Origin of the sequence: Streptomyces sp. NPDC052079, assembly GCF_040680275.1 — a bacterium.
Classification (GTDB): Bacteria; Actinomycetota; Actinomycetes; order Streptomycetales; family Streptomycetaceae; genus Streptomyces.
The window spans coordinates 57,672-113,069 of sequence record NZ_JBFAWL010000003.1 but is presented as its reverse complement, the minus strand read 5'-3'; the positions used below and the strand labels follow the sequence as shown (position 1 = coordinate 113,069).

Annotated in this window: 51 protein-coding genes and 4 pseudogenes (1 of these 55 cut by a window edge); 27 read left to right on the top strand and 28 right to left on the bottom strand. The window is 72.6% G+C overall.

Annotation, left to right across the window (positions count from 1 at the left end):
• Positions 1 to 61 precede the first annotated feature (61 nt).
• Positions 62 to 1,000 carry a LysR substrate-binding domain-containing protein gene (locus AB0L56_RS07865; protein ID WP_365420191.1) on the top strand — a complete coding sequence of 313 codons (939 nt, stop codon included), beginning with the start codon at positions 62 to 64 and terminating at the stop codon, positions 998 to 1,000.
• Here AB0L56_RS07865 and AB0L56_RS07860 read toward each other — a convergent pair.
• Positions 939 to 1,532, bottom strand: coding sequence for a TetR/AcrR family transcriptional regulator (locus AB0L56_RS07860; RefSeq protein ID WP_365420189.1), 594 nt, complete (start codon positions 1,530 to 1,532; stop codon positions 939 to 941). The two genes, AB0L56_RS07865 and AB0L56_RS07860, sit on opposite strands and share 62 nt — an antisense overlap.
• A 210-nt stretch (positions 1,533 to 1,742) precedes the next feature.
• A complete protein-coding gene (locus tag AB0L56_RS07855; RefSeq protein WP_361033015.1) occupies positions 1,743 to 2,516 on the bottom strand; it encodes an SDR family oxidoreductase in 774 nt (257 codons plus the stop codon).
• 170 nt (positions 2,517 to 2,686) lie between these two features.
• Between AB0L56_RS07855 and AB0L56_RS07850 the strand changes: the two genes are divergently transcribed.
• Positions 2,687 to 3,943, top strand: a complete 1,257-nt coding sequence (locus AB0L56_RS07850; RefSeq protein WP_365420186.1) for a DUF1343 domain-containing protein — start codon at positions 2,687 to 2,689, stop codon at positions 3,941 to 3,943.
• A 442-nt stretch (positions 3,944 to 4,385) separates the two neighbouring features.
• Complete coding sequence (locus AB0L56_RS07845) at positions 4,386 to 4,988, top strand: hypothetical protein (protein ID WP_365420183.1); 603 nt, start codon at positions 4,386 to 4,388, stop codon at positions 4,986 to 4,988.
• A gap of 438 nt (positions 4,989 to 5,426) precedes the next feature.
• On the opposite strand, the gene soxR is transcribed toward AB0L56_RS07845, so the two are convergent.
• The gene (gene soxR / locus AB0L56_RS07840; protein WP_365420180.1) at positions 5,427 to 5,927 is read right to left on the bottom strand and encodes a redox-sensitive transcriptional activator SoxR; all 501 of its coding nucleotides are present in this window, start codon (positions 5,925 to 5,927) and stop codon (positions 5,427 to 5,429) included.
• Between the two features lie 131 nt (positions 5,928 to 6,058).
• On the opposite strand from soxR, the gene AB0L56_RS07835 reads away from it, so the two are divergent.
• A complete protein-coding gene (locus AB0L56_RS07835) occupies positions 6,059 to 6,520 on the top strand; it encodes a MaoC family dehydratase (RefSeq protein WP_037932264.1) in 462 nt (153 codons plus the stop codon).
• On the opposite strand, the gene AB0L56_RS07830 is transcribed toward AB0L56_RS07835, so the two are convergent.
• The 3 genes from AB0L56_RS07830 to AB0L56_RS07820 all read right to left on the bottom strand — a co-directional run bounded on the left by AB0L56_RS07830 (position 6,511) and on the right by AB0L56_RS07820 (position 8,720).
• On the bottom strand, positions 6,511 to 7,155 hold the full coding sequence (locus AB0L56_RS07830) for a TetR/AcrR family transcriptional regulator (protein ID WP_365420177.1): 645 nt from the start codon (positions 7,153 to 7,155) through the stop codon (positions 6,511 to 6,513). The genes AB0L56_RS07835 and AB0L56_RS07830 overlap by 10 nt on opposite strands.
• 66 nt (positions 7,156 to 7,221) lie before the next feature.
• Positions 7,222 to 7,509, bottom strand: a complete 288-nt coding sequence (locus AB0L56_RS07825; RefSeq protein WP_365420174.1) for a YiaA/YiaB family inner membrane protein — start codon at positions 7,507 to 7,509, stop codon at positions 7,222 to 7,224.
• 59 nt (positions 7,510 to 7,568) lie between these two features.
• Positions 7,569 to 8,720 carry an acyl-CoA dehydrogenase family protein gene (locus tag AB0L56_RS07820; RefSeq protein WP_365420171.1) on the bottom strand — a complete coding sequence of 384 codons (1,152 nt, stop codon included), beginning with the start codon at positions 8,718 to 8,720 and terminating at the stop codon, positions 7,569 to 7,571.
• 87 nt (positions 8,721 to 8,807) lie between these two features.
• On the opposite strand from AB0L56_RS07820, the gene AB0L56_RS07815 reads away from it, so the two are divergent.
• The 3 genes from AB0L56_RS07815 (at position 8,808) to AB0L56_RS07805 (ending at position 11,226) form a co-directional block, all read left to right on the top strand.
• Positions 8,808 to 9,458, top strand: a complete 651-nt coding sequence (locus tag AB0L56_RS07815; RefSeq protein ID WP_365420168.1) for a TetR/AcrR family transcriptional regulator — start codon at positions 8,808 to 8,810, stop codon at positions 9,456 to 9,458.
• A gap of 32 nt (positions 9,459 to 9,490) precedes the next feature.
• On the top strand, positions 9,491 to 10,201 hold the full coding sequence (locus AB0L56_RS07810) for a winged helix-turn-helix domain-containing protein (protein WP_365420165.1): 711 nt from the start codon (positions 9,491 to 9,493) through the stop codon (positions 10,199 to 10,201).
• A 62-nt stretch (positions 10,202 to 10,263) separates the two neighbouring features.
• On the top strand, positions 10,264 to 11,226 hold the full coding sequence (locus tag AB0L56_RS07805) for a DMT family transporter (RefSeq protein ID WP_365420162.1): 963 nt from the start codon (positions 10,264 to 10,266) through the stop codon (positions 11,224 to 11,226).
• On the opposite strand, the gene AB0L56_RS07800 is transcribed toward AB0L56_RS07805, so the two are convergent.
• The 8 genes from AB0L56_RS07800 to AB0L56_RS07765 form a co-directional block, all read right to left on the bottom strand.
• Entirely contained in the window at positions 11,218 to 12,540 is a 1,323-nt protein-coding gene (locus AB0L56_RS07800) for an MFS transporter (RefSeq protein ID WP_365420159.1), read from the bottom strand. The two genes, AB0L56_RS07805 and AB0L56_RS07800, sit on opposite strands and share 9 nt — an antisense overlap.
• A gap of 241 nt (positions 12,541 to 12,781) precedes the next feature.
• On the bottom strand, positions 12,782 to 13,867 hold the full coding sequence (locus tag AB0L56_RS07795; RefSeq protein ID WP_365420156.1) for a Zn-dependent alcohol dehydrogenase: 1,086 nt from the start codon (positions 13,865 to 13,867) through the stop codon (positions 12,782 to 12,784).
• 15 nt (positions 13,868 to 13,882) lie between these two features.
• Complete coding sequence (locus AB0L56_RS07790; protein ID WP_365420153.1) at positions 13,883 to 15,271, bottom strand: aldehyde dehydrogenase family protein; 1,389 nt, start codon at positions 15,269 to 15,271, stop codon at positions 13,883 to 13,885.
• A 100-nt stretch (positions 15,272 to 15,371) separates the two neighbouring features.
• On the bottom strand, positions 15,372 to 16,715 hold the full coding sequence (locus tag AB0L56_RS07785) for an ABC transporter ATP-binding protein (RefSeq protein ID WP_365420150.1): 1,344 nt from the start codon (positions 16,713 to 16,715) through the stop codon (positions 15,372 to 15,374).
• Between the two features lie 209 nt (positions 16,716 to 16,924).
• Positions 16,925 to 17,128, bottom strand: coding sequence for a hypothetical protein (locus tag AB0L56_RS07780; RefSeq protein WP_365420147.1), 204 nt, complete (start codon positions 17,126 to 17,128; stop codon positions 16,925 to 16,927).
• Between the two features lie 79 nt (positions 17,129 to 17,207).
• Complete coding sequence (locus AB0L56_RS07775; protein WP_365420144.1) at positions 17,208 to 19,472, bottom strand: molybdopterin oxidoreductase family protein; 2,265 nt, start codon at positions 19,470 to 19,472, stop codon at positions 17,208 to 17,210.
• A gap of 92 nt (positions 19,473 to 19,564) precedes the next feature.
• On the bottom strand, positions 19,565 to 20,182 hold the full coding sequence (locus tag AB0L56_RS07770; protein WP_365420666.1) for a TetR/AcrR family transcriptional regulator: 618 nt from the start codon (positions 20,180 to 20,182) through the stop codon (positions 19,565 to 19,567).
• Positions 20,182 to 20,793: a hypothetical protein gene (locus AB0L56_RS07765; protein WP_365420142.1), complete on the bottom strand. Its 612-nt coding sequence runs from the start codon at positions 20,791 to 20,793 to the stop codon at positions 20,182 to 20,184. The genes AB0L56_RS07770 and AB0L56_RS07765 overlap by 1 nt, the downstream gene beginning before the upstream one ends.
• A gap of 176 nt (positions 20,794 to 20,969) precedes the next feature.
• On the opposite strand from AB0L56_RS07765, the gene hmgA reads away from it, so the two are divergent.
• From hmgA to AB0L56_RS07740, 5 genes and pseudogenes are all read left to right on the top strand, one after another.
• Complete coding sequence (hmgA, locus tag AB0L56_RS07760) at positions 20,970 to 22,328, top strand: homogentisate 1,2-dioxygenase (RefSeq protein ID WP_365420139.1); 1,359 nt, start codon at positions 20,970 to 20,972, stop codon at positions 22,326 to 22,328.
• A 27-nt stretch (positions 22,329 to 22,355) separates the two neighbouring features.
• Positions 22,356 to 23,105, top strand: a complete 750-nt coding sequence (locus tag AB0L56_RS07755; protein ID WP_365420136.1) for a GntR family transcriptional regulator — start codon at positions 22,356 to 22,358, stop codon at positions 23,103 to 23,105.
• Positions 23,106 to 23,130: 25 nt separating this feature from the next.
• The gene (locus tag AB0L56_RS07750) at positions 23,131 to 24,330 is read left to right on the top strand and encodes a type ISP restriction/modification enzyme (protein ID WP_365420133.1); all 1,200 of its coding nucleotides are present in this window, start codon (positions 23,131 to 23,133) and stop codon (positions 24,328 to 24,330) included.
• A gap of 172 nt (positions 24,331 to 24,502) precedes the next feature.
• A pseudogene (locus AB0L56_RS07745) lies at positions 24,503 to 24,805 on the top strand (ATP-binding cassette domain-containing protein); the annotation flags it as partial.
• Position 24,806: 1 nt separating this feature from the next.
• A pseudogene (locus AB0L56_RS07740) lies at positions 24,807 to 25,217 on the top strand (ABC transporter permease); the annotation flags it as partial.
• A gap of 178 nt (positions 25,218 to 25,395) precedes the next feature.
• Here AB0L56_RS07740 and AB0L56_RS07735 read toward each other — a convergent pair.
• The 3 genes from AB0L56_RS07735 to AB0L56_RS07725 form a co-directional block, all read right to left on the bottom strand.
• Positions 25,396 to 25,671, bottom strand: a complete 276-nt coding sequence (locus tag AB0L56_RS07735; protein WP_361032951.1) for a hypothetical protein — start codon at positions 25,669 to 25,671, stop codon at positions 25,396 to 25,398.
• 126 nt (positions 25,672 to 25,797) lie between these two features.
• Complete coding sequence (locus tag AB0L56_RS07730; RefSeq protein WP_365420128.1) at positions 25,798 to 26,616, bottom strand: anti-sigma factor; 819 nt, start codon at positions 26,614 to 26,616, stop codon at positions 25,798 to 25,800.
• Positions 26,613 to 27,155, bottom strand: a complete 543-nt coding sequence (locus AB0L56_RS07725) for a sigma-70 family RNA polymerase sigma factor (RefSeq protein WP_365420125.1) — start codon at positions 27,153 to 27,155, stop codon at positions 26,613 to 26,615. Before AB0L56_RS07725 ends, AB0L56_RS07730 begins: the two co-directional genes overlap by 4 nt.
• A 246-nt stretch (positions 27,156 to 27,401) precedes the next feature.
• Here AB0L56_RS07725 and AB0L56_RS07720 point away from each other — a divergent pair, with 246 nt between their 5' ends.
• From AB0L56_RS07720 to AB0L56_RS07705, 4 genes are all read left to right on the top strand, one after another.
• Positions 27,402 to 28,934: a DUF4331 domain-containing protein gene (locus AB0L56_RS07720; RefSeq protein ID WP_365420123.1), complete on the top strand. Its 1,533-nt coding sequence runs from the start codon at positions 27,402 to 27,404 to the stop codon at positions 28,932 to 28,934.
• Positions 28,935 to 29,020: 86 nt separating this feature from the next.
• Positions 29,021 to 30,841 carry a hypothetical protein gene (locus tag AB0L56_RS07715; RefSeq protein WP_365420120.1) on the top strand — a complete coding sequence of 607 codons (1,821 nt, stop codon included), beginning with the start codon at positions 29,021 to 29,023 and terminating at the stop codon, positions 30,839 to 30,841.
• Positions 30,838 to 32,337: a nickel transporter gene (locus tag AB0L56_RS07710; RefSeq protein WP_365420117.1), complete on the top strand. Its 1,500-nt coding sequence runs from the start codon at positions 30,838 to 30,840 to the stop codon at positions 32,335 to 32,337. The genes AB0L56_RS07715 and AB0L56_RS07710 overlap by 4 nt, the downstream gene beginning before the upstream one ends.
• 9 nt (positions 32,338 to 32,346) lie before the next feature.
• On the top strand, positions 32,347 to 34,023 hold the full coding sequence (locus AB0L56_RS07705; protein ID WP_365420114.1) for a protein kinase: 1,677 nt from the start codon (positions 32,347 to 32,349) through the stop codon (positions 34,021 to 34,023).
• 4 nt (positions 34,024 to 34,027) lie between these two features.
• On the opposite strand, the gene AB0L56_RS07700 is transcribed toward AB0L56_RS07705, so the two are convergent.
• A complete protein-coding gene (locus AB0L56_RS07700) occupies positions 34,028 to 34,834 on the bottom strand; it encodes an SGNH/GDSL hydrolase family protein (RefSeq protein ID WP_361032931.1) in 807 nt (268 codons plus the stop codon).
• A gap of 596 nt (positions 34,835 to 35,430) precedes the next feature.
• Here AB0L56_RS07700 and AB0L56_RS07695 point away from each other — a divergent pair.
• The 5 genes and pseudogenes from AB0L56_RS07695 to AB0L56_RS07675 all read left to right on the top strand — a co-directional run bounded on the left by AB0L56_RS07695 (position 35,431) and on the right by AB0L56_RS07675 (position 40,017).
• On the top strand, positions 35,431 to 36,252 hold the full coding sequence (locus tag AB0L56_RS07695; protein WP_361032928.1) for a glycosyltransferase family 2 protein: 822 nt from the start codon (positions 35,431 to 35,433) through the stop codon (positions 36,250 to 36,252).
• Positions 36,249 to 37,259: a glycosyltransferase family 2 protein gene (locus tag AB0L56_RS07690; RefSeq protein WP_365420110.1), complete on the top strand. Its 1,011-nt coding sequence runs from the start codon at positions 36,249 to 36,251 to the stop codon at positions 37,257 to 37,259. Before AB0L56_RS07695 ends, AB0L56_RS07690 begins: the two co-directional genes overlap by 4 nt.
• Positions 37,252 to 38,076 carry a polysaccharide deacetylase family protein gene (locus AB0L56_RS07685; RefSeq protein WP_365420107.1) on the top strand — a complete coding sequence of 275 codons (825 nt, stop codon included), beginning with the start codon at positions 37,252 to 37,254 and terminating at the stop codon, positions 38,074 to 38,076. The genes AB0L56_RS07690 and AB0L56_RS07685 overlap by 8 nt, the downstream gene beginning before the upstream one ends.
• 61 nt (positions 38,077 to 38,137) lie before the next feature.
• A pseudogene (locus AB0L56_RS07680) lies at positions 38,138 to 39,233 on the top strand (DUF5925 domain-containing protein).
• A gap of 16 nt (positions 39,234 to 39,249) precedes the next feature.
• Positions 39,250 to 40,017, top strand: a complete 768-nt coding sequence (locus tag AB0L56_RS07675) for a DUF72 domain-containing protein (protein WP_365420104.1) — start codon at positions 39,250 to 39,252, stop codon at positions 40,015 to 40,017.
• A gap of 178 nt (positions 40,018 to 40,195) precedes the next feature.
• On the opposite strand, the gene AB0L56_RS07670 is transcribed toward AB0L56_RS07675, so the two are convergent.
• Positions 40,196 to 40,561, bottom strand: a complete 366-nt coding sequence (locus AB0L56_RS07670; protein ID WP_361032913.1) for a GntR family transcriptional regulator — start codon at positions 40,559 to 40,561, stop codon at positions 40,196 to 40,198.
• 106 nt (positions 40,562 to 40,667) lie between these two features.
• On the opposite strand from AB0L56_RS07670, the gene AB0L56_RS07665 reads away from it, so the two are divergent.
• Both AB0L56_RS07665 and AB0L56_RS07660 read left to right on the top strand, forming a co-directional pair.
• Positions 40,668 to 41,597, top strand: coding sequence for a GNAT family N-acetyltransferase (locus AB0L56_RS07665; protein ID WP_365420100.1), 930 nt, complete (start codon positions 40,668 to 40,670; stop codon positions 41,595 to 41,597).
• Positions 41,578 to 42,078 carry a DUF402 domain-containing protein gene (locus AB0L56_RS07660; protein WP_365420097.1) on the top strand — a complete coding sequence of 167 codons (501 nt, stop codon included), beginning with the start codon at positions 41,578 to 41,580 and terminating at the stop codon, positions 42,076 to 42,078. Before AB0L56_RS07665 ends, AB0L56_RS07660 begins: the two co-directional genes overlap by 20 nt.
• 12 nt (positions 42,079 to 42,090) lie before the next feature.
• On the opposite strand, the gene AB0L56_RS07655 is transcribed toward AB0L56_RS07660, so the two are convergent.
• Positions 42,091 to 42,711 carry a class I SAM-dependent methyltransferase gene (locus AB0L56_RS07655; protein ID WP_365420094.1) on the bottom strand — a complete coding sequence of 207 codons (621 nt, stop codon included), beginning with the start codon at positions 42,709 to 42,711 and terminating at the stop codon, positions 42,091 to 42,093.
• 138 nt (positions 42,712 to 42,849) lie between these two features.
• Between AB0L56_RS07655 and AB0L56_RS07650 the strand changes: the two genes are divergently transcribed.
• Positions 42,850 to 42,984 carry a hypothetical protein gene (locus AB0L56_RS07650; protein ID WP_365420091.1) on the top strand — a complete coding sequence of 45 codons (135 nt, stop codon included), beginning with the start codon at positions 42,850 to 42,852 and terminating at the stop codon, positions 42,982 to 42,984.
• Between the two features lie 25 nt (positions 42,985 to 43,009).
• Here the strand turns inward: AB0L56_RS07650 and AB0L56_RS07645 are convergent, their stop codons facing one another.
• Positions 43,010 to 43,483 carry a GNAT family N-acetyltransferase gene (locus AB0L56_RS07645; protein WP_365420088.1) on the bottom strand — a complete coding sequence of 158 codons (474 nt, stop codon included), beginning with the start codon at positions 43,481 to 43,483 and terminating at the stop codon, positions 43,010 to 43,012.
• 178 nt (positions 43,484 to 43,661) lie between these two features.
• Between AB0L56_RS07645 and AB0L56_RS07640 the strand changes: the two genes are divergently transcribed.
• Positions 43,662 to 44,726 carry a lytic polysaccharide monooxygenase gene (locus AB0L56_RS07640; RefSeq protein WP_365420085.1) on the top strand — a complete coding sequence of 355 codons (1,065 nt, stop codon included), beginning with the start codon at positions 43,662 to 43,664 and terminating at the stop codon, positions 44,724 to 44,726.
• 111 nt (positions 44,727 to 44,837) lie between these two features.
• Here the strand turns inward: AB0L56_RS07640 and AB0L56_RS07635 are convergent, their stop codons facing one another.
• Positions 44,838 to 45,698: an alpha/beta fold hydrolase gene (locus AB0L56_RS07635; protein WP_365420084.1), complete on the bottom strand. Its 861-nt coding sequence runs from the start codon at positions 45,696 to 45,698 to the stop codon at positions 44,838 to 44,840.
• A gap of 173 nt (positions 45,699 to 45,871) precedes the next feature.
• Positions 45,872 to 46,318, bottom strand: a complete 447-nt coding sequence (locus AB0L56_RS07630) for a MarR family winged helix-turn-helix transcriptional regulator (RefSeq protein ID WP_365420081.1) — start codon at positions 46,316 to 46,318, stop codon at positions 45,872 to 45,874.
• Positions 46,319 to 46,407: 89 nt separating this feature from the next.
• Between AB0L56_RS07630 and AB0L56_RS07625 the strand changes: the two genes are divergently transcribed.
• Positions 46,408 to 46,782 (top strand): cupin domain-containing protein, encoded by a 375-nt coding sequence (locus AB0L56_RS07625; protein WP_365420663.1) that lies wholly within the window; start codon positions 46,408 to 46,410, stop codon positions 46,780 to 46,782.
• Between the two features lie 18 nt (positions 46,783 to 46,800).
• Here the strand turns inward: AB0L56_RS07625 and AB0L56_RS07620 are convergent, their stop codons facing one another.
• Positions 46,801 to 47,769 (bottom strand): hypothetical protein, encoded by a 969-nt coding sequence (locus AB0L56_RS07620; protein WP_365420077.1) that lies wholly within the window; start codon positions 47,767 to 47,769, stop codon positions 46,801 to 46,803.
• Entirely contained in the window at positions 47,766 to 51,335 is a 3,570-nt protein-coding gene (locus AB0L56_RS07615; RefSeq protein WP_365420074.1) for a DNA polymerase III subunit alpha, read from the bottom strand. Before AB0L56_RS07615 ends, AB0L56_RS07620 begins: the two co-directional genes overlap by 4 nt.
• Before the next feature lie 154 nt (positions 51,336 to 51,489).
• On the opposite strand from AB0L56_RS07615, the pseudogene AB0L56_RS07610 reads away from it, so the two are divergent.
• Positions 51,490 to 52,282, top strand: a pseudogene (locus tag AB0L56_RS07610) (DUF3533 domain-containing protein).
• 82 nt (positions 52,283 to 52,364) lie between these two features.
• Here the strand turns inward: AB0L56_RS07610 and AB0L56_RS07605 are convergent.
• The 3 genes from AB0L56_RS07605 to AB0L56_RS07595 form a co-directional block, all read right to left on the bottom strand.
• Positions 52,365 to 53,411: a S1 family peptidase gene (locus tag AB0L56_RS07605; RefSeq protein WP_361033152.1), complete on the bottom strand. Its 1,047-nt coding sequence runs from the start codon at positions 53,409 to 53,411 to the stop codon at positions 52,365 to 52,367.
• 277 nt (positions 53,412 to 53,688) lie between these two features.
• A complete protein-coding gene (locus AB0L56_RS07600; protein WP_365420659.1) occupies positions 53,689 to 54,606 on the bottom strand; it encodes a slipin family protein in 918 nt (305 codons plus the stop codon).
• A 205-nt stretch (positions 54,607 to 54,811) separates the two neighbouring features.
• Positions 54,812 to 55,398, bottom strand: partial view of a S1 family peptidase gene (locus AB0L56_RS07595; RefSeq protein ID WP_365420071.1) — the 3' portion only. It continues 322 nt past the right edge of the window; only the last 587 of its 909 coding nucleotides appear in the window; its start codon lies beyond the right edge, outside the window; it ends in the stop codon at positions 54,812 to 54,814.

Here is a 55,398-nt window from a genome sequence, read left to right as displayed (position 1 = left end):
TTTGCCCCGGCCCAGCGGTCCAACAGATGGTTTCGCTGGGGCCGATCACTAGAATCGATGGATGGAGATCCGTCAGCTCCGCCACTTCATGGCGGTCGTCACCGAGGGCACCTTCACCGCGGCCGCCCGTACCGAACTGATCGTGCAGTCGGCGCTCAGCACCTCGATCCGCAATCTGGAACGGGAGCTGGGCGCCGATCTGTTCGACCGCACCGGCCGGCGGGTCGTGCTCACGGAGGCGGGGCGCGCCCTGCTGCCGCGGGCCCGGGCGCTGCTGGCCGGGGAGCGGTCCGCGCGGGAAGCGGTCGCGGCGGTGGCCGGGCTGGACAGCGGGCGGGTGGCCATCGGCACCATCCAGACGCTGACCTGCGTCGATCTGCCGGAGGAACTGGCCGCCTTCCACGAGGAGTTCCCCGGCATCCAGGTGTCCGTACGGGACGCCACGGTGGACGATCTGACCGAGGCCCTGCGGGCGGGCGAGCTGGATCTGGCGTATCTCGCGCCGGACGCGCGGGAGCTGCCGGAAGGGCTGACGGTGCACGCGACCTGGCACGAGGAGCTGGTGCTGATCACCGCGCCGGGGCATCCGCTCGCCGGGGCCGGGACGGCGCTGCTCAGCGAGCTCGCCGAGGAACCGTTCGTCGACTTCCGCGCGGGAACCGGTCTGGAGACGGCCGTACGACGACTGGCCGCCCACTGCGGGCTCACGCGCCGGATCACCTGCGACGTCACCCAGGCGGGGCTGCTGGTGGATCTGGTGCGGGCCGGAATCGGGGTGGCGTTCGTGCCCCGGCCGATCGGTGAGCGGGCGGGGCTGCCGTGTGTCACGGTCCGGCAGCCGGATCCGGGGCGCACGGTGGTGCTGGCCGGGCGCGGGTCACGGCCGCGCAACCCGGCGGCGGGCGCCCTGCTCGATCACCTCATGGGCCGGCGGCGGCTCACGGGCGCAGTGCCCGCAGCAGCAGGTCCGCCAGATGGCCGGCGACCTCCTGCGGGCTGAGCGGGCCGTCGGGGCGGTACCAGGTGGACAGATGGTGCACGGAGCCGAAGTGGTAGTCGACCACGAGGTCGGCCGGGGTGGCCGTGGAGAAGACGCCCTCCCGCTGGCCCTCCTCGATCAGCGCACGGAAGCGTTCGTGGTAGCGGCGCCGCTCGGCGCGCACCTGCTTGTTCTTCTCCGGGCTGAGGTGGTGCATGGAGCGGAAGAAGATCGACGCGTCGTCGAGGTTCTCGATCGTGGTCACGACGACGTCGGCCGCCGCCCCGCGCAGCCGCTTCTCGATGGGCTCGTCGGCGTCCGCGAACTGGTCCAGACGCTCCTGCTGGAGGCGCAGCACGCGCGCGTACACCTCATGCAGCAGGTCGTCCTTGGAGCCGAAGTAGTGGTAGAGCGCCCCCTTGGTGACGCCGGCCGCCTCGACGATCTCCTGCACCGAGGTGCGGTCGTAGCCCTGCTCGGCGAAGAGCCGGGTGGCGGCGGCCAGGAGCCGCTGCGGCACAGGAGTTCCGTCACCGTCCGTTGTCCTGGGCACTGCCGCCACCCGCCTTCCGTGTCGCGTCTCAGTTGTGGTGGTACAGGGAACGCGGTTCCCGGAGGAGGATCTTCCCACTAGCCGTGTCCGGCCGGTGCGCCGGCATCTCCGCCGGGAGCGCATCCTTGCAGGCGGCCAGTCTCTCCCTGTGGTGCGCGGCGGGTACAGCCGGGTCCGCCCCGGGGCGGACGGAGGGGCCGGCGGGGCCGGTCACCGGGTGGCCTCCCAGTGCTGCTGGATGCGGTTCATGCCGGTGAGCCAGCGGTCGGGGTCGGTGGCGCGGGCCTGGTAGTACTCGGCGACCTCTGGGTGCGGGAGGATCAGGAAGCGGTCCTCCTCGATGCCCCGGAAGAGTGCGTCGGCCACGTCGTCCGGTTCGATCGCGGTCGGCTTGAGGACCAGGTCGCCCGCGCTGCCGGTGGCGTCGAGCATGTCGGTGCGCACGCCCTGCGGGCAGATCGCGTGGACCTTCACACCCCGGTGGCGGTACGTCAGCGACAGCCACTCGGCGAAGGCGTAGGCGCCGTGCTTGGTGACGCTGTAGGGGGCGGTGCCGATCATGGTGAGCAGTCCGGCGGCGGAGACGGTCGAGACGAAGCGGCCGCTGCCGCGCTCCAGCCAGTCCGGGAGCAGCGCGTGCGCCGCGCGGACGTGCGCCATGACGTTGACGTCCCAGGAGAGGGCCCAGCCCTGCTCGTCGAGGGGTTCTCCCGGTTCCCCGCCGTCGCGGCCGACGCCGGCGTTGGCGCAGTAGACGTCGACCGTTCCGCCGAGGGCGTCGCGGGCCTCGGTGACGGTCGAGGCGGCGTCGCCCGGGACCGCGAGACCGCCGATCTCCTCGGCGACGGCCTTGGCGCGGTCGGCGTCCAGGTCGTTGACGACGACCTGCGCCCCCTGCGCGGCGAAGCGGCGGGCGAGCGCGGCTCCGATGCCGCCGCCGGCTCCCGTGACGACCACCTTCGCACCTTGCACGGCTTGCACCATCGGTCTCCTTCGACGCGGCTCCCTGCAACTTCCGGCGATCAGACTAACCGGTCGGTATGCACGGTGGAAGAGGCGTTCCGAGGCGGGCCGGTCCGCTTCACTCCCCGGGGCGGTCACGCCGCGCTAGCGTGCGTGGGCATGACACCCGCCGCGATCATGGAGGTCACTGTATGAAGCTGTCCAGACGGAGCCTGCTCGCCACCACCACGGCCGCGGTCGCGGCCTCCGCCGCACCGGCGGCGGCCGCGTCCGGGCCGGGGGTGGCACAAGGGGGCGGGCGGAGGCTGCGCACCGGGTTCGAACGCCTCGCCGAGGACGGCTATGCGCCGCTCGACGGCCGGCGCGTGGGCGTGGTCACCAATCCCACCGGCATCACCCGCGACGTGCGGCACATCGTGGACGTGATGCACGAAGACGACCGGGTGGACCTGATCGCCGTCTTCGGGCCCGAGCACGGCTTCAGGGGCACCGCGCAGGCGGGCGGCTCCGAGGGCCGCTACGACGACCCGGCGACCGGCCTGCCCGTCTATGACACGTACCTGAAGAGCGGTCAGGCGCTCGCCGACATCTTCACCGCGTCCGGCGTGGACACCGTGGTCTTCGACATCCAGGACGTCGGCGCACGCTTCTACACGTACATCTGGACGCTGTACGACTGCATGGAGGCGGCCGCGCTCGCGGGCAAGCGGTTCATGGTGCTGGACCGGCCGAACCCGGTGACGGGGCGGGCGGCGCTGGGTCCGGTGCTGCACAAGGAGTTCGCGACCTTCGTCGGACGGCAGCCGATCTCGCAGGCGCACGGGATGACGGTGGCGGAGCTGGCGCGGATGTTCAACGGGGAGTTCCTGACGACGCCGGTGCCGCTGGAGACCGTACGGATGTCGGGCTGGAGGCGGTCGGACTTCTACGACGCCTCCGGGCTGCCATGGGTGCCGCCGAGCCCGAACATGCCGACGCCGGAGACGGCGCTGGTGTACTCCGGGACGTGTCTGTTCGAGGGCACGAACCTGTCGGAGGGGCGCGGAACCACCCGGCCGTTCGAGCTGCTCGGCGCGGAGGGCGTCGACGGGCACTGGGCCGCCGCGGCGAACGCGTCGGCGCCGGCGGGCGTACGTTTCCGGGAGGCGTACTTCGCGCCGACGTTCTCCAAGTTCCAGGGGAAGACCATCGGGGGCGTGCAGCTTCATGTACACGACCGGAAGGCGTTCGATCCGGTGCGTACGGGCATCCACCTGCTGATCACGGCGAAGCGGTCCTGGACCGGCTTCGCCTGGCGTCCGGACAACTGGATCGACAAGCTCACGGGCTCCACGCTCGTGCGCACGATGATCGACGCCGGCGCGGACACGGACGACGTGGTGGCCGGCTGGGAGAAGGAGCTGGCGGGGTTCCGGAGGATGCGGCGGGAGTACCTGCTCTACCGCTGAGCACGGCGCGGGAGGTGCGGCGGGTCGCGGCCGGCGGCCCGCCGCACCTCTTTGTTTTGGGGCGCCTGCACCGCTGTGACCTGGGGTGACGCGACCGCGGCCGGCGCCGGGCGGCTCACCGGGCCCGGCGGTTCGCTATGCGGTGTGCATATCGATCAGCTGTTCAGGAACCCGTGGACGCCGTGGGGAGTTCTCAGGCTGTCGAGGGAGAGTGCTCCCCTGCGGGAGGGCACGGAGCACGTTACCGCCGGGTACCCCGCGGACGACCACAACTGAAAGACGCGCAGGGGCAGTTGGTTCGCGAGTCCCCGCGGCCGGCTGATGGGGGCCATAAAAAATGGATGGAGCCGATTCGCGTGTCGATACGTCTATTCGGCGACGTCCGTTCGACGACGCCGAAGTGACCGGATTACAGGTGCAGGTGTGACGGAGGTGCAGGACGATGGCCGGTTTCCGGAGTCTGGCGAGACAGGTCCGAGATCCGCGGTGCGATCTGGCTCTGCGGCGCTATTCGCTGCGCAAGTGCCTTGAACGATTCGCTCCTTACGGGCACAGGGCGACCTGGGACCATTTGTGCTCGCGGGCCGGGTTCGATCCCGAGGACCGCTCCGTCGACCCGGCGCGGCTCGTGGCCGCACTGGACGAACTGGAGGAGGCCCGGGCGGTCTGGCTGGCCTATGAGGTGGAGTTCGCCGAGCGCCGCAGGAAGGAGAAGCACGACGGGCTGCGCCGCCCGGGGAGTGTGGACGACTGGCACCGGATGACCTGGGGCGGTTTCGGTGTGGCCTGGTGCGACGACCCCCGGGTGCATCCGCGGGAGCCACTGGCCGAGGTGCTGCGGAGGCTGATCGCCGCGCTGGAGCGGGAGCCGGGCTCCGCCTGCCCCGTGTGCCGGGGGGAACGGCTCGTGTGGCGTCACGATCTGGATCACGAGCCGTCGGCGGGCCCGGTCTGCACGGACTGCGGAATCCTGGTGCCGCGTCCCGTGCTCACCCCCGGGGCCCTGGCGGACGCCCGCCGGGCGAGGCTGCTGGTGTCGGCCTGAGGCGCTGATCGACGCAGGGAGCAACGGGGGCAAGGGGGTGCGCCGGGGATGCCGCACCCCCGTTGGCTCCGGGTAACCGGTCGTTCCAGCGCTGTGTTCCACGGACAGTTGAGGGGCGACTTGAGGGCGTCGGCGCCCGGCTACGAGCTGCGGGCAGCGACGCCACCCCAGCTCTGCCGCCCTAACTGCGGGCAGCGACGCCACCCCAGCTCTGCCGCCCCAGCTGCGGGCAGCGACGCCACCCCAGCTCTGCCGCCCTAACTGCGGGCAGCGACGCCACCCCAGCTGCGGGCATCGATGCCGCCCCAGCTGCGGGCAATCGTGCCGCTGGGGCGGCACGGGTGGGCGCAGCGGCACCCGGCAAGCGCCGGTGAGAGACACACCCCCCGCCCAGCCTCGGTTACCGTTCACCCCCATACGGGCGCCCGCTGCCGTGCTTCAGCCCCGGTGTGGGCGGGGGCAGCGGTCGGTCTCGCGAGTGCTCCTGGTTTCGGGCAGCAGGCGGGAGCCTGTCAGGCGTTCGCCGGAGATGTCGTCCGGGTTGGACAGGACGCAGGTGTCCAGGGAGAGGCAGCCGCAACCGATGCAGTCCGTGAGATGGTCGCGCAGCCGGTTGAGCTGCTTGATGCGTTCGTCCAGTTCGGACCGCCACGCCTCCGACAGGTGCGCCCAGTCGTCGCGGGTGGGCGTGCGCTCCTCGGGCAGTTCGGCAAGCGCCGAGCGGATCGTGGCGAGCGGGATGCCGACGCGCTGGGCGGCGCGGATGAAGGCGACCCGGCGCAGGGTGTCACGGGTGTAGCGGCGCTGGTTGCCCGGGGTGCGGCGGCTGCTGATGAGGCCCTTGGACTCGTAGAAGTGCAGGGCCGACACGGCGGCACCGCTACGGGCGGAGAGCTGGCCGACCGTGAGCTCATGGATCTTTTCCGGAATCCGTTGCACTCCCCGAACCCTACCCACCCCTTCGGCGCACGTGTCCGTTGACAGGCGCCGCCCGGACGACCATGCTAAGCAGTTGCTTAGGCATGCGCACAGCGATGCGCCTGCGACTCCGTGACGCGAGAGGCCGGGACATGGCAGAGCCGAGGATCTTCACGTCCGTCGACGAACTGAAGGCGGCGGTGGGCGAGCAGCTGGGGTACACCGACTGGCTGGAGGTCGACCAGAAGCGGATCGACCTGTTCGCCGAGGCCACCGGTGACCATCAGTGGATCCACGTCGACCCGGAGAAGGCCGCGGCGGGGCCGTTCGGGACGACCATCGCGCACGGCTATCTGACGCTGTCGCTGCTGCCGCTGTTCGGCCCGCAGCTGATCACCGTGGAGGGCGTGAAGATGGGCGTCAACTACGGCACCAACAAGGTGCGCTTCCCCGCCCCGGTGCCGGTCGGCTCGCGGGTGCGCGCCACCGCCACGATCACCGCGGTGGACGAGGTGAAGGGCGGCGTCCAGGTCGCCACGGCGTTCACCGTGGAGCGTGAGGGCGGCGACAAGCCGGTGTGCGTGGCGGAGTCGGTGGCCCGCTACTACCTCTGAGCGGCGCCCGCGCTTCCGGCCCCCACCATCCGGAGCACGAGGTCGGCGTAGAGCGCGCCGACCTCCTCCGGGGTACGGGGCCCCTCCACGTTGAACCAGCGGGCCACGTCGATGCACAGCGAGAGCACGGCGAGGGTGGTGCCCTGCACGTCGACGACGTCGAAGTCGCCGGTGCGCACACCGTCCTCGATGATGCCGCGCACCTCGGCGTCGACCTGGCGCCGCAGGTCGAGGATCTCCGCGCGGGCGTCGGGGCCGAGCGAGTCGAGTTCGTACTGCACGACCCGGGCCGTGGTGCGGCCGCCCGCGTGCCAGCGGACGAAGGAGCTGACCGCGTCGGCGAGCCGCTCGGCCGGGCTGCCCTCGGCGCGGGCCGCCGTGCGCAGGATCTCCACGGCCTTCTCGTGGCCGATCCTGCTGATCCGGTGGAGCAGCTCTTCCTTGGTCTTGTAGTGGATGTAGAGCGCGGCCGGGCTCATTCCGGCACGGCTCGCGATGTCGCGGGTCGTCGTGGCGTGGTAGCCGCGCTCCGCGAACGCCTCCACGGCAGCGAGCAGCAGCCGTCGGGCCGCGTCGGGCGTGACCTCACCCCACGGCTGCGCCTCACCGCCGGCCGTCTCCTCCGCCGTACTCATCACTCACCTCATTCGCTGGCAGAGTCACCACCATACCGGCAAGGGTGAGCGAGCGCTTAGTGAGGCTCAGAGCTTCTGGAGCGGGTCGTGCTCGGCGAGGAGCTTCTCCAGGCGGGCCTGGTCGACCCGGTTCACGATCCGTCCGGCCTCCTGGCGGTCGCGGATGACCTTGGCCAGGGTGAACGCGGAGGTGACCAGGTACAGGACCGCGATACCCAGGAAGGCGCGGACCCACGCGTCGGCCTCCAGGTTGTAGATGCCGACCGCGGTGGCCCCCATGGCCACCCCGAAGGACGCGACGGCCTGTCCGTAGAAGGCGGCCGTGCTCTGCTGCTTGACCGGTGTGTCGCTCATGGGGACGAGCATCGGCGGATGTGGCCGCCGCCACATCCGCTCGGATACTCAGGCGGTACTCAGAAGGCCGAAACCCCGGTCATGGCACGGCCGATGACCAGTTTCTGGATCTGGCTGGTGCCCTCGTACAGGGTCATCACCCGTGCGTCGCGCAGGAGTTTGCCCGCCGGGTACTCGTCGATGTAGCCGTAGCCGCCGAAGACCTGCAGGGCGTTGTTGGCGGCGCGGACGGCCGCCTCCGAGGCGAAGAGCTTGGCCTTGGAGGACTCGACGGCGAACGGCCGGCCGCGGTCGATCAGGTCGGCGACCCGCCAGGTGAGCAGCCGGGCCGCGTCGACGTCCACGGCGATGTCACTGATCAGCTCCTGGACGAGCTGGTGACCGGCGATGGGCTTGCCGAACTGTTCCCGCTCGCCCGCGTAGCGCACGGCCGCGTCCAGCGCCGCCTGGGCTATGCCGACGCAGCCGGCCGCGACCGACATCCGGCCCTTGGCGAGGGCGGACATGGCGACGGAGAAGCCCTTGCCCTCCTCCCCCAGCATCGCCGAGGCGGGCACACGCACACCCTCGAGGACCAGTTCGGCGGTGGCCTGGCCGCGCAGCCCGAGCTTGCCGTGGACGGCGCGGCGGGTCAGGCCCGGGGTGTCGGTGGGGACGAGGAAGGCGGAGACGCCCTTGTGGCCGGGGGCGTCGGTGGAGCGGGCGAAGAGCAGGACGACGTCGGCCCAGGTGCCGTTGGTGATGAACATCTTGGTGCCGTCGATGACGTAGTCGTCGCCGTCGCGCACCGCGCGGGTGGTGAGATGGCCGGCGTCGGAGCCGGTGCCGGGCTCGGTGAGGCCGAAGCAGCCGACGTACTCCCCGGAGGTCAGACCCGGCAGCCAGGCGCGCTTCTGCTCCTCGCTGCCCCACGCGGCGATCGTCTTGGCGACCAGGCCGAGGGAGACGGAGACGATGCCGCGCACGGAGGAGTCGCCGCGGCCCAGCTCCTCGGTGACCAGGCAGTACGACAGATGGTCACCGCCGGAGCCGCCGTACTCCTCGTCGACCGTCAGCCCGAGGAAGCCGACCTCGCCGAGCTTCTTGACGATGCCGCGGTCGACCTCCTCGGCGCGGTCCCAGGCGGCGGCGGAGGGTACGACCTCACGCTCGACGAAGTCCCGGGCGAGCCGGCGGACGGCCTCCTGCTCGTCGCTCAGCTCCAGGTTCATACCGCGTCACCCCAAGTGAAAGCCGCTAGGACCGTGTACGTTTAAATTAGCACTGCTAGTTTCTGTCGCGGTCCTACTATGTGCCCCATGGCCCGACCGCGCAAGCCCCTGCTCAGCACCGACCGGATCGTCGAGACGGCCCGTGCGCTGGTGGACGCGGAGGGTCTGGCCGCCGTCTCCACGCGTCGGCTCGCGGCGGAACTGGGGGTCAGCGGGCCCTCGCTCTACAACCACTTCCGCACCAAGGACGAGATCCTCGAGGCGGTGGCCGACTCGGTCAGCGCGCTGGTCGACCTGTCGATGTTCGAGGACGGCCGGGACTGGCGGACCGCGCTGCACGACTGGGCGGTCTCCTACCGCTCCGCGCTGCGCGACCACCCGAACATCGTCCCGGTCCTGGCCCGCGGTCCCGGCCGCCGTCCGGCGGCGCTCCGGCTCGCCGACGCCGTCTACGGCGCCATGGTCGAGGCGGGCTGGCCGCCCGCGCAGGCCACCTCCATCGGCGCGCTGATGCGGTACTTCATCATGGGCTCAGCGCTCGGCTCCTTCGCCGGCGGCTTCGTGGACGATGCCAGCGCCTACGACCCCGCCGACTACCCTCACCTGGGGCAGGCCCATCTGCTCGCCGAGCAGCAGGAGAAGATCGACGAGCGGGCCTTCGAGACGGGGCTGACCGCCCTGCTGGACGGACTGGCGCTGCAGTACGAGCAGGTCAGGAGCGGGCGGACCGTTCGGTGAGGGCCGAAGGGTCCGTGCCGCATGCTGGTGACATGAGCAGGAAGGATCCCCGGGCGGCGGGGCTGGCCCGGTTCGCCGCGCTGGTCGCCGACGAGACCCGGGCCGCGTGTCTGCTGGCGCTGCTGGACGGGCGGGCCTGGACGGCGGGCGAGCTGGCCCGGCACTGCGGGGTCGCCGCGTCCACGCTGAGCGAGCATCTGGGCAAGCTGGTCGCGGGCGGGCTGCTGGCCGAGGAACGCCAGGGCCGGCACCGGTACGTACGGCTCGCCGACGCGCGGGTCGCCCAGCTGGTGGAGGACGTGGCCGCGCAGGTCGCACCGGATGCCGCCGAACCCCCGCGCACCCTGCGGCAGTCCGGCGCCGGCTCCGCCATGGCCCGCGGGCGCACCTGCTACGACCATCTCGCCGGACGGCTCGGCATCGCCGTCACCGACGCGCTCACCGCGCGGGGGCTGCTGCGTCAGGACACCGGGTTTGCGCTCACCGACGCGGGACTGCGCTGGTTCGGCACGGCCCGCATCGGCCTCGACCAACGGGGCCGCCGCCCCTTGGCCCGGGCCTGTCTGGACTGGACGGAACGCCGCCCCCACCTCGCCGGAGTCGCGGGGGCGGCCCTGTGCCGGCACGCCCTGCGCGAGCAGTGGTGCGTGCGCATCGGCTCCGAGCGTGCGGTGAAGGTGACACCGGCGGGCGCACACGCGCTGTCGGAGCTGCTGGGCATCGACGCGGAGGCGCTGCGCTGACCGCGAGTCCTCCCGTCCGAAATCCGCGAGCCACTCCTCCTTCGACCTCCTAGCCTCGGAGCATGATGAACGTCTCCTCACGTCCCGCCTCTCGTGCCGAGGTGCTCGCGGCCTGCGCGGCCGCGGTCACCGTGGTGCTGTGGGCCTCCGCCTTCGTGTCCATCCGCAGTGCGGGGACCGCGTACTCCCCGGGGGCGCTGGCTCTCGGACGGCTGCTGGCCGGGGCGCTGACGCTGGGGGCGATCTGCCTGGTGCGGCGGGTGGGGCCGCCGCCCCGGTCGGCGTGGCGGGGGATCCTGATATCGGGGCTGCTCTGGTTCGGGTTCTACATGGTGGCCCTCAACTGGGGTGAGCAGCAGGTGGACGCCGGTACGGCCGCGCTGGTGGTGAACGTGGGGCCGATCCTCATCGCCCTGCTCGGTGCCCGGCTGCTCGGGGACTCGGTTCCGCCGCGGCTGCTGGCGGGGATGGCCGTGTCGTTCGCCGGCGCGGTGACCGTGGGGCTGTCGATGTCCGGCTCGGGCGGGTCCTCGGTGCTCGGGGTGGTGCTCTGTCTGCTGGCGGCCGTGGCGTACGCGGCGGGGGTCGTCGCACAGAAGCCGGCGCTGAGCTCGGCGAGCCCCTTGCAGGTGACGACGTACGGGTGCCTGGTGGGAGCCGTGGCCTGTCTGCCGTTCGCCGGGCAGCTCGTGAGGGATGCGGCCGACGCGCCCCTGTCCGCCACGCTCAACATGGTCTACCTGGGCGTGTTCCCGACCGCCCTCGCGTTCACGACCTGGGCCTACGCCCTGGCCCGGACGACCGCCGGACGGATGGGGGCGACGACCTACGCGGTGCCGGCCCTGGTCGTGCTGATGTCCTGGCTGGCGCTCGGCGAGGTGCCGGGCCCGCTGACCCTGGCGGGCGGCGCCCTGTGCCTGGCGGGTGTGGCGGTGTCGCGGTCCCGGTCGAGGACGGCGACGGCCGTGGCTCCCCCGCGGACGGCGGAGGAGCCACGGCCCGACCGGGCCCGGGACTCAGCGTGAACGCGCCCGGTCCGCCAGGACCTTGATGGAGCCCAGGGCGATCACGGCCAGGACGATGATGTAGCCGGAGACCGCCATCGAGGTGCCCGTGGCCTCCAGCAGCAGCACCATGACGAACGGCGCGAGCCCGCCCCCGCCCACGGCGGCGATCTGGTAGCCGAGGGAGGCACCGGTGTAGCGCATCTCCGGTGTGAACAGCTCGGCGAACAGGGCGGCCTGGGGGCCGTACATGATGCTCAGGAAGCAGCTGGCGACGAAGGTGCCGACCGCGAGCCAGAGCAGGGACCCGGTGTCGATCAGCAGGAACAGGGGGACGGCCCACAGCGCGATGCCGACCGCGCCGAAGGTGTAGATCCGGATCCGGCCGACCTTGTCGGACAGGGCGGCGGAGGCCGGGATCAGCACGAGCTGGGTGAGGCTGACGCAGAGGGAGACGGTGAGCACCGCCCCCTTGTCCATGTCGAGTTCGCGGGTCGTGTAGTCCAGGATGCCGGTGATGAGGATGTAGAACGTCGCGGTGTTCACGGCGAAGGAGCCGCCGGCCAGGAACACCGTGCCCAGGTGGTCGCGCAGGATCGTGCGCAGCGGGGAGGCCTGCTCGGTCCGCTCCTTCTCCGCCAGGGCCTTCTCGGCCTCGCGGAACTCGGGCGTCTCCTCGACCCGGGTGTGGATGTACCAGGCGAGGGCGAGCACGAACACGCCGACGAGGAAGGGCAGACGCCAGCCCCAGGCGCTGAAGGCGCCGTCCGTGGTGAACGCGCCCGCCAGCAGGAACACGGAGTTGGCGGTCACGACCCCGATCGGCACGCCGAGCTGGACCACGCTGCCGTACACCCCGCGCTTGCCCTCGGGGGCGTACTCGGTGGCCAGCAGCATCGCTCCGCCCCACTGGGCGCCGACGGCGACGCCCTGGGCGACGCGGAGCAGGACGAGGAGGACGGGGGCGGCGACGCCGATGGTCTCGTACGTCGGGAGGAGACCGATGCCGGTGGTGGCCAGGCCCATCACGGTGAGCGCGAGGACCAGCATCGGCTTGCGGCCGCGCTTGTCGCCGAGCTGGCCGGCGACGATGCCGCCGATGGGGCGGGCGAGGAAGCCGACGGCGAAGGTGGCGAACGAGGCGAGGACCCCGGCGGTGGGGCTGCCGGAGGGGAAGTACAGGTCGCCGAGGACCAGTGCGGCGGCGATGCCGAAGACGAAGTAGTCGTACCACTCGACGGCCGACGCGAGGGCGGCGGCGGTGGCGACCCTGCGGCGGTTGGGGGCGGCGGGAGTGGTGGCGTTGAGCGGCTGGGCGGAAGGTGCGGTGTCCATGCGTGCACGCTCCGATGGGTGCGGGGACGGAACAGCGGAACAGGGAGGCCCGGGTTCCGGGGAACGTACTGACCGGACGGTATGGACGTCAACGGGTTGTGCGGTGACAGTTTTTCGCCTGTAGGGGGCACCGAATACGGCCCCCGGGCATGCCGGAGGCCCCGGCCTCGCGACGGGGCCGGGGCTGCTCGTGGCCGTACGGACTGCTCGAGGCCGTACGGGCTGGTCGGGGTCGTACCGGCTAGAAGACCACCAGCGCCCGTCCGCCCTTGCCCGCGAGCATGTTGTCGAAGGCGGCCGGGATGCCGTCGAGGGCGATCCGTTCGGTCACCAGGGCGCCCAGGTCGAGGCGGCCGGCCCGGATGTGTCCGGCGAGCACCGGAAGGTCCCGGGCGGGGTCGGAGTTGCCGTAGACGCAGCCGGAGAGGGTCCGGCCCCAGTGGAAGATCTCCAGGGCGTTGAAGGTGACCTGCTGGTCCTTGCCGCCGATGCCGACGACCGTGGTGCGTCCGCCGCGCCGGGTGGATTCCCAGGCGGTGCGTATGGTGCTCGCGCGGCCGACGCACTCCACGGCCACGTCCACGCCCTCCTTGCCGGTGAGCGCGCGGATCTGCCGGGCGGTGGTGTCGGAGGCGACGAGGTAGTCGGTGGCGCCCGCGGCCCGGGCGAGGTCCTCCTTCGCCGGGGAAACGTCGACCGCGACGATCGTCGACGCGCCCGCGATCCGGGCCGACTGGAGGGCGGCGAGGCCCACTCCCCCGACGCCGAACACCGCGACGGTCTCCCCGGGCCGCACCCGGGCGGAGTGGTGGACCGCGCCGTAGCCGGTGAGCACCGCGCAGCCCAGCAGGGCGGCGGCGGCGAGCGGAACGCCCTCCGGAGCGGGCAGGACGCAGGAGGCGGACACCACCGTCTCCTCGGCGAACGCGGCGACGTTCAGCCCGGGGTACAGGTCGGTGCCGTCGTCGGCGCGGCGGGCGTGCACCTGCGCCGCGCCGTCCAGGGCGCCCGCGCACAGCCACACCTCGCCGCGCGCGCAGGCGGGGCAGGCGCCGCAGGAGGGGGCCCAGTTGAGGACCACGCCGTCGCCGGGCGCGACATGGGTGACCCCCTCGCCGACGGCGACGACTGTGCCGGCGCCCTCGTGGCCGAGGACGGCCGGGACCGGCACGCGCATGGTGCCGTTGGACAGGGACAGGTCGGAGTGACAGACGCCGGCGGCGGCGAGCCGGACCCGGACCCGGCCGGGTCCGGGCTCGGGCAGATCGATCCCGGTGACCTCAAGCGGGGCACCGACGGCGGGCAGAACGGCGGCACGTACGGCCATGACGGTCACGGTCTCCTAGAACTGGAGGGACTTGGTCTGGAGGTACTCGGACAGGCCGTGTGCGCCGAGTTCGCGGCCCACACCCGACTGCTTGTAACCGCCGAAGGGCGCGAGGGGGTTGAAGGTGCCGCCGTTGATGTCGACCTGGCCGGTGTCCATGCGCCGGGCGAAGGCCACCGCCTCCGTCTCGTCGCCGGCCCAGACGGCACCGGCGAGGCCGTAGACGGTGCCGTTGGCGATGCGCAGGGCCTCGTCCTCGTCGTCGTAGCGCAGGACGGACAGGACGGGTCCGAAGATCTCCTCCTGGGCGATGGTCATCTCCGGGGTGACGTCGGCGAAGACGGTGGGGCTGACGTAGAAGCCCTTCTCCCGCGGAGCCTCGGGGCCGCCCGCGGCCAGGCGGGCGCCCTCGGCGAGGCCCTTCTCGATGTAGCCGCGCACCCGGTCCCGCTGCCTGGCGCTGACCACGGGTCCGATGCGGTCGCCGTACTTGGCGGCGGCGGCCGCGGCGAGTTCCACCGCCTCGTCGTACTGGTCGCGGTGGACCAGCATGCGGGTCCAGGCGCTGCAGGTCTGGCCGGAGTTGGACATCACGTTGGCGACGCCGACGTTCACCGCGCGGGCCAGGTCGGCGCTCGGCAGGACGACGTTGGCGGACTTGCCGCCGAGCTCGAGGGCGACCTTCTTCACCATGCCGGTGGCGATCGCGCCGATGCGGCGGCCCACGTCGGTCGAGCCGGTGAAGGAGACCAGATCGACGTCCGGATGCTCGGCGAGGGCCTGGCCGGCCACCGGACCGAGCCCGGTGACGAGGTTGACCACGCCCGCCGGGACCCCGGCCTCATGCACGGCCTCCGCGAAGAGCCGGGCGACCAGCGGGGTGTTCTCGGCGGGCTTGACGACGAGGGTGCAGCCGGCCGCGAGGGCGGGGGCGGCCTTGGCGACGATCTGGTGGAGGGGGTAGTTCCAGGGGGTGATCGCGCCGACCACACCGACCGGTTCGTGCAGGACCGTCGAATTGCCCACCCGCTCCTCGAAGGCGTACGTCGCCGCCAGCTCGGCGTACGAGCCCGCGACCGCGATCGGTACGCCCGCGTGGACGGTCGCCGAGAACTTCGGGGGCGCGCCGAGTTCGGCGGTCACCGTCCGGGCGATCTCCTCCTGCCGGGCGGCCAGCACGTCCCGGAGGGCGGCGAGGCGGGCGGCGCGCTCCGCGGGCGGGGTGGCGGCCCAGGCCGGGAGGGCGGCGCGGGCGGCCCGCACGGCGGCGTCGACGTCCTCCGCGGTGCCGGCGGGGACGGTGGCGATCACCTCCTCGTCGGCCGGGTTCACCACTTCGATCACGTCCGGGCCGGCGGCCGGGCGCCAGGCGCCGTCGATGTACATGCCGTCGTATGCCTTCATCGCGCTTCCTCCGGGGCGGGCGTCGGGGGACGGCTGCTCACGCGTCCGGCCCCCAAACTAGCGATGATAGTTTTTCGGCGCCAGGGGGAAACGGGTGCGGTCACTCTTCCAGGTCGGGCAGCCGGTCCGGGTTCGGGCAGATCCGTTCGCCGTGCTGGTCGAAGACGAACAGGTGGGCGAGGTCGACCAGGAGCGGTACCTGCATGCCGTGTTGGAGCCGGATGTCCGGGGTGGTGCGGACGATGAGGTCACCGGGGACACGGGGTTCGACGTAGGTGGGCGCCCGGTCCGGACGTACGGGCTCCTCCAGCGTGGCGACGGACCCGACGCGCAGCGCCCCCGCCCGATCCCGCAGTCGCTCCAGGACCGTGCCCTGCTCGCGGCGGCGGCGCCGCACCTGGCGCCCGGGGCTCGGACGGGGGGCCTCCAGTTCGGGCACCACGGCGGGACTGGAACCGGTGTTGAAGTGGACGAGCACCTCGTGGCCCTGGAACTCCAGGTGCTCCACCAGGCCGGTGAGCGCCACCTCACCGGTCCGGGCGGCGGACGGTTTGGCGATCCGGACGGCCTCCGAGCGCAGCCCCACGATGACCTCACGGCCCTGCTGGACCCGCAGCAACTGATGGTCCAGGGAGAGTGGTTCGGGCAGTCGCAGGAACTGTTTGCCCAGGCTGATGGTCATCGCCCCGTCCAGCGGGGCGCGCACCAGACCGCGCAGCAGATTGATGCGCGGGGTGCCGATGAACGCGGCGACGAAGACGTTGTTCGGCAGCGAGTACACCTCTCGCGGGGTGCCGACCTGCTGCAGGACGCCCCCGCGCAGCACGGCCACCCGGTCGCCGAGCGACATCGCCTCGGACTGGTCGTGGGTGACATAGACGGTGGTGACGCCCAGTTCGCGGGTGAGCTGGGAGATCTCGGCGCGCAGACGGTTGCGGAGCTTGGCGTCGAGGTTGGACAGCGGCTCGTCCATGAGGAAGGCGGAGGGGTGGCGGGCGATGGCCCGGCCCATGGCGACCCGCTGGCGTTCACCGCCGGAGAGCTGGGCGGGGAAGCGGTCGAGGAGGTCCTCGATGCCGAGCATGCGGGCGGTGGCGTCCACCCGCGGGGCCGGGTCGGTGCCGGGCGCCTCGATGCGCAGCGGGAAACCGATGTTGTCGCGGCTGGTCATGCGGGGGTACAGGGCGAAGTTCTGGAACACCATCGCCATGTCCCGGGCGGACGGGGGCAGTTCGTTGCCGTACTCGCCGTCGAGGAACAGCGAGCCCTCGTCGATCTCCTCCAGTCCGGCGATCATCCTCAGCACGGTGGACTTGCCGCAGCCGGAGGGACCGAGCAGGACGAGGAACTCCCCCGGCGCGATGTCCAGCGACAGCCGGTCCACCACGCGGATGCCTCGCGTGTATGCCTTGCTCACATCGTGCAGGGTGATGGCGCGTGTCATGAGGGGCCCCCGGGGGGTCATCACGGCGCTGTTGCTCCGCGGTCGAACGCCTCGTGCGGGTCGTACGGGACGTGTGCGTCACGGAAGCTAACGGAAAGTAGGCGGCGGGGGGAAGATGCGGGACGGGATCTCGGCGCTTCATCCGATCCGTGAGAAAGCGGACTCCGGGATTCAGTGCCTACGGCGGAGCGTCCCCGCGGGGCCGCGCGTCAGCCTTCCCCGCCGTCGGAGGCGTTCGTCGACGATCCCCGCCCGCCCCCGCGCGGACGGGTCACCCGGAGCACCTCGCCGGCCATCAGCGTCGCCTTGGCCACGCGGTGCGTCCAGCGCGGGCCGCCCCGCGCCGCCCAGACGACGCAGACGCATCCGCCGATGACGACCAGGAGCACACCGGACAGGACGGCTATCAGCATGGGGTTCCTCCTTGTGGGCGTACAGAGGTGTGGCCCGGCCATCCTGTCAGTGCGCGGGCGCTCCCGGTCGCAGCTTTGCTCAGGTCAGAGCGTCGGACGTTTCGGTCACGGCGGCGGTCAGCGGGGCCACTTCGACGGGCACTCCGTTGAGCACGGCGTTGCCCGACAGCGGGTCGAGGAGGCTGCCGTCGAGGAGCTGGTTGACGTTGGCCCCGGGGTCCGCCGCGGCATGTCGCGTGCGGGTGCCGGGGCGGTCGTGCCCCCAGCCGTGCGGCAGGCTCACCACGCCCGGGCGGACGGCGTCGGTGACCTCCGCCGGGGCGGTCACCTCGCCCCCGGCTCCCTTGACACGTACCGGCTGCCCGTCCCGTATGCCGAGGCGTTCGGCGTCGTCGGGGTGGAGGTGGAGGGTGCAGCGGTTGGAGCCGCCGGTCAGGGCGGGCACGTTGTGCATCCAGCTGTTGTTGGAGCGCAGATGGCGTCGGCCGACGAGGACGAGCCCGTCGGGGCCTTCGTCCAGGGCGGCGCGCAGCCGGGGGAGGTCGGCGGCGATCGGTTCCGGCAGCAGCTCGACCTTGCCGCTGCGGGTCTTCAGCGGCTGGGGCAGCCGGGGGCGCAGGGGGCCGAGGTCGATGCCGTGCGGGTGGGCGAGCAGTTTGTCGAGGGTGAGGCCGTCCGGGTCGGCGCCGAAGCCGTCGCCGTAGGGGCCGAGGCGCAGCATCATGTCGAGGCGCCGTTCGGGGCCGTTGTCGCCGGTGAGCAGGGCGGCCAGTTCCTTGGGGTCGCGGCCGTGCACCGGGGAGTGCGGGTCCTGGACGGCCTTGCCGAGGGTCCGGTCGATCACCAGGGCGTCCACGGCGGCGGGGTCGGCGCCGTGCATGCCGGTGGCGGCGAGGACCAGCCGGGCGAGGATCTCGGTCTCGGCCATGCGGCCGGGCTCCAGGGGGACGGCCGCGCGGGTGTAGCGGACCTGATTGTGTACGGCGAGGGTGTTGAAGGCGAAGTCGTGGTGCGGGCTCTGCGCGGGCGGGGGCGGGGGGAGGATAACGTCGGCGTGGCGTGAGGTCTCGTTGAGGTACGGGTCGACGCTCACCATGAAGTCGAGCGAGCCGAGCGCCTTGTCGAGCCGGTCGCCGTCCGGGGCGGAGAGCACCGGGTTGGCGGCGACGACGACGAGGGCGCGTACCGGCCGGCCCTCGTCGGTGGGGGTGTCGATCTCCTCGGCGAGGGCGGACAGCGGGAGTTCGCCCTTGGCCTCGGGGTGTCGGCGCACCCGTGAGTGCCAGCGGCCGAGGGCGAAGCCGCGGCCGGGTCCGGCGGGGCGCGGTGTCCTGTCGGTTGCGGCCTGCGGGAAGAGGGCGCCGCCGGGGCGGTCGAGGTTGCCGGTGAGGATATTGAGGACGTCGACGAGCCAGCTGGCAAGGGTGCCGTGCGGGACGGTGCAGCTGCCGATGCGGCCGTAGACGGCGGCGGTGGGGGCGGCGGCGAGTTCGCGGGCGAGGGTGCGGATGACGGCGGCGTCGATGTCGCAGGCGGCGGCCACCGCCTCGGGCGTGAAGTCGGCCAGGGCGGCGGCGAGTTCGTCCTGGCCCTGGATGTGCGGCGCCCGCTCGCCGAGGTCGGCGAGGCCCTCGTCGAGCAGGGTGTGCGCCATCGCCGCGAGGAGCAGCGCGTCGGTGCCGGGGCGGATGGCGAGGTGGCGGTCGGCGAGGCGGGCGGTGCGGGTGCGGCGGGGGTCGATGACGGTGAGGGTGCCGCCGCGGGCCTTGAGCGCCTTCAGCCGGCCGGGGAAGTCGGGGGCGGTGCACAGACTGCCGTTGGACTCGAGCGGGTTGGCGCCGATCATCAGGAGGTGGTCGGTGCGGTCGAGGTCGGGCACGGGGATGAGGTTGGGGTCGCCGAAGAGCAGTCCGCTCGAGACGTGCTTGGGCATCTGGTCGACGGTGGAGGCGGTGAACAGGCTGCGGGTGCCGAGCCCGCCGATGAGCAGGGGCGGGTAGAGGGCGCCGGCCATGGTGTGGACGTTGGGGTTGCCCAGGACGACGCCGACGGCATGCGGTCCGTATCGCTCGGCGACGGGCCGTATCCCGGCGGCCACGGCGTCGAACGCCGCCTCCCAGGTGGTCTCGCGCAGCTCTCCGTCGACGCGGACGAGCGGGGCGCGCAGCCGGTCGGGGTCGGAGTCGACGGCGCCGAAGGCGGCGCCCTTGGGGCAGATGAAGCCCTTGCTGAACACGTCCTCGCGGTCGCCGCGGGCGCCGGTGACCCGGCCGTCGTCGATGGTGAGCGTCAGGCCGCAGGTGGCCTCGCACAGCGGACAGATGCGAAGGGCGGTGCGGGACACGGGTCCTCCCGGGTACGGCGGCGATGGCGCACGGACGAGCCGAGCATACCGACCGGTACGCATGGTGGGGAGGGGGATAGTGCGGGCCGGGCTTAGTCCAGCACCTGGGCCAGATAGGCGCGCAGCATCCCGCGCAGTTCGCCGATGACCCTCTCGTCCCCGCCGGGCGCCATCCGGAACGCCAGGTGGACGAGGGCGTCGGCGGTCTCGACGGCGATGAGGACGGTGCGGCTCAGGTCCTCGTCGGCCTCGCGGTCCAGATAGGCGGAGAGCAGATCGGTGAGGCGGTCGGCGACGCGGTGGTTGGGTTCGGTCCGGCGGGTGCCGACCGGTATCTGGTTGCCGAAGTCCACCAGGGAGAAGCCCGGAGCGGTGCGCTTCATGTCCAGATAGGCGTCGAGCACGACGTCCATGGCGTGCCGCCAGCCCCGGTCACCGGTGGCTTCGAGGCGCCGGCCGACCCGTTCGGTGAAGCGTTCCAGGTTGCGCTGGGCCAGGGCGTCGGCCATCTGGCGCTTGTTGCCGAAGAAGCGGTAGACGGAGCCGATGGGCACGCCTGCCCGCTCGGCGACGGCCCGGGTACTGAGGTCGTCGTACCCGGCCTCGTCGAGGAGTTCGGCGCAGGCGTCGAGGATTCTGGCCAGCCGTTCGGCGCTGCGCCGCTGCACGGGCGCTCTGCGGAGCGAGGTCGCGTGGGGCACGGGCTTCATCATGCCTGCTCGGTACCGTCCGGTGAACCTCGCCCTCCGCTACGGTCCCGGCCGCCCCCGGCGCGGCCCGGTCCGCCGGGGACACCCGCCCCGGTGATGGGCTCCGCGCTCGGCTCCTCCTGCGACACGGTGATGTCGGCGGTGCTCTCGACGGGCTCGCCGTCCACGGTCCACACCGAGCCGTCGTCGGCGTACAGGCGGGCGGTGATCTGGTGCGTGCCGCGCGGCACGAAGCTGTCGGGAAGGTGGTACTCGGGGGTGCGCAGCAGGGCGACGCGGCGGCCGTTCACCTCGAGGCGGGCCATTCCGCGGCCGGCCACCGCCCGTTCGCTCGCCCCGTCCGGTGAGAACCGGAAGTTGCGCACGCGCAGCCGCACGTCCCAGCCGCCGTCGCCGTCGGGCGCGACCTCGACACCGACCTCGGGCGCGTTCTCCCCGTTGACCTCGCGGTAGGGGCGCCCGTCCGCGTCCCGCTCCTCGAGGAGCCGGCCGACGGGCGAGGCCGACACCTCGTCCTGCCCCTGGGCGGCACGGGAGTCGCAGCCCGCGACTCCGGCCGGCAGGGCGACACAGACCGCGAGCGCGGTAACGATGCTCCGCCTCCACGTCATGCCGGGGAGCGTAGAACACCGGTGCGAGGCCGCGGATCCCCCTGAAGTCGGGTTCGTGTCCTCCGACAAGAGGAGGGGCGAACCGACACGGAAGAGGGATCACGCGCCCTCTTGCGCCCCGGAAAACGCAATCCTACGGTGTCCCATAGGAATCGGAGAGCAAGGGAGCAGCGAACATGACCGATGGGGGCACCGCCCGCGCGGGAGAAGGAGAGAGCGAGCGCGAGGCAGCGCGCAAGGTGGCCGAAGGGCTGGAGCATCTCTCCGGCTTCGGCAACGAGCACAGCTCCGAGGCGATCCCGAGCGCCCTGCCCGTGGGCCGCAACTCGCCGCAGCGCGCACCGCTCGGCCTGTACGCGGAGCAGCTGAGCGGTTCGGCGTTCACCGAGCCGCGGGCGGAGAACCGCCGCTCCTGGCTGTACCGGATCCGCCCGTCGGCCGCCCACCCCGCCTTCACCCGCATGGGCAACGGGGCGCTGCGCACCGCGCCCTTCACCCAGACGGTCCCCGACCCCAACCGGCTGCGCTGGAACCCGCTGCCCGAACCGTCCGAGGACACCGACTTCCTGGCGGGCCTGTGGACCCTGGGCGGGAACGGCGATGTCACCCAGCGCACCGGAATGGCCGTGCACCTGTACCACGCCACCGCTTCGATGGACCGCGTGTTCAGCGACGCCGACGGTGAGCTGCTGATCGTCCCCGAGCAGGGCGGACTGCTGCTGCGCACGGAGTTCGGGCTGCTGCATGTGGAGCCGGGACACATCGCGCTGATCCCTCGTGGGGTGCGGTTCCGTGTGGATCTCCTGGACGAGTCCGCCCGCGGATATGTGTGCGAGAACTATGGCGCGCCGTTCCGGCTGCCCGATCTCGGCCCCATCGGCGCCAACGGGCTTGCCAACGCCCGGGACTTCCGGGCGCCCGTCGCGGCGTTCGAGGACGTCGAGCGCCCGGTGGAGGTGGTGAACAAGTTCTGCGGCAACCTCTGGTCGGCCACCTATGACCACTCCCCGCTGGATGTCGTGGCCTGGCACGGCAACCATGTGCCGTACGCCTACGATCTGCGCCGGTTCAATGTGATGGGGACCATCTCGTACGACCATCCGGACCCGTCGATCTTCACGGTGCTGACCTCTCCGAGCGACACGCCTGGACTGGCCGGGGTGGACTTCGTGGTCTTCGCCCCGCGCTGGCTGGTGGGCGAGGACACCTTCCGCCCGCCGTACTTCCACCGCAACGTGATGAGCGAGTACATGGGCCTGATCGAGGGCGCGTACGACGCGAAGGCGGAGGGCTTCGTGCCGGGCGGGGGCTCGCTGCACAACATGATGTCGGCGCACGGACCGGACCGGGAGACCTTCGACAAGGCGAGCGCCGCGGAGCTGCGGCCGCAGAAGATCGACGACGGTCTGGCCTTCATGTTCGAGACGCGCTGGCCGGTGTCGCTGACCCCCCAGGCGGCACGCGCGGAGCATCTGCAGCAGGGCTACGACGACGTGTGGCAGGGGCTCGAGCGTCACTTCCCGCCGTTGCACTGAACGTTCTTTGACCGGTACGGATAGCCCGTGACCTCCTTCGCTCCGGATTCGATCGTCCTGAACCGCAAGTTGCCTCTCTGGTATCAGGTGTCGCAGTCACTGCGCGCCTCGATCCTCGGCCGCTCACCCCAGGACCCCCTCCGCCTGCCCACCGAGGAACAACTGGCCGGGCACTACGGGGTGAGCGTGCTGACCATGCGGCAGGCGCTGAAGGAGCTGGAGGACGAGGGGCTCATCACCCGCCACCGCCGGCGCGGGACCTTCATCGAGCCCGGCGCCCGGCGGGGCTCCCCGGTGCGGCTGCTGGGCTCGGTGGACGCGATCGTGGCCCAGCAGAGCGGCATGACCACCGAGCTGCTGGAGTACGGTCCGGCGCCGGTGCCGGCCGAGGTCGCCGAGTACTTCCCCGACCTGACCGAGACGGCGGCCTACCACCGGCTGCGCAGCGACGAGAAGACGGGCGAGCCGACCAACCACGCCCGCAACTACGTCCGCCCCGAACTGGCCGCCCGCATCGACCTGGACGACCTGGTGCGGTGGCCGATGACCAAGGTGCTGCGCGATGTCGTCGGCGCGGACATCGGCCGGATCACGGACACCGTGGAGGCGCGGCTCGCCGAACCGGAGACGGCCCGCCTGCTCCAGGTCCCGCTGCTCAGCCCGATCCTGCACTACACGGGCATCACCTACGACACCGACGGCCGGCCCCTGGACGTGGCCGTCATCAACTACCGGGGCGACCGCTTCTCCTTCACGGTGACGCTCGACGCCACCTGATCCGGCCTTCGCCCCAGGCCGTACGATGCCCTGCGTGACGCACGACGACGCTCCGCTGCTGGCGGACCTCATGCCGTGGTCCGTCGCACCGCCGCGGCTCGGTCGGGGGTGGCCGGCGGCCCCCGACGCGGCGTCCCTGAAGGCCCGTTGGGACGCCCTGGTGAAGACCACGGGAGCGGACCGCGAGGCCCTGTTCCGGTCGACGCGTTCCCGGACCCCGCAGTCGGCGGTCGGCCGGCTGCCGGGGCGGGACGGCGGCACGGAGCGGCTGGCCCGCGCGTCTGGCCCGTGCGCCGAGCCGGTACGGGTGCTCTACGCCCCGTTCGACGAGCAGTGGCTCATCCCCGATCAGCGGCTGATCGACGCGGCCCGGCCGGAGTTGTGGCGGGTGGCGGACGAGCGGCAGGTGTTCGTCGTGGAGGCGGGCGGGGGCCGGGGCGGTGCCGTCGACACGGACGCCGGTCCGCCCTTGCTCGCCACCTCTTTGCTGCCCGTGCTCCGCGCGGGGCGCGTCCGTCCGCTGTACCGCCGGCCGGGGGCCGTCGAGCCCAATCTGGCCCCGGGCCTGACGGGGCACCTCGCCGCCCGGCTCGGCCGCGCCCCCTCCTCCGTGGACGTCCTCGCCTGGACTACGGCCGTGGCCCGGCCGACGTCGGCGGGCCTCGCGGTGCCGCTCACCGGGGACGCGGATGCCTGGGAGCGGGGTGTGACGGTGGGCCGCAGGATGCTGTGGCTGATGCGGCGGGACGGGGAACGGCCCAAACTGCCGGGCGGACGCCGGCCGTACGTCCGTGCGCCGCTGCCCTCCCGGCCGTTGACCGTGCGCTATGACCGGGACGAGGAGGCGCTGCTGCTCGACGAGGGCCGTATCTCCCCCGTGCCGCCCGAGGCCTGGGACTTCGAGGCCGGCGGTGTCCGGGTGCTGGAGCAGTGGTTCGCGGCCCGTACGGAGCCGGGCGAGCCGGGCACGCTGGCCGCGATCCGTCCGGTCACCTGGCCCCAGGCCTGGACCTCGGAGCTCCTGGAACTCATCACGGTCCTCGCCCTGCTGGCCGAACTCCGGCCGCAGCAGGCGGCGTTGAGGGATCAGGAGCTTCCCCGCCCTGTCACCCCGGCCGAACTGCACGAGGCCGGTGTGCTCCCGGTCCCGCCCGCCGCGCGCCGCCCGGCCTCGGTCCTGGACCCCCACGAGGAGGGCCCGGAGGGCCAACTCGCGCTGCTCTGAGAGCAGCGTTCGCGCCGCGCCACCGTTTCCGTCGGTGTTGGCGGGCTCGCCGCAGGGTTTCCTCGCCCCCGCCGCCCCTTCCCATCCCGTCCCCGGGGGCAGGCCCCCGGACCCCCGTTTCGGCCCTGAACGGCCCTCGTCCTCAAACGCCGGACGGGCTGGGGTTCCGGTCCCGGGGGCCGGCGCGCGTCGAATCGGAGGGACGGATGCCGTCCATCCCTGGGGCCCGCTCGGGCTGCGCAGGATCGGCGTCACCGGACAGGAGACCTCGATCGACGGGGATCTCACCGGGCGCGAGAACCTGCGGCTGTTCGCCCGGTTGCACCGGGTGGACGGGGCGGCCGCGCGGGCCGCCGAGCTGCTCGACCGGTTCGGGCTGACGGAGGCGGCGGACCGGCCGGCGTCCGGCTGGTCCGGCGGTATGCGCCGGCGGCTGGACCTGGCGGCGAGCCTGATCCGCCGTCCCGAGGTGCTGGCTGGCGGTCGGCTGGCGCGTGGAGGGCGGTGCGCCGGCCGCGGTGGGCGCCGTGGCGCTGATGCTGCTGTTCCGGTTCGCGTGCGTGTGGGCCGGGATCTTCCTGGGGCTGCTCACCCGGAACGAGGAGGCGGCCGGTCAGCTGGGCGGGGTGACCTTCCTGCTGCCGCTGCTGTCCAGCGCGTACATTCCGGCCGAGGGACTCCCCGGCGGGCTGCGCGCGGTGGCGGAGTGGAATCCGATCAGCGCGGTGGCGACGGCGCTGCGGGATCTCTTCGGCAACGCCCCGGTACCGGAGGGGGCGGCCTGGCCGGTGGCGCATCCCGTCGCGGGGTCGCTGGCCTGGTGCGCGGTGCTGCTCGCGGTGTTCGTGCCGCTAGCGGTGCGGGAGTACGCGCACGGCAAGCGGTGACGCGCGGGGCGGAGGGGAGAGGCCGGCGGACCCCGGATCCCGGCCGGGTGGGACCGGGGGACGCCGGCAAGGGGACGTGCTGGGTTCGCTGGTGCGCCGAGTGCCCTTCGGTGCCCGCGGGGATGACGGACGGGGCGGGGCGCTGCGCCGGGACGGCGGGGGCCGTCCGGCGCGGGCGCTACCGGCTGCCGAACAGGGAGCGGCGCAGTCGGCGCAGCGGGGCGAAGAGCTTGACGCGGCTCGTCCGGGCCCGCGCGCCCCTGGCGTCACGGCTGTGCGCGGTGTCATGCGCGGTCAGCTCACGCATCAGCGTGGTCGCCTCGGCCGTCTCGCGCTGCGGAACGGCCGGTCCCGCCAGGACTGAGAGATGGCGGTCGAGGCGCGAACTGCTCGCGCTGCTCCCGCAGGTGATCGCAGGGACCCTGGCCCTGCTGCGCACTGTTATCTGTTCCATGTCACTCCCCACCCGTACGAGTCCACCCGGCCCGGGCAGGGTAACCCTATCGTCCCGTATGGGCACTCGTGTATCGAGGTCACAGGATTCACCTTCCCCATAAGGCTGTTGACGAATCCGCGACGGTTACTCTCCGAATCCGACCGTTTTCAGGGCGAGTTGCGCAATGGGCTTACCGGTCGGCTGCGGCGACCCGCCGTCGGGCTCGACGGTCACGGCGAGTGATGTCGCCGAGGTGTCGAGGCCGGAGGCGACCAAGGGCGTGTCGCCCTCGAAGAGCCCCAGGGAAAGCGGCCGCTCCCCCGCGCCCATGAGCCAGAGCTGACGCACACGTCCGTTCGGGGGGTCGTCGTACCCGCCGAGAGTGACAACCGCGCTGCGCGTCGAAGCGGACGCGATCACTCCGATCGTGCGGCCGTCCGGGTCCCGGCCGCTGCCGGCGCGCGCGTCCGGGGCGGCGAGCACGTGGGCGATCTCACGTGCCCGGTCGCGCTCGGCGTCGAGCCGGTCCTGGGTCCGGTCCGCCTGGACGGCAAACAGGGAGGCGACGACGAGCGCCGCGGCGGCGGTGGCCGTCGCGAACGGCACGAACAGCGGTGACCGGCGCCGCTCCCGGGGGCGCGGCGGCGGTGCGGTGCCCCAGACGTGCGGGGGCAGTTGCGGCGCACGCGCGCGTGCCGGGTCCTGCGGCGCGGGCTCCTGCGCGGTGGTGCGCACAGCGGCCAGCACCCGGTCCCGCATCGCGGGGGGCGCCGGAGCCGCCGTGGACCAGGCGAGGCGGACGGCGTCCTCGGCGAGATCGCGCACTTCGGCGGCGCAGCTGCCGCAGGATTTCAGATGCTTCTCGAAGCGGACCCGCTCGGCGGGCTCCAGCGCGTCCAGAGCGTACGGGGCGGCCAGCGAGTGCAGGTCGCCGCGGGACGTCAGTCGGCCGAACAGGCTCATGCCACACCTCCCAGGCAGTCGCGCAGGCGGGTGAGGCCGTCGCGCATCCGGGTCTTGACCGTGCCCAGCGGCAGCGACAGCCGCTCGGCCACCTCCCGGTAGGTGTAGCCGTCGTAGTAGGCGAGGGTGACCGACTGGCGCTGGAGTGCGGTGAGGCGGTCCAGGCAGCGGCGCACCCACTCCCGTTCGAGCCCCGCCTCGACCTCCTCGGCGACCTGGTCGAAGGCGGGGCCGTGGCCGCGCCGGGCCTCGCGCTGCTCGCGCTCGCCGGCCGCGCGGACGCTGCGCACCCGGTCGACGGCGCGGCGGTGGGCGAGGGTGAGCACCCAGGACAGGGCGCTGCCCCGGCCGGGGTCGAACCGCGCGGCGGAGCGCCAGAGTTCCAGCAGCACCTCCTGGGCCACCTCCTCGGACTGCGCGGGGTCCCGCACCACCCGCCGCACCAGCCCGTACACCGGCCCCGAGACCAGCCCGTACAGGTCCTCGAAGGCCTTCTGGTCACCCGCGGCCACAAGCACCAGCAGCTCGTCCGCCTCCAACGCGCATCCCCCTCTCCCGGCCCCGCGGGGCCGCCCGGTCACATGAGGCATTCGCAGCGTGCGCGCCTCCGGATGGGAAGTACGGATCACCGGGCCCAAAACGCGGGTCAGCAGCGAGAAATGCTACGGGCGCGGGGCCCCGGAGGGAGGGGGCCGGGAACCTTTCCGGAAACTCGACCAATCCGGCCCGCCGCGTGTTCCGAATCCCCGTGTGTCAAGGGCAAGTCGGCACTGAGGACGGACGGCATGACACCTAATTCCAGGACCGGTGCGGGGCGCAGGAGTCTCGCGACCCTCATCTGTGGTGCGCTGGCCGCCGGGGGGCTCGCAGCCGCCGGCGTGACCACGCTGGAACCGGGGGCGGCCTCCGCCTCCTCCCACCGGGAGGCCCCGCTGATCTCGGGCACCCCGCAGTTCGACAACACGGACCTGTACGCGTTCGTCAGCCCCGACAAGCCGGACACGACGACGATCATCGCGAACTGGATCCCCTTCGAGGAGCCGGCCGGCGGTCCGAACTTCTTCACGTTCGCCGAGGACGCGCAGTACGACATCCACATCGACAACAACGGTGACGCGCAGGGCGAGTTGCTGTTCCGCTACACCTTCAAGACCCACACGAAGAACGACAAGACGTTCCTCTACAACACGGGCCCGGTCACCAGCCTGGACGACCAGGACCTCAACATCACGCAGACCTACGACATCGAGCTGCTGAAGCTGAAGGACCAGCACGCGGTGTCCCGCACGAAGATCGCGGACGATGTTCCGGTCGCGCCGTCGAACGTCGGCAAGGCGTCCATGCCGGACTACGACACGCTGCGCAAACAGGCGGTGCACGAACTCGCGGGCGGCGCGACGACGTTCGCCGGCCAGGCCGACGACCCGTTCTTCCTGGACCTGCGGGTCTTCGACCTGCTGTACGGCGGGAACCTCTCGGAGGTCGGCAACGACACGCTCAAGGGCTACAACGTCAACTCCCTGGCGCTGCAGGTCCCCACGGACATGATCACCGAGTCGGCCGACCAGCCGATCGTCGGGATCTGGTCGACGACCCAGCGCAAGAACGCCGAGGGGCACTTCGTCCAGGTGTCCCGGCTGGGCAACCCGCTGGTGAACGAGGTCGTCAACCCGCTGAAGGACAAGGACACGTTCAACGCGTCGGGTCCGTGGGACGACGCGCAGTTCCTGAAGAACGTCACCGAGCCGGAACTGCCGAAGCTGATCGAGGGGATCTACAAGATTCCGGCGCCCGCCACGCCCCGCAACGATCTCGTCGACGTCTTCCTCAAGGGCGTCGAAGGGCTCAACCAGCCGCCGCATGTGACGCCGTCGGAGATGCTGCGCCTCAACACCTCGATCGAGCCGGCCGCGGAGCCGAAGCGGCTGGGTGTCCTGGACGGGGACAAGGCCGGCTTCCCCAACGGGCGGCGGCTCACGGACGACGTGATCGACGCGGCACTGCAGGTCGTCGAGGGTGAACTGCTCGATGCGAAGAACGACCTGGGCGACGCGGTGGACGCCAACGACAAGGAGTTCGGGAAGTCCTTCCCGTATCTGGCGACCCCGACGGAGGGGTCGCGCGGCCCGCTCGGCAAGGGCGTGGACAGCGGCAACGACGTACGCAACCAGCTCGGTGACGCGCTGAGCCCGGCGAGCGCGGAGGGCTCGGACGACACGGCTCTGATCGCCGCGTCGGCGGGTGCGGGCGCCGGTGGGCTGCTGCTGATCGGCGTGGCGCTGATGTGGTGGCGCCGGATGCGTGGCCGGGCGTACTGATCCCGCCCCCACCCACCAGCAGGCGCGGCCCGTCCCCACCCACCCCCACGGCACGGGCCGCGCCGTCGAACTCCGAGGGAGAGGCCATGCCTCCGCGCACGAACGACAACGAGCAGGGCCCGGTACCGCCCGCACCGGATGCTTCCGGCCCGGGCGACACGTCGCCGGAACCGGGACGCCCCGGCGGGGACGGAGAGCGGACCGGGGCCGCCGCCCCCGGGCGGGCGCGTGCGGCGACACCGCGTCAGGGGCAGGGAGGGGACGGCGGGGAGACCGCCGTCCGTGGCGCGGACGCGCACGGCGAGCCGGCGAACGGCCTTCGGGCGAGGGCCGACGACACACCGCCGGCTCCCCGCCTCCCGGACCCGGCACACACAGCGCGGCCCGCCTCCTGCACCGCGCACCGCCACGCGGCGGACAGCCCCGGCCACGGCGCGGACGCGGCGGGCGAACGGCACGTCGGGCAAGGGCCGGGCGGCGCGGGCCGGGATCGGGCGGACGTCCCGGAGGCGGGTGCCGTCCGGGGACGGCGGGTCGCGGCGCTGCGGCGGTTCGCCGCCGCCGCGCGGCGGGGGCGGGGGCTGCACACCGCCTCGTGTGCCGTGCTGCTGGCCGTCGCCCTGACCGCGGGGAGCGTCGCGGTGGGAGGCGGCCGGGACGGCGGGCGGGCCGGGACCGGCACCGCGGCGGCCGGGGCGGCGGTCGCGGCCGGTGTGCTCACCGTGGGCGACCTCGATGCCGGGGTCCGGTCCCTGCAGGCCCATCTGCGGGACCAGCCGCGTGACTTCCGCGGCTGGGCCACCCTGGGCACCGCCTACGTCGAGCAGGCGCGGACCCACGGGGACCCCTCGCGCTACCCGCAGGCCGAGCGGGCGCTGGAGCGTTCCCTCGCCCTCGCACCGGACAACGAGCCCGCCCTCGCCGGCCGGGCCGCCCTCGCCGCCGCGCGGCACGACTTCACCCGGGCCCTGGACTTCGCCGACCGGGCGCTGGAACACAACCCCTACAGCGAGCGCGCCCTGTGCTCCCGTATCGACGCCCTGGTCGAGCTGGGCCGGTACGACGAGGCCGCCGAGGCCGCCACCACCGCCGACCGCAGGCGGCCGGGGGTTCCCGTGTTCACGCGGTACGCGTACGTGAGGGAGCTGCGGGGCGACGTGCGCACCGCGCGGAAGGTGCTAAAGCACGCCCTCGACAGCGCGGCCACGCCCGCGGACGTGGCGTATGTCGCGACCGCACTGGGGCAGCTGGCCTGGAACCGGGGCGACCACGGGACGGCGCTCACGCACTACGCGCGGGCGCTCGCCGCCGACGACGCGTATCTGCCCGCCCTGGAGGGCCGGGCCCGCGCACAGGCCGCGACCGGGGACCGCGCGGGTGCTATCGCCACACTGGAGCGAGTCGTCGCCCGTTCCCCGCTGCCCGGTCCGCTGGTCGCCCTGGGCGAGCTGTACGAGGCGCGCGGCGCCGACGGCGACCGCGCGAAGGCACGCGAACAGTACGCCCTCGTGGACGCCTGGACCGCGCTGGCCCGTGCCGGCGGTGTCGACGCCGACCTCGACACCGCGCTGGCCGCCGCGGACCATGGGGACGCCGAGGAGGCGCTGCGCGCGGCCCGCGCGGAGTGGGACCGCCGGCACAGTGTGCACACCGCGGACGCCCTAGCCTGGGCCCTGCACGTCAACGGCCGTGACGGGGAGGCCCTCCGGTACGCCCGGCGCGCCACCGCCACCGGCTACCGCAACGCTGTCTTCCTCTACCACCGGGGCATGATCGAGAAGGCCGCCGGAGACGACCGCGCCGCCCGTGACTCCCTCACCGCCGCGCTGGAGCTGAACCCGGAGTTCTCGCCGCTGGGCGCCCGTGCCGCGCGGGCCGCGCTGAAGGAACTGGAGGCGGCACGTTGACCCTCCGCCGTTCCCTCGCCGCCGGTGCCACCGTCCTCACTGCCGCCGGTGCGCTCGCGCTGGTGCCGGCCACGGCGGCGAGCGCGCATCCGCTCGGCAACTTCACCGTGAACCGCTACGACGGGCTGGTGGCCGCGCCCGGTGAACTGCGCGTCCGCCATATCGAGGACCTCGCCGAGATCCCGGCCACGCAGGCCGGGCCGGACATCGACCGGCTGGGCCGGGACGGATGGGCCCGGAAGCGCTGTGCCACAGCCGCGCGGGACAGCGAGGTACGGGTGGCCGGGCGCGCGGTGCCGCTGACCGTACGCGACGCCCGCGCGCGTGTGCGGCCCGGTCAGGCGGGGCTCGACACCCTGCGCGTGGAGTGCGGGCTGACCGCGCCCCTCCCGGACGGCGACACTGTGGACGTGCGCTTCCGGGCGGCGGGCGTGGCGTCCGGGCCGGGCTGGCGGGAGATCACCGCGCGGGGCGACCGTATGACGCTCACCGCCTCGGACGTGCCCGCCTCCTCACTGTCCCGCGAACTGACCCGGTACCCGGAGGAGTTGCTCTCCTCCCCTGCCGACACCAGGTCCGCGGCCCTGCGCGTCCGCCCCGGCGGGCCCGCCCTGACCGGGGAAGAGGCCGACGCTCCCGCCTCGGCCGTGCTGCCGCGCGGGGCGGACCGCTGGACGCGCGCCCTGGACGATCTCGTCGCCCGGCGCGATCTCACGGCGGGCTTCGCCGCGCTGGCCCTGCTGATCGCCGTAGGACTGGGCGCGATGCACGCGCTCGCGCCGGGCCACGGCAAGACCCTTATGGCCGCGACGGCCGCGGCGCGCGGGGGCAGGGCACGACTGCGCGACGTCCTGCCCATGGCCGCCTCGGTCACGGTCACCCACACCCTCGGTGTGGTCGCCCTGGGACTGCTGGTCACGGCCGGTTCCGCGGCGGCGCCCTCGGTGATCGCCTGGCTGGGCATCGCCAGCGGCGTCCTCGTCACCCTGGCCGGCGCCGGCCTCGTACGCCGCGCCCTGCGCAACCGCGGCCCCGCGCACGACCATGAACACCCGCACACCCACGACCACACGCACGACCACGAACACCCGCACCCGCACGGCCACATCGAGCACAGCCACGGCGGCCGCACCCACACCCATCCCACGGCCCCCACCCTGCGCGGCACGATCCTGCTCGGGTTCGCCGGAGGGCTGGTGCCCAGCCCGTCCGCCGTGGTGGTGCTGGTCGGCGCCGCCGCGCTCGGCCAGGCCTGGTTCGGGCTGCTGCTGGTCGTCGCCTACGGCGTCGGGCTGGCCCTGACCCTGACCGCGGCCGGGTACGCGGTCGTCAAGGCGGGCAGCGGCATGACCCGGCTGCTGGACCGGCGCCCCCGCTGGACGGCCGCGCCCTGGGCGGTGCTGGTGCGCCGCGGTGCGCCTCTCGGATCGGCGTTCGTCGTCCTGGCGCTGGGAGCCGGATTGGTGTTCAGGGGGGCGGCATCCGCGCTCGGCTGAGCTACTTTCATGAGGAAAGGGAGAATTCGCCCGGATGCCAAGGGGGGCGCCGTGTCCGAAGAACCGGGCAGTGAGCGGGTGATCGCGGGCCGGTACCGGCTGCTGTCGCCGCTGGGCGAGGGCGGTATGGGGACGGTGTGGCGGGCCCGCGACGAGGTGCTGCACCGCGAGGTCGCCGTCAAGGAGGTGCGCGCCCCGGCCGGGCTGCCGGCGTCCGACGTCGAGCGGCTGTACGCCCGGCTGGAGCGGGAGGCGTGGGCGGCGGCCCGGATCGCGGACCGCACCGTGGTGACGGTGTACGACGTGGCGACCGCGGACGGGCGTCCATGGATCGTCATGGAGCTGGTCCGGGGCCTCTCGCTCGCCGAGGTGCTGGAGGCGGAGGGTCCGCTGCCGCCGGCGCGGGCCGCGCACATCGGCGCGGAGGTGCTCACCGCGCTGCGGGCGGCGCACGGCGCCGGGGTGCTGCACCGGGATGTGAAACCCGCCAACGTCCTGATCGCGAACGACGGGCGGGTCGTGCTCACCGACTTCGGGATCGCCATGGTCGAGGGCAGCTCCGCGCTGACCATGACGGGGGAGGTCGTCGGATCGCCCGAATTCCTGGCGCCGGAGCGGGCGCTGGGACGCACGCCGGGGCCCGAGTCGGATCTGTGGTCGCTCGGCGTGCTGCTGTACGCGGCGGTCGAGGGCGCGTCGCCCTTCCGGCAGGACACCCCGCTCAGCACGCTGCGGGCAATCGTGGACGAGGAGCTGCCGCCGCCACGCCGGGCGGGTCCGCTCGCCCCGGTCATCGAGGGGCTGTTGCGCAAGGACCCGGCCGAGCGGCTGCCGGCCGAGCGGGCACAGGAGGAGCTGCGGATCATCGGCGCGGGGGGCACGCCCCGCGCGGACACGGCGCGTTCGGTGGCGTACGCGCCGACGGAGGCCGCGCTTCCGCGGCCGCACCCGGAGACACCCTCGCCCGCTCCCACGGCGAACGCCTCGACAGCGCCCACGGCGACCACCGCGGTCACCCGGTCGGGGCGTGACCGGCGCAGCGCCGTCGTCCTGATCGTGGGCGCGGTCGTGCTGGCCCTGGCGCTGGCCGGGATGACGTATGCGCTACTGAACCGCGGGGACGACGCTCCGGAGGCCAAGAACGGCGGCGCTGGGGCCAGTTCGTCCGCGCGGACCGGCGACGAGGACAAGGAGAGCGCAGGCGGGACGCCGCGGACGCAGGATCCGCCCCCGTCCCCCAGCGCGAGTGAGGACGATGACGAGGAGAAGGAGCAGCAGAGCACTCCCCCGCCGCAGACGGTGAAGGTGACGGTGACCGGCGAGCGCACGGAGTACTCCGGCGGCTGTCCGCCGCCGGGCGCACAGGCGCCCGCGTTCACGGCGACATTCACGGTGGGACGGCTGCCCGCCGAGGTGTCCTACCGCTGGGTCGCCGAGGACGGCTCGGTGGCCGATCCGGGCTGGCGGACCCTTTCGTTCGCCGAAGGGGGCGGGCGCTCGAAGCAGGACACGGTGACGGTGACGGCGTACTCGGAGAGCGGGACGTTCCGGAGCAGGATCGGTGTGGAGGTCCGGGAGCCGGTGCACACCACGTCCGGGACGGTGCCGTTCTCGGTGACGTGTGAGACGGAGACCCCGACGGGCGGGGCCTCCGCTTCTTCTTCCGGTCCGGACGGCGGCTCCTGACGGATCAGGCCGCGGCGTCGAGCACCGGCAGATAGCCGCCGGACTGGCCGGCCGCCTTCGGGTGGTACGAGTTGCCGATGTTCAACCAGTCCACGCTGTGCAGCCAGGAGTTGCCGGAGCAGATCTCGTGGCCCGTGAACGTGGTGCGGACGTCGCCGAAGGTGAAGCCGTGCGCCCGGGCGCGCTGGGCGATGGCGTTGTCGAGGTGGTCGGCGGCGTCGTTGATCGCCTTCCGCTTGGTCTCGGAGAGACCGACGCAGAAGGTGCCGAGCCGGTAGAAGCGGGGGTAGCCGAGCACCACGACATCGGCGTTCGGCGCCCGGGCGGAGATCGCCGAGTAGACGCTGTCGAGCCTGCCGGGCAGCGTCGAGTCGACGTACGCCCGCGCGGTGGCGATCCGGGAGAGGCAGGAGCTGTCGGACTGGATCACACAGGTCGTCATGACGTCGGCGAACCCTGCGTCGTTGCCACCGATGCTGATCGAGACCAGGCCGGTGGCGGTGGAGAGCGGGCCGAGCTGCCCGGAGAGAACATCACCCGTTCGGGCGCCCGAGCAGGCGGTGAAGGCGAAGGACGAGGGTGAGTTGGCGGCCGCCCAGAGGTAGGGGTAGGCCTTCGTGCTGCGCTTGCAGTCGCCGCTGGAGGAGATGTAGCTGCCGGCTCCGACACCGGAGGAGTAGGAGTCGCCGAGCGCCACATAGCCGCCGGGTGCGGCCTGTTGGTCCGCGTGGGCCGCCGTTGCCCCGGTGAGGGCGGTGGTGACGGCGAGGAGGAGTGAGCCAAGAAAGAGGACAAGTCGGGAACGTCTCATGGAACCTCCCTTTAGCAGGATCTCTGCCACAACCGTCGTACCAACTACGCGTGTTGACCGGAAGTGTCCATGCCAAAACTGTTGCTGATTCAATTCTGGACGGAATCTGTCCGCGGGGACTTTCGGCCCTTGACGCCCCCTACGGGGTGCGCCACTGTGAAGCCCGGCATCCGACGCTTCGGGGGGCAAAGTCGGCCATGCGCACACACAATCCGGGCAAGAGACATCTGTAACGGCATAACGCCAAATACGTGATGTGCCTCTCCAGGTCTTGCCATTCGGGTTCAATCGTCAATACCGTCATACATCTCACCCGCATCGGTCCGTCAGTACGCGGCTCCAGGGGAGGGCTCAGGACCGCGACGAACCGGCGCGGGGCGCGGTAGGGGGGTGCCGTGCTCGGTGACCGCAACAGTGACCGGGCCGTGCCGCGCGGTCGGCTGCCGTTTCCGTGGCCGGCCAGTTTTGCCAGCTCACCCTGCGTGCACGTCGGTTGCGTCCGTCGTGCCGTGGAGTGAGAACCCCCCTTTCGAACCGGACGAACAGCCGGGCCGCCCGAGGGGCGGGCGGTCCACCGGACGAGAGGGACCAGACTCATGAGCTCCGTACTGCAGTCGGCGGCCGCGGACCAGGATCCGCCGGTCGCCCGGAAATACCGGCCCGTCTCCACGCACCTGGCCATCGCGCCACCGGTGAGCGTGGTGATACCGGCCATGAACGAGGCGGAGAACCTGCCGTACGTCTTCAAGACGCTTCCCGACTGGATCCACGAAGTGGTCCTGGTCGACGGCAACTCCACCGACAACACCGTCGAGGTGGCACGCGAACTGTGGTCCGACGTGAAGGTGGTCGGACAGCGCGGCAAGGGCAAGGGGGACGCGCTGCGCTCCGGCTTCGAGGCCTGCACCGGCGACATCATCGTGATGGTCGACGCGGACGGCTCGGCGGACGGCAACGAAATCGTCAGCTATGTCTCCGCGCTGGTCTCCGGCGCGGACTTCGCCAAGGGGTCCCGCTTCGCCAACGGCGGCGGCACCGACGACATGACCTTCATCCGCAAACTCGGCAACCGGGTGCTGTGCGCCGTGGTCAACCACAAGTTCGGCGCGCGGTACACCGACCTCTGCTACGGCTACAACGCCTTCTGGCGGCACTGCCTGGACAAGATCGACCTCGACTGCACCGGCTTCGAGGTCGAGACCCTGATGAACATCCGGGTCGTCAAGGCGGGGCTGAAGGTGCAGGAGATCCCCAGCCACGAGTACCTGCGCATCCACGGCACCAGCAATCTGCGGGCGGTGCGCGACGGCTTCCGGGTGCTGCGGGTGATCCTCGGGGAGCGCTCCAACCGGCGGGCCCTGCGCCGCCGGCCGCACCGCTCGCCGCTGCTCGACACGGTCCGGGGGAAGGCGTCTTGAGCGATCCCGGAACCCCGGGCATCTCGGTCGTGATCTGTGCCTACACCGAGGACCGCTGGGCGGACGTCCTCGCGGCGGTCGCCTCGGTGCGGGCGCAGTCACGGCCGGCTCTGGAGACCCTGCTGGTCGTCGACCACAACCCGGCTCTCCTGGACCGCCTGGCCAAGGAGTACAAGGATCCCCCGGACGGCGCCGTCGTGCGGGTGCTCGCCAACGCGGGCCCCCGCGGCCTGTCCGCCGGCCGCAACACCGGTATCGCCGCCTCCCGCGGCGACGTCGTGGCCTTCCTCGACGACGACGCCATGGCCGAACGCGACTGGCTGAAGCACTTCGCCGAGGGGTACGCCGACCCGCGCGTGATGGCGGTCGGCGGACGCACCGAGCCGGTCTGGGCGTCGGGCCGGCGTCCCAGCTGGTTCCCCGAGGAGTTCGACTGGGTGGTGGGCTGCAGCTACCGGGGCCTGCCGCGCGGACGGGCGCGGGTGCGCAACGTCCTGGGCGGCAACGCGTCCTTCCGGCGCGAGGCCTTCGACGCGGCAGGCGGCTTCGCCAGCGGCATCGGCCGCGACGGCAGCAAGCGCCCGCTGGGCGGGGAGGAGACGGAGCTGTGCATCCGCCTCAGTCGCGCCCGGCCCGACGCGGTCCTGCTGATCGACGACCGCGCGGTGATCCACCACCGGGTGCCCGCGGCCCGCGAGCGCTTCCGCTACTTTCGGACCCGGACCTACGCCGAGGGCCTGTCCAAGGCGCTGGTGGCCCGCAGCGTCGGCGCGGACAAGGGGCTCGAGTCCGAACGCCGGTACACCACACGCGTGCTGCCGGCCGGGGTGGTGCGGGGACTGCGCGACGCCCTGCTCGCCCGCCCGGGCGGCGCGGGCCGCGCGGGGGCGATCGTCGCCGGGGTGCTCACGGCGGCGGGCGGCTATCTGGTGGGGAGCGTGCGGGCCCGGCGGGGCGGGGTCACCTTCTCCGTGGTGGACGTCGGGGAGGGCGGTGGCCGTGACTGACGTACGCGTGCCGATCCTCATGTACCACGCGGTCGCGGACGACCCCGACGAGGCGACCCGCGCCCTGTCCGTCCCCCCCGGCGCGTTCGCCGAGCAGATGGCGGTCATCGCGGACCGGGGCCTCACTCCGCTCACCACCGCCGAACTGGCCGCCCGCTGGCGCTCGGGCCGCCCGCTGCCCGCGCGGCCGGTCCTGGTCACCTTCGACGACGGCTACGACGGCGTGCACCGCCACGCCCTGCCCGTGCTGGCCGGGCACGGCTTCCCGGCCACCCTGTTCGTCTCCACCGGCTGGCTCCAAGGGCCGCACGACACCGGCGGCGCGCCGGACATCATGCTCGACTGGGACCAGGTGCGGGAACTGGCCGCCGAGGGGGTGGAAATCGGCGGGCACAGTCACAGCCATCCGCAGCTCGACCAGCTCGACGAGGGCCGGCTGCGCTCCGAGTTGATCCTCTGCAAGGAGATCGTCTCGGACCAGCTGGGGTCCGTACCCGTGTCGTTCGCGTATCCCTACGGCTACTCCAGCCGCCGGGTGCGCGAGGCGGTGCGGGAGGCGGGGTACGCCCAGGCACTCGCCGTCGGCAACGGCCTCGCCCGGCGCGCCCAGGGGCCGTACGCCCTGCGGCGCGTGACGGTGCGCAGGTCCACGTCCGCCGCCGAGTTCGAACGGCTGGTCGAGGGGCGGGCCGTCGCCCGCACCTTCGCCCGGGACCGCGCGCTGACCAAGGGGTACGCGATGGTGCGCCGCACCCGGCGGGCGGGACGGCTGCTCCGCCGTCCGCCGGACCGAACGGGCCGGGCGGTACCGGAATGACCAGCCGCGCGGAGCGCGGAAATCGGGTGCACGCGGCGCCGCCGTGACCGATCATGGCGGCATGTCCGCGCAACCGCACGACGCACTGCCGATCCGGCTCAACGTGGACGACAGCGACTCCCCGTCCGATGTCGTCGACGCGCTGTTCCTCGGCCGCTTCGCGACGGGCGAGCAGCCGTACTCGCACGCCGTCAACATCGACCGCGTACGCTCCGGCGCGACCCTGCTGCCCGCGAACGCGCGGGTGCTGCGGCTGGCGAAGGACGACGACCGCAGCTCCACGCTCGCCGAGGGCGACGGCTGGACCCTGCTGGTCTCCCGCTGGAACCGGGGCGCCGACGTCACGGTCACCGCGACCAGCTCCGACCTCGCCGCGAAGATCCTGGACGAGGCCACCGACGGCGCCGCGGACGAGCCCGAACCCCAGCCGGAGCACGTCACCATGGGCTTCTGGTACGTCTCCCCGCGCCGCGGCCCGCACCGCACCACCCAGGCGGATCTCGGCGGGCACATGGGAAGAGATCCGGCCCAACTACACCGCGCCGGTGGCGGACGCCATGGACCGCCTGATGAAGACGACCCCCGAGGACATCTCGGGCCGGCTGCTCCTGCTGCACGGCCCGCCGGGCACCGGCAAGACCTCCGCCCTGCGCACACTGGCCCGGTCCTGGCGGGACTGGTGCCAGGTGGACTGCGTCCTGGATCCGGAGCGGCTCTTCTCCGACGTCGGCTATCTGATGGACATCGCGATCGGCGAGGAGGACGCGGCGGGCAAGGGCCGCTGGCGGCTGCTGCTCCTCGAGGACTGCGACGAGCTGATCCGCGGCGAGGCCAAGCACACGGCCGGCCAGGCACTGTCCCGGCTGCTGAACCTGACGGACGGTCTGCTGGGCCAGGGGCGCAACGTGCTGGTCGGCGTCACCACCAACGAGGACCTGGAACGCCTCCACCCGGCGGTGGTCCGCCCCGGCCGCTGCCTCGCCCGGATCGAGGTGGGCCAGCTGACCCGTGCGGAGGCGGTGAACTGGCTGGGCGCCGAGGACGGCGTCGGCCGCCACGGGGCGAGCCTGGCCGAGCTGTACGCACTGCGCCGGGGCACCTCCCCGACGGCCCTGCCCGAACCCCGGGGTGACAAGGACGCGGGCCTGTACCTGTAGGTGCTTTGATGGTCGTATGACCTTGTTTGTCGGGACGTCGGGGTGGCAGTACAAGGACTGGCGCGGGGTGCTGTACCCGGCCGAGCTTCCGGTGCAGCACTGGCTGGAGGAGTACGCGGCGCACTTCCCCACCGTCGAGATCAACAACGCCTTCTACCGGCTGCCGTCCCGGGAGACCTTCGAGAACTGGCGGGAGCGCACCCCGCCGGGCTTCGTCGTCGCGGTCAAGGCGAGCCGCTACCTGACGCACATCAAACGGCTGCGCGACCCCGAGGAGCCGGTGGAACGTCTGATGAGCCGGGCCGCCGGACTGGGCGACCGGCTCGGCCCGGTCCTCCTCCAGCTCCCGCCCACGCTCCAGGCCGACCCCACGCTGCTGGACACCTGTCTGCGCTGTTTCCCCGCGTCGACCCGGGTGGCGGTCGAGCCGCGCCATCAGTCCTGGTGGACGCCCGAGATACGCGCCGTACTGGAGTCCCGGGGCGCCGCCCTGTGCTGGGCCGACGTACAGGCCCGCCCCGTGACGCCCCTGTGGCGCACGGCCGACTGGGGCTACGTCCGCTTCCACCAGGGCCGCGCCCACCCCTGGCCCCGCTACGGCACCCAGTCCCTGCGCACCTGGCTGGACCGCATAGCGACCACATGGTCCCCACACGACAACATCTACGCGTACTTCAACAACGACCCCAACGCAGCAGCAGTAACCGACGCCCAAACCTTCACACAACTAGCCCAAACAGCAGGCCTCCCCCTGTACAGCCCACGCTCAGGAACGCGTCCGTAGAGGCGCGGGAAACTGCGCGACCAGCCCCAACGCGGGGGTCGACCTATACAGCCCACGCTCAGGAACACACCCCCAGGGGCGCGGGGAACTGCGCGACCAGCCACAACGCACCCGCAGCCGGGCTCGAATCCCAGCCGCAACGGCGCTGACCCGCAAAGCCCCGACAGGGAACCCGTGCTCACCCATAAGCCGCACGCAGTGCATCCCCCACGGCAGCCGTCGCCTCCTCCTCCGAGCACCCCAGCCGCCGCGCCCTCGCGGCATAGGCCTGCGCCGCAGAGGCCAGCTCCCGCTCCACCGCAGAGCCCGCAGCAGCGACCACCGTCCCGTTGCGCCCCCGCGTCTCGATCACCCCATCCGCCTCCAGCGCCCGATAGGCCTTGGCCACCGTGTTCGCGGCCAGCCCCAACGTCTCGGCCAGCCCCCGCACCGTCGGCAGCCGGTAGCCCACCGGCAGCACTCCCGACCGGGCCTGCTCGCAAATCTGGGCCCTTATCTGCTCGTACGGCGGTACGCCGTCGTCGATCCGGATCTTCAAGGTCACGCCCCGATTGTCCCGCACCCACCCTGCGCACCGCACCCGCCCTCCATCCCGCACCCCCCGGAAAATAGGAGGCAAGCCGCGCGCGTCCCCCGTAGCGTGCGCCCCCATGACAGTGACCGTCCGCGATCTGCGCTCCGACGCGCGCGCCGACCTGGAGGGCTTCGCCCGGGTCCGGCACGCCGCGCTGCCGTTCATCCTCGTCACCCCGGACTCCCTGGCCCACGAACTGGCGCACATGCACCCCGCCGCCCGCTACCGCCCCCTCGTGGCCGTGGCCGACGGCGAGGTGATCGGCACGGCGCAGGTGCACCTGGCGCACGAGAGTTCCGAGCCGGGCCAGGGCAACGTCAACGTGTACGTCCATCCCCGGCACACGCGCCGGGGCGCCGGAACGCTGCTCGTGCGCGCCGCCGAGGAGCATCTGGCCGCGCACGGGGCGACGAGGCTGCTGGCCTGGGTGCTGGACGAGCCGGGCCACCGCGCCTTCGCGGAGCGGCACGGGTACCGGGCGAGCCGCTCCGCCCACTTCCTCCGCCTGGACCTGGCGCACGGCACCCTGCCCCCGCTCCAGGACCCGCCGCCGGGCGTGGAGCTGCGCCGGGCCTCGGACTTCGCCGGTGACCCGCGCCCGCTGTTCGAGCTGGACGCGGAGACCATGGCGGACGAGCCGAGCGATGTGGACACCGCGTTCACCGACTACGAGGCGTGGCTGGCACAGACCTGGCGGCATCCGATGTTCAGCCCCGAGCTGACCACGGTGGCGCTGGTGGACGGCCGCCCCGCCGCCTTCTCCGCGGCCCGCACGGACGGCGGCACCCGGTACGCCACGCTCATGACCGGTACCGCCCGCGCCCACCGCGGGCGGGGTCTGGCCAAGCTCGCCAAGAACGACTCGCTGCATCGCGCCCGTGCGGCCGGGTACACGGAGGCGTTCACGGGCAACGACACCGGGAACGGGCCGATGATCGCGATCAACAAGTGGTTCGGGTACGAGATCTGCGGGACGGAGGTGCGGTATGTCCGCGAGCTCGGCTGACGGACCGCAGCGGGTGGAGGTCGTCCTCGTCAAGGCGGGGCGGATGAAGATCCGCTACCCGGCCGAGCTGCTCGCCGACGACGGCACGCGCGTCAGCGTGCGCGCCCCCTGGGCGGGGGACGGCGTGCGTGACTTCGGCTTCGTGTGCTTCGAGCCCGGTGACGTCTTCACGGAGCACTACTGGCGCGACCGGTGGTACTCCGTGAAGGAGGTCCGAACCGCCGAGGGCGCCCTCAAGGGCCACTACTGCGACATCACCCGCCCCGCGGAGCTCTCCGGCGGCCGGCTGGTCGTCGAGGACCTCGACCTGGACCTGTGGGTCTCCGCGGACGGCACGGACGTACGGCGGCTCGACGAGGACGAGTTCGCGGCGAGCGGTCTGCTCACCAGGGATCCCGAGGCGGCGGCCGCCGCGGTGGCCGCCCTCGACGAGCTGGACGCCCGGGCCCGCGAGGGCGGATTCGGGGCACTGCTCGCCTGAGGGGTTCTCGGATCAGTCCGGAACCGCGACCACCGCGTAGCGCTCGTCGTCCACGTCGCGGCCCCACAGCGTCCGGTCCCCCGACAGCCGCTCCACCCGCAGCCGCCCGGACATCGGGGCGAGGAGGGCGGTGAGCGTGTCCGCCGGTATGCCGACCGGGCTCACCGTCCCCCACACGCCCTCGACCAGTACCAGCCGCCCGCCCGGCCGCAGCAGGTCCCGCCAGTGTCGCAGCGCCCGCTGCGGCTCGGGCAGCGTCCAGAGCACATGCCGGACCAGGACGGCGTCGTAGCGCTCCTCGCCGACCGGCGGTGCCGCCGCGTCACCGACGAGGAACACCGCGTCGCGTCCGGCGAGCTTCTCCCGGGCGAGCGCCACCATCGCCGGGGAGCTGTCGACCCCGGTGATCCGGTGCCCCTGCTCGGCCGCGAGGAGCGACAGGCTGCCGGTGCCGCAGCCCAGGTCGAGGACATCGCCGGTCCGCGCGGGCAGCCAGTCCCGCAACCGTCCGGCCCAGGCCGCGCGCACCTCCGGGTCGCGCAGCCCGTGGTCGGGCTCCTCGTCGAAGGCGGCGGCCCGCGCATCCCAGTCGGTACCGTCCGTGCCCGCCCCGTCACTGTCATACGTGGTCATGGCCCCAGAGTGACACCTGCCACTGACAATCGATTCGTGACTGCCGCCACAGACAGAACAGAACCGATGAGGAACTCTCCCCCGAAAGGTCTACCTCCGTGAGAACACGGAACCCGGTGGACCCTGAAGGAGGCAGCCATGCGCCGCATCACCGTGCAGAAGCCCCCGAGGAAGACGGACACCCGCCAGGTCCGCGAGGAGGCCGACGAGCGTCTCGGGGGACGACCCGAGGTCCGCAAGGACATCGCCCGCACCTGGTGGCCCGACTACTGAACCCAACGCCCTCGCGGCACGGGGCTCAGTCCAGCCGCTTGCGGTAGTGGATCCGGTCGTAGGGCCCGGTGACCCTGCGTTCCACCGCCTCGTAGCCGAACTTCGGATAGATCTGCTGGTTCTCCCACATCATGGCGTTCGTGTAGAGCCTGATCTCCGGCAGTCCGAGCGCACGCGCGTGTGTGTCCACGAACTCCAGCAGCAGCCGCCCCAGCCCGGTGCCGTGCGCATCGGGGCGGACGGCGATGATGTCCAGGTAGAGGTGGTCCTCGCGCGGCTCGACCACGACGAGACCGGCAACCCGCGCGGTGCCCGCCGCTCCGTGCGGCTCCTCGGCCACGAACACCCTGCCCGCGGCCACGTTCGCCGCGTGGTCCGCCTCCATGGGCACCGGCACCACCCCGATGCGCGCGATATAGGGCCGGAAGGCGGCGTCGATCACGGCCTTCACCTCGGGGACGTCGGTGGCGACCGCCGGGCGGATCCGCTGGTTCGTCATGCCGCGCACGGTACCTACCTGATCCCAGCCTGAGCACTCCCTTAACGCGGCCATAAGGATCTCTCTCAGGGGCCTTCGCCGGGCGTTTTCGCGGTTCCTTGCGGCTAGCTTCTGAGCCACCCCCACGGGATGCCCCCCACAGGATCCAGAGATCGCCCTTTCGAGGAGTTGCTGCCCCATGTCCGCACGCCGCAAGGCCGCTGTCGCCGCCGTCGGTCTCGTCCCGCTCGCCCTGACCGGGCTGCCCGCCGCACCGGCGTCCGCACACGGTTCGGTGGGAGACCCGGTCAGCCGCGTCGCCCAGTGCTACGCCGAGGGCCCGGAGAGCCCCAGATCCGCGGCGTGCAAAGCGGCGGTCGCGGCCGGCGGCACCCAGGCGCTGTACGACTGGAACGGCATCCGCATCGGTGACGCGGGCGGGCGCCACCAGGAGCTCATCCCCGACGGCAAGCTGTGCAGCGCCGGCAACGAGGCGTTCAAGGGTCTCGATCTGGCCCGTGCCGACTGGCCCGCGACGAGCGTCAACAGCGGCTCGTACACCTTCAAGTACCGCGTGACGGCCCCGCACAAGGGGACCTTCAAGGTGTACATCACCAAGCCCGGCTACGACCCGTCGCAGCCGCTGGCCTGGGACAACCTGGACCTGGCGCATCCGGTGGCGACCTCCACCGACCCGGCGGCGTCGGGCGGTTTCTACACCTTCGGCGGCACCCTGCCCGAGCGCTCCGGCAAGCAGCTGCTGTACGCGGTCTGGCAGCGGTCGGACAGCCCGGAGGCGTTCTACTCCTGCTCGGACGTCACCTTCGGGGGCGGCTCGCAGGCGGGGGGCGACTCCCAAGCGGAGGGTGGCAAGGCGGATGACGGTGAGGCGGGCGGAGGTGAGGCCTCCGGTTCGGGCGACACGCCGAAGGAGGCGCCCGCCCCGGCGCCGACGGCCTCCGCTCCGTCCGAGGAGCAGATCAAGGACGGTGCCGACAAGTCGACCGTCGAGAACCACGGGCACGGTGACGACGACCCCAGCACCTCGGCGGAGCCGGCCGCGGCGGGCGACGGCACCGGCACGGACGCCGGGACCGCGAACCGGCCCAAGGCGGCCGGGGCCGCGGAGAACCTCGCGGAGACCGGCGGTGACGCCGGCACTCCGTATCTGATGATCGGCGGCGCCGCGGCGCTGGCGCTCGGCTCGGCGGCGCTGTTCGCCTCCGCGCGGCGGCGCACGGCGACCGGGCGGCAGGGCCGCTGACCCGACTCGGGGCCCTGTCCGGCGGCTCAGGCCGGACAGGGCCCCGCGCCATGCGCCACGGCCTACACGTGTCAGCCGCGGCCTACACGTGTCAGCCGCGGCCTACACGTGTCAGTGGAACACCGAGGCGCAGGTGGTGCGTTTGGCGTGGGCCGGGTCGAGGGCGTTGGCCACCTCGTGGAAGGCGATCCGGTCGAACAGTCCGATCGCCAGGTGCTCGGACAGGTCGATCGGACAGAGGTCCTGGAGCAGCACGTTGCGCACGTTCGGCCCGGACAGATAGGCGCTGCGGTACGGGGTGACGACCTGGTCGTAGCGGGTGGCGATGACGGTGTAGCGGACTCCGGGCACCGTGTCGCCGCCCGCGTTGAGCTTGGTGAGGAAGGCGGATCCGGCGATCTGGTCGGCGAGGGCGGGGGTGGTCTTGCTCAGCAGGTCCTCGGCCCCGGGGAAGAACGGCAGCAGCTTGGTGAGGCCGTTGAGTGTGGTGCCGTGGTTGCTGGGCGCGATGCCGACGAGGGCGTTCACCTCGTCCGCTCCGCCGAGGAACTTGACGTAGTAGCGCGGCATCATGCCGCCCTGGGAGTGGCCGACGATGTCGGCCTCCGCGGCGCCGGTCGCGGCGAGCACGTCGTCGACGTAGGCGTCGAGTTGTTCGGCGGACTTCTCGACGGGCCCGAGGCCGTGGAAGAAGGGGACGCCGGGGAGCTGCCCGTAGTCGAGGGAGAAGACGCAGTAGCCGCGGTGCTTCAGATAGGGCGCGAGGCCCAGCCAGTTGTCGACGGAGTTGCCGAGGGTGCCGTGGACCAGGACGACGGGGCGGGGGTGGGCGGCGGAGGGCTTGCACGACCAGTCGTTCCAGCCCGAGCGGGGCGCGTTGGCGGCCTGAGCGCTCGACGCGGCGGGGAGGGTGACGGCGGCGGCCAGCAGGAGTGCGGCCAGGGGTCTGATCACTCGCTTCCAGGGCAGCATCGCGTGATCTCCTTGCGGAAGAGGGGAAGGGTGGGGTCCTACGCCCTGTGATCCGGATCACGAGGATGCTGTTCACTCGTCAAGTTACGGGTGAGTAGTAAAAGGGGGAAGTTACGGGTCGGTAAAAACTTCCAGCGTTAGCCTGCGGTCGCCGGTCGGCAACTGATATGACGTCACCAAGTGGGGCGAATCGGCCCATTGGGCGCGATGCGCAGCAACGTCTCCGCCAAGGCGCGCAGTTCCGCCTCTCCCAGGGCCGCGCCCCAGGTCCGTACGGCCTCCGCCGCCGCCTCCTCGGCCGCCCGGGTGCAGGCCCACCCCGACTCGGTGAGGACGACCAGCCGGGCGCGCGCGTCCTCGGGGTGCGGGCGACGCTCGGCGTGTCCCTTGCGCACCAACTCGTCGACGAGCTGGCTCGCGGCCTGCTTGGTCACCCCGAGATGAACCGCGAGATCGGTGACCGTCGCACCGTCCGGGGCGAGACGGGCGAAAGCGAAACCGTGCACGGGCCGCATTCCTTCGAACCCACGGGCGACCACGCCGTCGTGAATGCGCCGGGTGAGCTCTCCGGCGACGGCGAGCAGGGCGGCGGACAGGGCCATGGCCTCGGAGTTCTGCACGGAGGCATTGAAGCACCTTGACGAAGTGGTCAAGATACTTGACCATCTAGTCAAGCGCCTTGACCAGTTTCTCCTCGGAGGCCACCGCCATGCCCGTAGTCCGCCCGTCCGAAGCCGTCGTCCACGAGATGCACGGCGCCCGCTTCGTCGCGTACGCCACCCCGTCGACCGGCAGCAGGGAACTGTGCGCCTGGCGGGGTGAGATCCCCGCCGGCACCCGCGCGCCCGCGCACACCGTCAGCCGGGAGGAGATCTTCCATCTGCTCGCCGGCGAGCTGCTGATCACCCTCGACGGCACCGTCCACCGGATCACCGCGGGCGACACAGTGATCGTCAACCGCGGTGCGACCCTCGCCGTCGAGAACCCGGCCGCGGAGGCCGCGGTCTCCTGGGTCACCACGTCCCACGGTCTGGAGGCGACCCTGGCCGACGGCACGCGCATCATGCCGCCGTGGGCCAACTGAGGCCACCGGGACCGGGGCCTATGCGGCCAGCGAGCCCGGCATCACCGCGCGGGGGCCGAATTTCGCCCGCGCCCGGTCCGCGACCTCCTCGAGCCTGCGCAGCTTCTCGTCCACCGGGTCGAAGGTGAGCTGGTGGGAGGCCTGCTCGGCGGGGTCGAGGCCTTCCGCGCGGAGCGCGATCGCGCGCACCCGGGCGCGTTGCAGACCGAGCGCCTCGTACAGGCCGTACGCCGCCTCGGTGAGCGCGGCGGAGTGTGCGGTCGGCTCGGCGAGCGTGCGGGTGCGGGTGGTGGTGGACCTGTCGGCGTAGCGCACGGTGAGGGTGAGGCTCCGGCAGACCTTGTCGAGGGCGCGCAGCCGGGCCCCCAGTTCCCCGGCGGCCGAGAGCAGGGCGCGGCGGTGCCGGCCGGGGTCCAGTTCGTCGCGGGTGAAGGGGCGTTCGGTGGCCAGGGACCGGGAGACCTCGTTGGGGACGACCCGGCCCCGGTCGATGCCGTTCGCCTTCTCGTGCAGTTCGCGCCCGGCCCTGGCGCCCACCAGCCGCTGGAGCGTGGACAGCGGTGCGGCGGCGACCCGGCCGAGGGTGTCGAGGCCGTACTCGCACAGGGTGCGGGCGGTCCTGGTGCCGACCCCGGGCAGCGCGACGACGGGCCTGTCGGCGAGGAACTCGCGCACCTCGTCCTCGGCCACCGCGCGGGTCAGCCCCGGCCGGGCGTCCGCCAGGGCCATGCGGGCCAGCATCGGGCCGGGCCCGGCGCCGATCACGCAGTCGACGCCGTGCAGGGCGAGGGCACGGACGCGGATCACCGAGGCCAGTTCCAGGGCGGTGCGCCCGAAGTACCGTTCGGCGCCGCGCAGATCGGCCAGGGCCCCGTCGGGGGGCATCGCCTGCACCACGGGGGTGAACTCCTCCAGCAGGCCGAGCAGCCCCGGCAGGGCGGCCTCATGCATCGGAGGCAGCTGGAAACGTACGCAGAGAATGGTCATCCCGCACTCCCCGGACTCTGGTGCCACAACTTCCTTCCCACCGCGGGCCCTTCACCCGCGGGGCGCAGATCGGCCCAGGGGTGCATCTCGTACCCCGTGGGCATGCGGATCGTCCTGTCCTCCATCGGGTCCTGTGCCGCGGAACCGGCCGGCGCAGGCCGCCCGTCCGAACCGGCGAGCCGCCTGCGGGCCGGGCCGTCCCCGGGATCGCCGCCCCGGCTTCCGTCCGTCCCGGCCAGCCGGGCCGCGACGCCCTCCAGCCCCTCCTCCCGGCGCACTTCCAGCAGGTCGGCGAGGTTCCACGCGGCGGAGCCGACCACGCTGAGACTGCGCGGGCCGCGGCGCTGCACCACCCCGCGCACCAGCAGCAGCCAGGAGTGGAAGACGGTATGGGCGCAGGCGTCGTGGGAGTCGTCGAAGAAGGCGAGGTCGACCAGGCCGGTGCCGTCGTCCAGGGTGGAGAAGATGACCCGCTTGCCGGAGCGGATGGGCGGGGTCTGGGTGGCCGCCTTGGCCCCCGCGACCAGCACGGTGTCCCCGTGCCGTGCCTCGCGCAGCCGCCGCGCGGAGACCACGCCCAGCTCCTCGAGGAAGGCGCCGTGGTCGTCCATCAGATGGCGCGAGGCGTCCATGGACAGCACGCCCAGCTCGGCGCTGAGCTTCTCCGACGGGGTGAGGTCGGGCAGCCCGGCCGGGGCGGTCCCCCGGCCGCCGGACAGCGGGAGCTGTTCTCCGCGGCCGCCCCGGGCGCCCCGGTGCAGTTCGGTCAGGTGCAGTTGCAGATCGCGCCGGTTGGCGCCGAACGCGTCCAGTGCGCCGACCTGGGCGAGGCGTCCGGCGATCGGACGGCTGGGGCGGGCCCGTTCCCAGAAGTCGAGCAGTGAGGCGTAGGGCTGCCCGTCGGCGACCCGGGCGGCCTCGGCCTCGCTGATGCCGTGCACGTCGGAAAGGGCCAGCCGGAGTCCCCACACCTTCTTCGCCCCTTCGGGGCCAGAACCTTGGGGTTCAGACGAACCTCGGGGATCAGGTGAATCTGAATCAGACACCAGTTCGATCCTGTGTGCGACCCCCGACTTGTTCACGTCCAACGGCAGGACCGGAACCCCCCGCCGCCGCGCGTCCGCCAGCAGCAGCCGCTTCGGATACATCCCGGGGTCGTGGGTGAGCAGCCCCGCGTAGAAGGCCGCCGGGTGGTGCGCCTTCAGCCACGCCGACTGGTACGTCGGCACGGCGAAGGCGACCGCGTGCGCCTTGCAGAAGCCGTAGGACCCGAAGGCCTCGACGATCTCCCAGGTGCGATGAATCGTTTCTGCGTCATAGCCGCGGGCCGCCGCGTGCTGCGCGAACCAGACCTTGATCCGCCCCTGCGACTCCGGGTCGGACAGCCCGCGCCGCACCCGGTCCGCCTCGCCGCGCCCGCAGCCGGTCATGATCGACACGATGTCGATGACCTGCTCGTGGAAGACGACGACCCCGTACGTCCCCTTCAGCGACTCCTCCAGGTCCGGGTGCGGACAGCGCACCGGCGCCCGTCCGTGCCGCGCCTCGATGAACGGGCGCACCATGTCGGCGGCGACCGGACCGGGCCGGAAGAGGGAGATGTCGACGACCAGGTCGTGAAAGGTGGCCGGCTGGAGCCGCCCGACCAGGTCCCGCTGGCCGGGGGACTCGATCTGGAAGCAGCCGAGCGTCTCGGTGGACCGGATCAGCCCGTACGTCGCCGGGTCGCCCTCCGGCACCGCGTCCAGGTCGATCCGCTCCCCCGACGCCCGCTCCACCTCGGTGACGGCGTGCGCCATCGCCGACTGCATCCGCACGCCCAGCACGTCGAGCTTGAGCAGTCCGAGGTCCTCCACGTCGTCCTTGTCGAACTGTGCCATGGGGAAGCCCTCGCCGCTGGTCGGCATGACCGGCGTACGGGTCAGCAGGGAGGCGTCGGACAGCAGCACTCCGCAGGGGTGCATGGCGATGCCGCGCGGGAGCCCGTCCAGGGCCTCGACCAGCTCCCACAGCCTGCCGTACTTCTCCTTCTCCCCCGCCAGTTCCCGCAGTTCGGGCAGCTCTTCGAGCGCCGCGCGGGCGTCGCGGGCGCGGATGTGCGGGAAGGACTTGGCGACGCGGTCGATCTCGGCCGGGTCCATGGACAGCGCCGCGCCGACGTCACGGATGGCGTGGCGCACCCGGTAGGTCTCCGGCATGGCGACCGTGGCGACCCGTTCGGTGCCGAACCGGTCGATGATCGCGCGGTAGACCTCCAGACGCCGCGCGGACTCCACGTCGATGTCGATGTCGGGCAGCACGACCCGCTCCTTGGACAGGAAGCGCTCCATCAGCAGCCCGTGCTCGACCGGGTCGGCGTGCGCGATGCCGAGAAGGTGGTTGACCAGGGAGCCGGCGCCGGAGCCGCGTGCGGCCACCCGGATGCCCATGTTCCGTACGTCGTCGACGACCTGGGCGACGGTCAGGAAGTAGGAGGCGAAGCCGTGGTGGGCGATGATGTCCAGCTCGTAGTGCATCCGCTCCCAGTACTCCCGGCGGCCGGCGTAGCCGCGCAGCACCATGCCCGCCGCCGCCCGGGAGGCCAGGGCCCGCTGGGCGGTGCGGCGGCCGGCGCCGACGAGATGCGGTTCGGGGAAGTGGACGCTGCCCATGCCGAGGTCGTCCTCGGGGTCGACCAGGCACTCGGCGGCCGTGGCCTGGGTCTGCTCCAGCAGCCGCAGGGCTGCCTCGCGCCGGAAGCCCGCGGCCTCCACGACCCGCTCGGCCGTCTCCAGCATGGCGCCCTGGTCCTTGAGCCAGGCCTCACCGGAGTCCAGCCCCTTGGCCGGGTCGACGGGGACCAGCCGGCGCGCGGCGTCCAGCACGTCGGCGACCGGGCCGAGACCGGGGTCGGCGTAGCGGACGGCGTTGCTGAGGACGGGCCGGACGTGGTGCTCGGCGGCGAAGCCGAGGGTGCGGGCGGCCAGCCGCAGGGAGCCGGGCCCCGTGCCCTCGCGTCCGTGCCAGACGGCCTCCAGGCGCAGGGCGTCGCCGTAGACCTCCCGCCAGGGGGCGAGCAGCCGGGCGGCGCGGTCGGGGCGGCCCGCGGCGAGGGCCCGGCCGACGTCGGAGTCGGGGCCGAGCAGCACGGTCAGGCCGTCGGCGTGGTTGTCCTCCCAGGACAGCAGCGGGAGCCCCTCATGGGTGTGGGCGGCGGAGACCAGACGGCACAGATCGGCCCAGCCGCGGGCGCCGTCCCGGGCGAGGAAGGTGACGCGCGGTGTCGACTCGTCGATAAAGGCACCGCCGCGCACCGGGGTGCGGCGCCTCTCCGTCCGGCGTACGGACTCGTCGCCCTCCGGGGTCACGGGTGCCGCCACCGCCAGTTCCGCGCCGAACAGCGGGCGGACGCCCGCCTTCGCGCAGGCCTTGGCGAAGCGGACGGACCCGGCGAGGGTGTCGCGGTCGGTGAGGGCGAGGGCGTCCATGCCCCGCTCCGAGGCACGCTCGGCCAGCCGCTCCGGATGGGAGGCGCCGTAGCGCAGGGAGAACCCGGAGACGGTGTGCAGATGCGTGAAACCCGGCACGTTCACCTCCCGCACTCGTGAGCCCCGACCGACTCTCGAACAACTGTTCCCAGCTACCTCACCCCCACCATAGACCAATTCTCGAATGCATGTGCGACAACCATTCGCCCCCTCCCCACCTGCACAAACGTCCACTCCCCCGCACCGCAGGACCATGACACAGAGCGCCGACACCGGCACTCGCCCCGACTCGTTCCTCGACGAGACCCGGGCCGCCGACACGCCCCGGGCCACCCTGCCCGCCCTCGGCGTGATCGCGCTCCAGCTGCTCTTCATCGCCTCCTACATGGGGAGCCCTGCACCACCCGAAGCTGCGGGACGCGCTCTTCGGGGTCGTCGCGCCCCCGGCCACGGCCGAGCGGACCGTGACCGGGCTGGAGCAGCTGCCCGGCTCACCCCTGGACCCGCGGCCGGTGCCCGACGCGGCCACCGCCCGCGAGCAGCTCGGGAACCGGGACCTCGACGGCGCGTTGGTCGTCGACCCCGGCGGGACCACCGACACCCTGCTCGGCGGACTCGGCGGTGCCCTCATCGCCGGACTGGCGCTGGACACGTTGCCGGGCGGGCCTGCGGCCCTGTTGGGGCCGGCGCGCTGATCACCTTCGCCGTGGGGGCCGCCACGCTCGCCCTGCAGGCCTTTTCGGGGTCGTCGGCATCGGGGTGGCGATCCTGCTCGTGGTGATCCTGGGCAACCCGAGCGCGGGCGGCGCACTGCCGCGTCCCCTGCTCCCGCCGTTCTGGGTGGCCGGCCGTCGGACCGGCGCTGCCACCGGGTGCGGGCACCTGGGCGGCCCGCTCGAGCGCGTACTTCGGGGGCAGCGGCATGACCGCCGTGCTGCTGGTCCTGTCGGCGTGGGGCCCTGGCGGGGACGGCTCTCACCCTGCTGATGGCGGCACTGCGGCGGAAACGGACAGGCGCGGACCCGCGGCCGGCGCTCGCCCCGTAGGTCCTGTCGTCACCCCCGTGCACGGTGACGCAGACGTCCCGCCCCTCCGTGGCGGAGGAGCGGGACGTGATGACGAGTGCGATCAGCCGATCTGCGTACCGGTGGCCGACAGGGCCTCCGTCACCGACTGGAAGAAGGTCGTGCCGCCGGAGGAGCAGTCGCCGCTGCCGCCGGAGGTGAGGCCGACCGCCTTGTCGCCCGAGAAGAGCGAGCCGCCGCTGTCGCCGGGCTCCGCGCACACGTTGGTCTGGATCAGACCGTTGACGATGTCGCCGTTGCCGTAGTTCACGGTGGCGTCCAAACCGGTGACCGTGCCGGAGTGCACCTGGGTCGTGGAGCCGCTGCGGGTGACCTGCATGCCGACGGTGGCCTCGGCGGCGCCGGAGATCGCCTGCGTGGAGCCGTTGTAGAGGTTCACCTCGCTCGGGCGGTCCACGTCGGCGGTGTACTTGACCAGGCCGTAGTCGTCGCCGGGGAAGCTGGACGCCGCGTTCTCACCGATCACGTTGCCGGAGGAGTCCGACCAGGTGGAGATGCCCTCGGTGCAGTGTCCGGCGGTGAGGAAGTGCGGCTCGCCGCCCTTGGTCACGTTGAAGCCGAGCGAGCAGCGCCCGCCGTTGCCGGTGATGGCGTCGCCGCCCGCGATGAAGGGCTTGTACTCCCCCTTGGTGCGCTGGAGTTCGGCCTTGGCGCCGAGGGAGTCGACGACCTTCGTCAGCTCGGCCCACTCGGTCTCGGAGACGGTGCGGTCCGCGGTGACGACGACCTTGTTGGTGGTCGGGTCGGTCACCCAGGAGGTCCCCGGGATGGTGGCGTCCTGCTTGAGGGTGGCGCGCGCGCTCTTCAGTTCGGCGAGGGAGTTCGCCACGACTCTCGCCTTGGCACCGGCCGACTCGACGGTCTCGGCGGCGGCCTCGTCGAGCACGTTCACCACGAGGGACTTGCCCTTCGCGTCGTAGTACGTTCCCGCCGCGTCCGCGCCCAGGTCCTGGGCGAGCGTCGAGGCGAGCTTTCCGGCCGCTCCGACCGAGAGGGTCCGGGGCGTGGGGTCCGCCGGGACCTCACCGGCGTTCGCAGTCTGGAAGGTGACCGCGCCCGCGGCCAGTGCGGCGATGCCCGCACCCGCCATGACCGCACGTCGCCTGGGTATGCGTCGGTGCTTCAACTCACGTCCTCCTGTGGGGGACGGCCCGGGAGGTTGTGGGGACCTCACCGGACCGGAAGGCGTACGGCCACGGGGTCGGCGCACAGCAAAAAGCCACACCCGTGCCGGTAGAACGGCGCCTACTCTTCCGAACCCCACAGGGAGCACACAAGGTCGACTTCAGGACGCGCGTACGACAACGGCCGTGCGCCCCCTATGTCCTGACAGGTCATGGCACGCAGACCGGTTCACACTGCAAACGTTACGAGGGGGTAACCGGCGGTACAGGCCCCGGAATCCGCGCTTGGCCGGAAATCGCCCCTCCGTGGTCCGGTTCCCCACGGGGCGTGTCGGCCGGACGTTGCTCAGGCACCGACTCCCGCACCGGCCGGGAGGACGGCTGCGGGGCCGTGGACACCGGCTGCGAGGCGCGTTCCAGGAAGCGCAGGAGTTCCACCGGGAAGGGCAGGACGAGGGTGGAGTTCTTCTCGGCGGCGACCGCGACGATGGTCTGCAGCAGCCGCAGTTGGAGCGCGGAGGGGGTTTCGGCCATCTGCTGGGCCGCCTCGGCGAGCTTCTTGGACGCCTGCAGTTCGGCGTCGGCGTTGATGACGCGGGCGCGGCGCTCGCGGTCGGCCTCGGCCTGGCGGGCCATGGACCGCTTCATCGTGTCGGGCAGGGAGACGTCCTTGATCTCGACCCGGTCGATCTGCACGCCCCAGCCGACCGCGGGGCTGTCGATCATCAGCTCCAGGCCCTGGTTCAGCTTCTCGCGGTTCGACAGCAGGTCGTCGAGGTCACTCTTGCCGATGATCGAACGCAGCGAGGTCTGTGCCATCTGGGAGACGGCGAAGCGGTAGTCCTCCACGTTGACGAGCGCCGCGGAGGCATCGACGACCTTGAAGTAGACGACCGCGTCCACGCGTACCGTCACGTTGTCGCGGGTGATGCCCTCCTGGGCCGGGACCGGCATCGTGACGATCTGCAGGTTGACCTTGTGCAGCCGGTCCACGACCGGGACGATCATCGTGAACCCGGGCCCGCGCACCTGCGGGCGGAGCCTGCCGAGCCGGAACACCACGCCCCGCTCGTACTGCTTGACGACCCGCGCCGCCGCCATCGCGTAGACCGCTCCGGCGGACGCCGCCGCCGCTCCCGCCGTCACCAGTTCCTCGACCATCACGGCCCCCCAGGGTCCGACGTGGCGCATCAGGCGATCCCGCGCCCGGTGCCTCCCGGCGCGCGTCCTGGTGTGTCCTTCGACGGTAGCCCCGTCCCCCCGCAAGGGCGAGCCCCCGCACGCGAGTTGCGTGCGGGGGCTCGCCGCGCTGCCGGCTGCGGGCGGGACCGGTGTGACCGGTGTGACCGGTCGCGCGGAGCCGGGTTCAGTAGACGCTGACGCCGTAGGCGCTCAGGGCCTCGGTCACCGGCTGGAAGAAGGTCGTGCCGCCGGAGGTGCAGTTGCCACTGCCGCCGGAGGTCAGACCGTACGCGGTGCCGTTGCTGCCGTAGAGCGCGCCGCCGGAGTCGCCGGGCTCGGCGCAGACCGTGGTCTGGATGAGGCCGGAGACGATGTCGCCACCCCCGTAGTTGACGGTGGCGTTGAGGGCGGTGACCCGGCCGCTGTGCGTGCCCGTGGTGGAACCGTCACGGATGACGGTGGTGCCCACGCTCGGGGTGGCCGCACGCGTGATGTCCACGCCGTTGGCGGTGCCGGGCTTGCTGACCGAGGAGTTGGTGTACCGGACGATGCCGTAGTCGTTGCCCGGGAAGCTGGAGCCGGCCGTCGAGCCGAGCACCGTGGTGCGGCCGGAGTTGGAGTACCAGGTGCCCGCGCCGTCGGTGCAGTGGCCGGCGGTCAGGAAGTACTCGGCTCCGCTGCTGGAACGGACGTTGAAGCCGAGGGAGCAGCGCCAGCTACTCGCGTAGATGGCGTCGCCGCCCTGGATGAGCTTGCTGAACGTGCCCGGGG

Coding starts and splice junctions, on each gene's coding strand:
- AB0L56_RS07865 (WP_365420191.1), top strand. CDS start 62: ATGGAGATCCGTCAGCTCCGCCACTTCATGGCGGTCGTCACCGAGGGC.
- AB0L56_RS07855 (WP_361033015.1), bottom strand. CDS start 2,516: ATGGTGCAAGCCGTGCAAGGTGCGAAGGTGGTCGTCACGGGAGCCGGC.
- AB0L56_RS07850 (WP_365420186.1), top strand. CDS start 2,687: ATGAAGCTGTCCAGACGGAGCCTGCTCGCCACCACCACGGCCGCGGTC.
- AB0L56_RS07845 (WP_365420183.1), top strand. CDS start 4,386: ATGGCCGGTTTCCGGAGTCTGGCGAGACAGGTCCGAGATCCGCGGTGC.
- AB0L56_RS07835 (WP_037932264.1), top strand. CDS start 6,059: ATGGCAGAGCCGAGGATCTTCACGTCCGTCGACGAACTGAAGGCGGCG.
- AB0L56_RS07830 (WP_365420177.1), bottom strand. CDS start 7,155: ATGAGTACGGCGGAGGAGACGGCCGGCGGTGAGGCGCAGCCGTGGGGT.
- AB0L56_RS07825 (WP_365420174.1), bottom strand. CDS start 7,509: ATGAGCGACACACCGGTCAAGCAGCAGAGCACGGCCGCCTTCTACGGA.
- AB0L56_RS07820 (WP_365420171.1), bottom strand. CDS start 8,720: ATGAACCTGGAGCTGAGCGACGAGCAGGAGGCCGTCCGCCGGCTCGCC.
- AB0L56_RS07815 (WP_365420168.1), top strand. CDS start 8,808: ATGGCCCGACCGCGCAAGCCCCTGCTCAGCACCGACCGGATCGTCGAG.
- AB0L56_RS07810 (WP_365420165.1), top strand. CDS start 9,491: ATGAGCAGGAAGGATCCCCGGGCGGCGGGGCTGGCCCGGTTCGCCGCG.
- AB0L56_RS07805 (WP_365420162.1), top strand. CDS start 10,264: ATGATGAACGTCTCCTCACGTCCCGCCTCTCGTGCCGAGGTGCTCGCG.
- AB0L56_RS07800 (WP_365420159.1), bottom strand. CDS start 12,540: ATGGACACCGCACCTTCCGCCCAGCCGCTCAACGCCACCACTCCCGCC.
- AB0L56_RS07795 (WP_365420156.1), bottom strand. CDS start 13,867: ATGGCCGTACGTGCCGCCGTTCTGCCCGCCGTCGGTGCCCCGCTTGAG.
- AB0L56_RS07790 (WP_365420153.1), bottom strand. CDS start 15,271: ATGAAGGCATACGACGGCATGTACATCGACGGCGCCTGGCGCCCGGCC.
- AB0L56_RS07785 (WP_365420150.1), bottom strand. CDS start 16,715: ATGACACGCGCCATCACCCTGCACGATGTGAGCAAGGCATACACGCGA.
- AB0L56_RS07780 (WP_365420147.1), bottom strand. CDS start 17,128: ATGCTGATAGCCGTCCTGTCCGGTGTGCTCCTGGTCGTCATCGGCGGA.
- AB0L56_RS07770 (WP_365420666.1), bottom strand. CDS start 20,182: ATGAAGCCCGTGCCCCACGCGACCTCGCTCCGCAGAGCGCCCGTGCAG.
- AB0L56_RS07765 (WP_365420142.1), bottom strand. CDS start 20,793: ATGACGTGGAGGCGGAGCATCGTTACCGCGCTCGCGGTCTGTGTCGCC.
- hmgA (WP_365420139.1), top strand. CDS start 20,970: ATGACCGATGGGGGCACCGCCCGCGCGGGAGAAGGAGAGAGCGAGCGC.
- AB0L56_RS07750 (WP_365420133.1), top strand. CDS start 23,131: ATGCCCTGCGTGACGCACGACGACGCTCCGCTGCTGGCGGACCTCATG.
- AB0L56_RS07735 (WP_361032951.1), bottom strand. CDS start 25,671: ATGGAACAGATAACAGTGCGCAGCAGGGCCAGGGTCCCTGCGATCACC.
- AB0L56_RS07730 (WP_365420128.1), bottom strand. CDS start 26,616: ATGAGCCTGTTCGGCCGACTGACGTCCCGCGGCGACCTGCACTCGCTG.
- AB0L56_RS07720 (WP_365420123.1), top strand. CDS start 27,402: ATGACACCTAATTCCAGGACCGGTGCGGGGCGCAGGAGTCTCGCGACC.
- AB0L56_RS07715 (WP_365420120.1), top strand. CDS start 29,021: ATGCCTCCGCGCACGAACGACAACGAGCAGGGCCCGGTACCGCCCGCA.
- AB0L56_RS07705 (WP_365420114.1), top strand. CDS start 32,347: ATGAGGAAAGGGAGAATTCGCCCGGATGCCAAGGGGGGCGCCGTGTCC.
- AB0L56_RS07700 (WP_361032931.1), bottom strand. CDS start 34,834: ATGAGACGTTCCCGACTTGTCCTCTTTCTTGGCTCACTCCTCCTCGCC.
- AB0L56_RS07695 (WP_361032928.1), top strand. CDS start 35,431: ATGAGCTCCGTACTGCAGTCGGCGGCCGCGGACCAGGATCCGCCGGTC.
- AB0L56_RS07675 (WP_365420104.1), top strand. CDS start 39,250: ATGACCTTGTTTGTCGGGACGTCGGGGTGGCAGTACAAGGACTGGCGC.
- AB0L56_RS07665 (WP_365420100.1), top strand. CDS start 40,668: ATGACAGTGACCGTCCGCGATCTGCGCTCCGACGCGCGCGCCGACCTG.
- AB0L56_RS07660 (WP_365420097.1), top strand. CDS start 41,578: ATGTCCGCGAGCTCGGCTGACGGACCGCAGCGGGTGGAGGTCGTCCTC.
- AB0L56_RS07655 (WP_365420094.1), bottom strand. CDS start 42,711: ATGACCACGTATGACAGTGACGGGGCGGGCACGGACGGTACCGACTGG.
- AB0L56_RS07650 (WP_365420091.1), top strand. CDS start 42,850: ATGCGCCGCATCACCGTGCAGAAGCCCCCGAGGAAGACGGACACCCGC.
- AB0L56_RS07645 (WP_365420088.1), bottom strand. CDS start 43,483: ATGACGAACCAGCGGATCCGCCCGGCGGTCGCCACCGACGTCCCCGAG.
- AB0L56_RS07640 (WP_365420085.1), top strand. CDS start 43,662: ATGTCCGCACGCCGCAAGGCCGCTGTCGCCGCCGTCGGTCTCGTCCCG.
- AB0L56_RS07635 (WP_365420084.1), bottom strand. CDS start 45,698: ATGCTGCCCTGGAAGCGAGTGATCAGACCCCTGGCCGCACTCCTGCTG.
- AB0L56_RS07625 (WP_365420663.1), top strand. CDS start 46,408: ATGCCCGTAGTCCGCCCGTCCGAAGCCGTCGTCCACGAGATGCACGGC.
- AB0L56_RS07620 (WP_365420077.1), bottom strand. CDS start 47,769: ATGACCATTCTCTGCGTACGTTTCCAGCTGCCTCCGATGCATGAGGCC.
- AB0L56_RS07605 (WP_361033152.1), bottom strand. CDS start 53,411: ATGGCGGGTGCGGGCATCGCCGCACTGGCCGCGGGCGCGGTCACCTTC.
- AB0L56_RS07600 (WP_365420659.1), bottom strand. CDS start 54,606: ATGGTCGAGGAACTGGTGACGGCGGGAGCGGCGGCGGCGTCCGCCGGA.